This is a genomic window from Veillonella sp. CNR 79/14, assembly GCF_003992185.1.
In the GTDB taxonomy this organism is placed as follows: domain Bacteria; phylum Bacillota; class Negativicutes; order Veillonellales; family Veillonellaceae; genus F0422.
In genome coordinates this window covers 57,672-98,089 of sequence record NZ_RQVH01000008.1, presented here as the reverse complement: position 1 = coordinate 98,089, position 40,418 = coordinate 57,672, and the positions used below count along the sequence as shown (strand labels likewise).

Here is a 40,418-nt window from a genome sequence, read left to right as displayed (position 1 = left end):
AACACAGTAGTTAAGCTCGTAAACGCCGAAAGTACTTGGCTGGAAACGGCCTGGGAGGATAGGAAGTTGCTGATTAATAAAAGAAGACACCCAGTAGGGTGTCTTTTTTTATTAATCTGTAAGTTTACATACGAGCAGGTCGCCCTGGAATCCCCAGTGAACCACTTTTATAGGAGCGAAGCGACGCATGAAAGTGTGTGAATCGGGGAGTTCGGCCCGTAAGGTTTTCTACGACCGAAGGGAGTAAGAAAATCCACAGGGCAGAACAGGAAGTTGCAAATGACAAGATTATATTTGCAAAACATTAAAAACTTATTATGTTATAATAAAATATATTCTAAAACAAAATTTAATTATTTGGAGGAATTTATGGGTGAAAAAGTAATAAACTTTAAAAATGGGGTAGCCCTAGAGTTTGGTCAAGGAAAGTTTGATGGATGGTGTGTATACATTACTGATGAAGATGGAAAACGTTCTGCCCCTAAAGACATGGACTACTTTGCAGAACTAAAAGAACTTTCATATAAATATGGGGCTGAACAAATTTAAAAGGACTTTATTTCATTCTATGATATAACTGTTAAAGAGTTAGATGCTAAAGTTTTTGATAGAATAAGTAACCTGTCATCATATTATGGTGATAATAGTATCGATATAGAAATTTTATTCTCTATTTTATATATGGGAATGCTTGCTGAAGAAAATAAAGAGAAGTCAGTACTTGGTAAAAGAATTAAAAGATTGGGCTTATACACATTATTGATTGAAGATAAACCAGTTGATCATTCGGCAAATTTTATGAATGGGAAGAAGTGTGGCGTGCTTGATAAACTGTGTAAAGAAAGAGGCTTTTAATTTAATTACTCATATTTTTTGATTTCTTTTAATTCTAATTTATTATTTTTACAAAAGCTTGATATCGTTTTTATGATTAACTTTGATATAAAGCTTATTCATAGGATAAATGGTTACATTATGAATTTAAAACCCTTTACTAAATGGACTGGTGGTAAGCGTCAGCTTTTGCCAGTCATATTAGAAAAAATACCAAAACAATTTAATACTTATTTTGAGCCATTTATTGGTGGAGGAGCTGTTCTATTTGAGTTGCAACCAACTACTGCTATTATCAACGATTTTAATACGGAGTTAATTAATTGCTATCAAGTGATAAAAAATAGCCCTAAAGAGTTAATTGCGTTATTATCTGAACATAGGGATAATAATAGCAAAGATTATTATTTAGAAGTAAGATCCTGGGATAGAGATAGTACATACGCTAAGTTAAGTGGTATAGATCGGGCTGCAAGGATTATGTATATGCTAAGAGTTGATTTTAATGGATTGTATCGGGTTAATAGTAAAAATCAATTTAATGTGCCTTACGGAAGTTATAAGAATCCTAAAATTGTTGATGAGGCTTTAATTTATGATATAAGCTCTTACTTAAATAGTAATAATATTACGATTGTACAAGGAGATTTCTATAAAGCCGTAGAATTAGTAAAAGAAGGCGATTTTGTGTATTTTGACCCTCCATATATTCCATTAAATGAAACAAGCTCATTTACATCTTATACGCATGAGGGATTTTCTTATGAAGATCAAGTTAGGTTAAGGGATACTGTAAAAGAGTTAACAGATAGAGGCGCTTATGTTATGCTTTCTAACTCCGCAAGTGAGCTAACACAAGATCTATATTGCGATTTTAATGTACACTTAATCGATGTAGTGAGAACTAATGGAGCTACACAAAAGAGCCGAGGAAAGATAAAGGAGATTTTAGTAACAAATTATGAGCCATGATATATTCAAGGAGGAAACTATGATAACACCGTATTATCATAAAGAAAGTTCTATTTTAATTTGTGAAAACACATTTTCTTTTTTAGAAAAAATGAAAGATAGTAGTATCGATATGATTTTTGCGGATCCACCATATTTTTTAAGTAATGATGGTATTTCAAATTCTGGTGGACATGTTGTTTCAGTTAATAAAGGTGATTGGGATAAAATCAACTCTTTAGAAGATAAGCATCATTATAACCGTACTTGGATTAGAATGTGTAGAAGAATCTTAAAACCTAATGGTACAATATGGATTTCAGGCACTTATCATAATATTTATTCTGTAGGCATGGCCTTAGAGCAAGAGGGTTATAAAATTTTAAATAATATTACTTGGCAAAAAACAAATCCAGCTCCTAACCTATCTTGTCGATATTTTACACATTCTACTGAAACTTTATTATGGGCACGTAAAAATGATAAAAGAGCAAGACATTATTATAATTATGAGCTGATGAAGTCAATTAATTCAGGTAAACAAATGAAAGATGTATGGACAGGACCATTGACAAAAATAGCGGAAAAATGGGCAGGAAAACATCCAACGCAAAAACCAGAGTATCTATTGGAAAGAATTATTTTAGCGAGCACAAAAGAAGGGGACTATATTTTGGATCCTTTTGTGGGTAGTGGCACTACTGGAGTAGTAGCAAAACGCTTAGGTCGTCGTTTCATTGGAATAGATGCAGAAAAAGAGTATTTAGATATAGCAATAAGAAGAATTGAGCATGAAGGAGAGACAACGTGGTCTTAAGAAACTTTGATGAATGGTTAAATACCATGACGGATTCAGTAGCAAGTTGGACATATTATACAGATTTTGAAAAAGTGTATGAAAATGTGAATGATATTAAAATTCCATTATGCCTTTTGAATAGCTTAATAGGAAGTAAGAATATTAAACAAGATTTTTTAAAGTTATATAATGAGTATCCAGAAGTATTGCGCGCTGTGCCTATTATTATTGCTAAAAGACTTAAAGACATCGTTGTTGTAAAAGATCCAGAAAAAGATTTCTATTTTGACTTTAGAAAACATGATTATACACCTGAGGAATATTCTTTATTTATGGAGAAAACCGGAATATATGATTTACTGGAACATCATTTAGTTGCAAGCCTATTGGACTATGTAACTGGTGTAGAAGTAGGCATGGATACGAATGGACGTAAAAACAGAACTGGTCACTCAATGGAAGCTATTGTTCAGCAATACCTAGAGCAAGAAGGATATGTTATGGGAGAGACTATGTTTAAAGAAATCTATCAAAATGAAATTGAAGAACGCTTTAATGTTGACTTGTCCGCTATTACTAATGAAGGAACAACTCAGAAACGATTTGATTATGTAATCAAAAGTGATAAAACATTATATTTAATAGAGGTAAATTTTTATGCCACGGGTGGATCTAAGCTGAATGAAACTGCAAGATCATATAAAATGATTACAGAAGAAACCAAGAAAATTCCAAATGTAGAATTTATGTGGTTTACTGATGGAAAAGGATGGCATAAAGCTAAGAATAACTTGAGGGAGACTTTTGAGATATTACCTAACTTATATAATATTAATGACTTAAGTAACGGTATTTTAAAAACAGTAGTATAATTTATTTGATTGACGGTTGGAGAAAGGATATCATATGGATCTAAAGGATATAGAACTTCTTGAGACTGAAATAAGTGATACTAAAGAATTAACTCAATCTAAATCCCTTTCAACACATAAACATATCACATTAGTTCAGGTATATTTTGTAGCAAAAGATGATGCGTTCTTATACCTATGTGAAAATCTAATTCTTCATGAAGGAGATCATGTTTATGTATCTGGTAAAATGAAAGATAATATAGGTATTGTAGTGGATGTACGTCATCAATTTAAGGTTCGACCTTCAAAATATGAGCGTGTTATTGCCAAAGTAGATACAAAGTTGCAGGGTGAGTTTTATATTTCAAATCGATTCTTATTAAGCTTTGATCGAGCATCTTTAGGTAAAGAAAAAATTAGCCAATGGTTTTTCTCACCTCAAGGTGAAGAACCCTATATTTCCACATATGTACCAGCTCCTTTTCCATTAGATGATTTATCACAATTTCCAATTCAAACTGCAAGGCTAGAACGAGGAATTCAGTATTATAAGGAACGGAGAATTGTATATCTTTGTATTGATGATATATATGGATATGCTATAGTACAAGGGTCAGAGTATTATGAGATAGAATTTGTATATAGAAATAAAATGATAGAAGATATCTCTTGTAGTTGTTATTGTGATGGCCATTGCAAACATGAGTTTGCTCTTTTATTAGAATTACAAAATATGGTAAAAATGCTTCCTGGTGAGTTTGGAAAAGAATATAATAATAGTAAATATCTGGCTGTAATAGATAAAGAAGTAGTGTGGCACATGAGTATAAGATGGGCTAGTAAAGGATCTATTTCTTTTCGTAGTGAGACAGAGGCGATTATGGTCAATTAGGAGGACCCATGCAAGAACATAAACTTTCATCGGAAATGAAATTCGATGGTAAATTGATTAAGGTAACTTATGATGTAGCAGAGGTCAATGGCAAGGAAGCTTGGCGTGAGGTGGTACATCATCCAGGGGCAAGTGCAGTGGTAGCCATTGATGAAGACAATCGCATTATTATGGAAAAACAGTTCCGCTATGCATTGAACGATTATTTATTGGAAATTCCTGCGGGTAAATTAGATGCTGGTGAAGATCCTTTGGTATGTGCTAAACGTGAGCTAGAAGAAGAAACAGGTATTGTAGCTTCGGAATGGATTAGTCTTGGAACTATTGCAACATCTCCTGGTTTTTGTAATGAAGTCATTCATTTGTATGTGGCAAAAGGACTTTCCAAAGGGGAAATCCATTGGGATGAAGATGAATATGTGGAAGTTGAGCGATATACGTTCGACGAATTGCTACAACGCATTAAGGAAGAGAAAATCAAAGATAGTAAATCTTTATCCACGTTGTTATTAGCTATGCCGTATTTGAAATAACGAAAGAATGCCTAGGAGTCTAACTTCCTAGGCATAGATTGTTTACGAGTGTTTAACAAAGAGGAGGTCTCTATGTTTAAACGAATTATTACGATTGTCACAGATAGTGTAGGAATTGGTCACAATCCAGATGCAGAACGTTTTGGAGATACGGGTGCTAATACCTTGGGCCATATTGAAGAGGCGGTAGGGCCTTTACAGATTCCGAATTTACGAAAATTGGGTATCGGTAGGATTGCGGATATTACACCGCAACAAGATACAGTGGTGGGTGCCTTTGGTCGCATGCATGAACAAAGTACAGGGAAAGATACGACCAGTGGTCATTGGGAAATGATGGGTCATCCTGTGAAAGTTCCTTTCCCAACCTTTTATGATGGATTTCCTCAGGAGTTAATGGATACTTTCACGAAAGAAACTGGCTATGGATTCCTAGGCAATGAAGCGGCATCGGGGACGGAAATCATTGAGCGCCTAGGGGAAGAGCATATGAGAACGGGGAACCCCATTGTGTATACGTCTGCCGATTCGGTATTTCAAATCGCCGCTCATGAAAGCATCATTCCTTTAGAGGACCTATACAAGATGTGCCAAATTACACGGGAACGAGTATGTATTGGGGATTACCATGTTGGGCGCATCATTGCTCGTCCCTTTGTAGGGGAGCCAGGTCGTTTTGTGCGTACCTCAAATCGTCATGACTATAGTCGATTACCAGAAGGTCGATTTGTGTTGCAAGCTCTACAGGATGCTAAGGTACCGACCATAGGAGTAGGGAAGATTGGGGATATTTATGCTCATATTGGATTAGATCAATCATATCCAACAAAATCTAACTCCCATGGCATGAACCTAGTAGCGGCCTTGTTGGGGCATAGTGCAGATGGTATACATAGTATGCATGATAGACCTGATACTACGTCAGAAGGTAGATTTACTCATGGCTATCTAATGGTGAACTTAGTGGAGTTCGATAGCTTGTATGGACATCGTCGTGATGTACAAGGCTATGGCCGTGAGCTAGAAATGTTTGATTATCAACTAGGGGGATTGCTAGAACTATTAACGGAAAGTGATTTGCTACTGATTACGGCAGACCATGGTAATGATCCGACATGGAAGGGAACAGACCATACACGGGAACTCGTGCCACTCTTAGCGTACTCACCAGCTTTTGCAGGCCCCATTGATCTAGGGGATAGACGTAGCTTTGCAGATATTGGACAAACTATATTGGAAAACTTTGGGATTACTGAATCATTTGTGGGGGAAAGTTTTTTACAATTATTAGCAAAATAAAGGATAGGCTTATTTTTTATACAGTTAGGCTTATACTGAGCCCTGTGTTTTATCGGTGTAAGAATAGAGTAAAATAATAAAGCTAAACATAGCAAAAGAGGCTATCAGTACTGAAGAAATTTCTTCCTGACTGATAGCCTCTTTTTTGAGTACATGTACCTTCAAAATCTTACGCGCGTGTAATTTTATCAGAACGAAGGCAGCGTGTGCAAACGTTAACTCGTTTAGTTTCGCCGTCTACAATTGCTCGTACTCTTTGGATGTTTGGTTTCCAAGTTCGTTTGGAACGGATATGGGAATGAGAAACATTCATACCCGTAGTAGTGGATTTACCACATACTTCGCAAAGGTTTGCCATTTGTTTCCACCTCCAAAGTGTTTACTACTAATATAACATATGTATTTTATCATAAAAGGGGATAGCAATGCAAGTGCATTTGTTCCTTTTAGATAAGATTATACTAGCTTATTAACTATATACTAAAATAGTAAACACTGTCAAATTTTATTAAAATATGACTTGCGTTTAATTTAAACAAGATGTATAATTTAATCATAGAAGGACACTTTGTTATATAACCTAACTCACGTAACTCTTTTACAAAGTGCCCTTCTTTTTTTGTACCTATTTTTAGGTAGAGTTCATATTGTATTGTCTCTCTATGGTATAATATAAAACATCAAGTAGCTGCTACGTATGATAGTGTGTCATAGGATAGATACACACATAGATGCATACCATACATAGATACAGTGAGGCTGGTTATAACAGAGTATTAGAGAGTGTTTACAGTATGGCGATTCTTATGTATTAAGCAACTAATACAAATTAGTCATGTAGCATGCTTTCAGAGTGGATAGAGTAGAGGGTACTTTTAGAAAAAAGGAAAGAGTACAGATAGAATATGAACGAACAATTGCAATCTATAAAGAGTGTGGGACCGCAACGAGTGAAACAATTGAATAAATTAGGAATCTATACGGTAACAGGTTTGTTGCATTATTTTCCACGTACTTTTGAAGATAGACGGCAAGTGTATACGATCTGTGAAGCTCCTATAGGAGAGATGGTAGGTGTGACAGGGCAGGTAGTAAGGGTCAGTGAAAAACGCCCAAGACCACGTATGCATATTTTAATGGTTACTCTATCTGATGGAATACGTCAATTAAACTTGACATTTTTTAACCGAGCCTATAAGAAAAACTTTTATAAACTAGGTCAACAAATATATGCCTATGGGAAGATAGAACATACTTATGGTGCGTACCAAATGAATACACCACAAGTGGAAATGATAGAAGAAGGACAAGTCATAGACCGTGGTATTGTACCTGTCTACGGTTTGACGGAAGGTATGAAACAGTGGGGGATTCGCGTAGCCATTAAAAATTGGTTTGACCATAACTCCACGTTAGAAGAGGTGGTCCCTCAAGATGTGATGGGAGACAAGTTTACCATGAGCCGTTATGATGCCTTTCGAGAAATGCATTTTCCTACATCTTGGGAACGCTACCAAGAGGCACGTGCACAATTAGCCTATGAAGAACTATGGATTATGCAAATGGGATTGTTACTACTAAGAGCTCACGAGCAAGGTCAAGGAGGCTTTCCTATGACAAAGAATGGATCTTTGGCGGAACGAATTAGGCAAGGCTTACCATTTACTTTGACAGGGGATCAAGAAAAAGCATTAGGGGAGATTGCTAAGGATATGGAGCAGCCCCAAGCCATGCAGCGGTTAGTACAAGGTGATGTAGGTTCTGGTAAAACGGTAGTAGCTGCTTTGGCGTTAGTGAAAGCAGTAGAAAATGGATTTCAAGGGGCGATTATGGCGCCGACGGAAATTTTAGCCACACAACATTTTGAAAGCTTTCAGGAACTCTTTCAAGATGCTCCGATACGAATGGCATTGTTGACGGGTTCAACGAAAAAAAAGCAAGATCTCTATGAAGCCTTAGAACGAGGAGATATCGATATCTTAGTAGGTACCCATGCATTGATTCAAGATAGGGTTATATTTCATCAATTAGGTTTGATTGTAGTGGATGAACAACATCGATTTGGTGTAGAGCAGCGGGCGAAACTACAACGAAAAGGAGGCCATCCTCATGTGCTAATCATGACGGCAACCCCTATACCACGGACTATGACCTTATCCATTTATGGAGATTTAGAAGTTTCTCTGATTAAGGAAATGCCTCCTGGTCGTAAGCCAGTGAAGACCTACGCTGTGGATTCTTCCTATAAAGAGCGATTGTTACATTTTTTTGAAAAAGAAATGCAAGCGGGCCGTCAGGTCTATGCAGTGTGTCCATTAGTAGAAGAGTCTGAAAAAATGGATTTACAAGCAGCAGAACAAATTTATTATGAATATAAAGAATATTTTGAGCCACACTATTGTGTAGGTTTGGTGCATGGTCGCATGCGTCCAAAGGAAAAAGAAGAAATTATGGATGCGTTCTATCGTCGAGAGATTCATTTGTTAGTATCGACTACGGTGATTGAAGTAGGCGTGAATGTGCCGAATGCGACGATTATGTGTATCCATAATGCAGAACGTTTTGGTTTATCCCAGTTGCATCAACTGCGAGGTCGTGTAGGTCGTGGATCGGCACAGGCCTATTGTATTCTGATTAGTGATAGTAAAAATCCTGATAGCAAAACTCGACTTTCACTGATGGAACAAACGCAAGACGGATTTGAACTAGCAGAACAAGACTTGCTTATCCGTGGCACAGGGGAATTATTTGGCTTGGCTCAGTCAGGTCTGCCAGATTTGAAAGTTGCGAACATTATCAAAGATATACCGATTCTTGTAGAGGCACGTGAAGATGCGAAGGCTTATTTGCAAGCTCATGGCTTTGATGAAGTGCAAGAAATATTACGACATCAAATGGAATCTCGTTTTGGTCCACAATATATGCGTATTTTGTATAGCTAAAGTTGTTTATTAAGGGCTATCTATGATACAATAAGGTGAGATTTTATCTGTAGCATGGTGCTATAGATATCTAGTGGTGAGGGAGGAATGACTCATGCCTATTATTCATGTAGAACTTGTTGAAGGTCGTACTTTTGAACAAAAGAAAGCTCTTGGCGAAGCGATTACAAAAGCAACTGTAGAAACTGTAAAAGTACCGGCAGAAGCAGTAAAAGTAATTTTCGTGGACATGAAAGCTGATAACTATATGGAAGCTGGCGTTATGCGCTGCGAAAAGAAATAATTAGGAAAATTACCTACCAGAAGGATAGGTCTATGATAGGGTGTAGTCTCTTTCATATGTCCTGTCCTTCTTGTTTACATACTAGAGTAGATGAGGTGAATGGTGCAGAATCAAATACATGTGCTATCCGTCCCAATTGATGTGGTAACGATGACGGAAGCTGTAGATAGAGTGCTTTCATTAGTGGGACAGCCAAAATTACATATGGTGGCAACGGCCAATGCAGAAATGATTATGATGGCACAGGATGATCAAAGATTGTTAGAGGTTCTGCAACAAGCGGATCTCGTTGTACCGGATGGAGCAGGTGCTTTATGGGCAGCTGAGCAACAAGGACAGCGTTTTCCAGAACGAGTGACAGGTTGTGACCTATTGCAACAGTTATTGAAGGCAGCTAAAGCACATAATGTTAAGATATACTGTTTAGGTGGAGCTGAGGGAGTTGTCAAAAAAGCCTTAGAAAATATGACAGCAGAACTTGGAGAATTGCCGGTAGTGGGATATCATTCTGGATATTTCACAGCGGAGGAAGAAGTAGACATTCTTGATGAGATTCAACGTAGTGGCGCTCAATTAGTGTTTGTTGCCTTTGGGGTGCCGAAACAAGAGTTTTGGATTCAAGAAAAATTAGCCCATTTAGATGGTGTAGTCGCCATGGGAGTGGGCGGTTCTTTCGATGTGTTAGCGGGCATGTTGAAACGAGCTCCTGTATGGATGCAAGAAAACCGCTTAGAGTGGTTATATCGATTGGCATTGCAACCGAAACGTATCATTCGTATGTTAGCATTGCCTAAATTTATGTGGACTGTATGGCGCCATAAACATTGATACAGTATAGTTGTATCTTGTTGGAGCCATCACTAGTTAAGAGAGGTTTAGTATGGGTTTGATTGTTAAAGAAGGATATCCTTTAATCGGTGCTTGTCTTGTTGTGACAGCACTGGTAGGCTACTTTCTATCATGGTGGTTAGGAATTATACCATTTGTACTGGCATTATTCTTTACTTATTTTTTCAGAAATCCTAATCGCCGTATTCCTCATGATCCAATGGTGTTAGTATCACCTGCGGATGGGAAAGTGATGGAAGTAGTAGAAGTGTTTGAGGACACATATTTACATCAACAATGTAAAAAAGTAACGATTTTTTTATCTGTTTTTGATGTCCATGTGAATCGGGCGCCAATGGCAGGTGAAATTACGTTTCGACAATATACAGAAGGTCGTTTCTTACCTGCCTATAAAGATTCAGTAGGATATGAAAATGAACGTCATACAATTAGCATTAAAAATGACAAGATGGAAATTGTGGTGACACAGATTGCGGGCTTGTTGGCTAGACGTATCGTGTCTTGGACAGATGTAGGAGATACCTTGGAGCAAGGTACCTTGTATGGTATGATTAAATTCGGTTCTTGCACAGAGCTATTTGTTCCATTAGACGTAGAGATTTGCGTCACAAAAGGGCAACATGTAGTTGGTGGAGAAACGATTATTGGGAGGGTGAAAGATGAATAAGTCTATATTTCCCAATCTTTGCACAGCAGCAAATTTAGCCTTCGGTGTGATCGGCATTAGTTTATCTGCTACAGGTAATTTTACTGGGGCAGCCATATGTGTGCTTTTATCCTTATTAGCCGATGGCTTAGATGGACGGATTGCTCGTGCTTTGGGTGTTTCTGGAGATTTTGGCCGTGAATTAGATTCTTTAGCCGATGTAGTTGGCTTTGGCGTATCTCCAGCTTTTATGCTGTATATGATGAGTTTGGATCATTATGGTTGGTTAGGCTATGTGCCATTGTTGGTATTCTCTGTGTTGGGAGCTTTCAGATTGGCACGATTTAATATTATGACAGAAGAAGTACATGGTTATTTTCAAGGGTTACCGATTCCTGCAGCAGGTTGTATGGCAGCTACCTATGTGTTAAGTGGTGTTCGTATTCCTGATGTGGCGTTGATGTTAGCTATGATCGTCGTAGGTTACTTGATGGTTAGCAATGTGCATCATCCAGATTTCAAAGGGAAAGGTAGCGATCCAGTGCAACCGATTGCTGTAGGTATTACTGTAGGTTGTGGTGTGTTTTGTTTATTGATGGACTATCGCTCCTGGCCGGTTTTGATTTTTGTATTATATGCTGTATATGGTATTAGTAATACTATCATCAACAACATTCGTAAATAGGAAGGAACTAGAATGAATTACGTTTGGTTTGACCTAATTATGATTCCCATACAGGTAATTATCGTATTTTATACCTTGTATTACTTTGTGTTGATGGTCTGTGGCATGTGGCATAAAAGTGATAAAACAGAATGTCCGCCGAAACATTCCTTTGCTATTATTGTCTGTGCCCATAATGAAAGTGCCGTGATAGGTCAATTGGTGAATAATCTACAGGTCTTAGATTATCCTCGCCACTTATATGATATCTTTGTGGTAGCAGATAATTGTAAAGATGACACTGCCAAGATTGCCCGTGAAGCTGGTGCTGAAGTGTATGAACGCTTTAACACCGAAGAAGTGGGTAAAGGCTATGCCATGGGCTGGATGTTTGACAAAGTATTTGCCATGGAACGCAAGTATGATGCATTCGTAATTTTTGATGCGGATAATTTAGTGCATCCTCATTTCCTCTATGAAATGAATCGTCATTTGGAAAAAGGGGAACCAGTGATTCAAGGGTACTTGAATGCGAAGAATCCAACCGATACATGGGTGGCTGGTACCTTTGCCATTGCCTTTTGGATGGTCAATCATATGTGGCACTTGGCGAAATATAACTTGGGACTTTCCACAGCCTTGGGTGGTACGGGTATGTGTATTCGTACAGATATCATCCGCGACTATGGTTGGTCATGTAATAGCTTGACGGAAGATATGGAATTTTCCTTGAAACTGTTAATCCATGGCGTGAAAACAACCTGGGCGCACAATGCCATCGTCTATGATGAAAAGCCATTGACCTTTATGCAGTCTTGGAATCAGCGGAAACGTTGGGCTCAAGGGCACTTTGACACAGGAGAACGGTATATTCCAAAACTCTTTGTGCAAGGTATTAAGAAAGGAAAATGGACGATTCTAGATGGGATTGTGCAGATTACACAGCCCTATTTCTTGTTATTGTCAGCCTTTTATATTATTATGACCTATATCAATGGTATTGTACCGTTGTATACGAATATTATTTACCAAATTTTGCCAGTACAAGTATGGCAGATTATTGGTATTGGACAATATTTATTTCCACTCATTGTGTTAGCACAAATTAAAGTGCCACCAAAAGTTTGGATCTATTATCTATTGTATCCGCTATTCATCTATTCTTGGGTACCCGTTACCTTCTTAGGATATTTGAATCGCCATGATAAAGTATGGTCCCATACACAACATACCCGAGGGGTAGCATTAGGGGAAGTGAAACTAACCCGTATGGGCGATACCAGTCGAAAAACCAAAGAATAAGATATGATAAGAGCAACAGGATGTGAAAATTCTGTTGCTTTTTTTTGTAATGAGAAAGTGCTTACTATTCTTAAAATTTACTCTACGCAGTGCCCATTCTCTATGCTATAATGTATATTACGTATCAAATAATGTAGTATATATTATTCATAATGGAAGGGAAGACAAATGTTGCCACCAGAGTTAGAAGAACCGCATCAAGGGCTCGGTTCAAGACAGAAAAAACGTATTATAGGAGTCAAACCAGGTCAGTTTGTGAAAGGCCTTGACGGGCTAAAAGGGTTAGCCATTCTAGGGGTCACGATCTTTCATTTATTTCCCCATGCAGTCAGTGGCGGGTTCATGGGGGTTTCCCTTTTCTTTGTCTTATCGGGGTATTTATTAGCTTTCACCACAAATCAACAATGGAAGGTGGGAAATTATAGCATTTCCAAATTTTTTCAGCGTAGAGCAGAGCGGATTCTTATCCCCTTAGTGTTGATGGTGACGGTCATATTAGGGCTATGGCATTTGCTGTTACCCGACAAATTAGCGGGCATACGCCCAGAAGTATTTTCCATTTTGCTAGGCTATAATAACTGGTGGCAAATCGCACAAAATGCAGATTATTTTACACGGCTAGTGAACACATCGCCATTCACCCATATGTGGTTTATGGGGGTAGAAATTCAATACATTGTCATTTGGCCAATTCTATATTGGATCTATACAGCACTGAAAAGACAATGGAGTTATAGCATCGGTCTAGTATGGATGTTGGTGTTAGCATTAGGTTCCTCTGTCATTATGCCTCTACTATATACAGAGGGTATGGACGTATCTCGTTTTTATTACGGCACAGACACACGGCTATTCGCATTGCTATTGGGTGCCTTTTTGGGATTGCACCGGAGTGAACAAAAACTATATCCTTTGGGCACTATGAAAGGAAATGTTATCAGCAGTGTACTCCTACTGGTAGGTATCATTGTAACAGTGCTAGGGTATATCTATTTAGATGGGCAAAGCCCTTCTCTTTACACCTATGGCATGGTAGCATTTACTTGTCTATTTGGTTTCATGGTGTGGTTAGTAGAACGTCCTAATACGCCACTTGGAAAACTGGTTGATGTGCCACTCCTCGCATGGTTTGGTAAACATAGTTATGGATTATTTTTATGGCAATATCCAATGATTTATCTCTTTGAACATATGGGTTTCATGGAATATTTTGCATCACCCATAGCCTACTATATCGTCTTAGTATCGGCTATCATAGGCCTTACACTTTGGTCTGAAGCGGTGACGAATTGGTGTGTCCGTCAACATAGTGTCCGTGCCATTGTGGATGTCGTTCGTTCCTACTATGTGAAAGTTGTTTCTATCGTGGGGGCTATTTGTATTGTCCTAGGTATGTATGCATTTGCTACAGCATCAGAAGAGAAGCAACAAGACGTGACTGAATTGCAAGTGCGATTGGCGAAGAATGCAGAATCCCAAGCTGAAGAAAATGCGAAGGTCATCGACCTTTCTACTGTCAGCGATCCACAAGATATGGTGCATATGGCAGCCATTGGTGATTCCGTTATGCTGGGTTCCGCTCATGCGTTGCGGCAGGACTTTGCAGGTATCCAAATTGATGCCAAAGTATCTCGCTATGTAGGGGCAGGTTTAGGGATTGCAAAACAAATGGATGCGAATCAGCAACTAGGCAATGCGGTACTCATTGGTCTTGGTACCAATGGTCCTATCACAGGGTACTATGAAGATGAAACAAAAGCATTGGTGCAGTATTTAGGGTCCAATCGTCAGATTTTCTGGATCAACAATTATGCGCCAGGCATCCAATGGATTGAAGCCAATAATACATATTTAACTAAGCTTGCCAAAGAACATCCGAATGTGCATATCATCGACTGGGCTAGCCTAGCAGCAAAACATCGTAACTGGCTTGGAGATGACGGTATCCATCCTAATGATACAGGAGTGAAAGAATACTCTAAATTTATCCATGATGAAGTAAAAAAAGTATTGCTCCAACAAGCAGAAACAAATAAAAAACAGAAAAAGCGCTAAGCACTTATCTTACGATAAGGGGAATTAGCTAGACATGCCAATATATAAGGGTTGTAACAATATGTAGATTCTACATCTTTGTTATGGCCCTTTTTTGATTAATTACTTCTAAAATAGCACTACTAGTCAACGTTGACTGGTAGGAGTGTTTTCTAGGGTTTTAGAGGGTGCATAGAGAAATCCTAAGTACGCAAGTAAAGGAGGTGAAAATATGTACCATGTGGAGATTGAGCTGGATCATTTCTTTCAGCGTGCTTATGAAAGTGGAGCCAGTGATATGCATTTTGATGCCTTAGAAAAAGAGGTGCAAGTTCGATTCCGCTTGGATGGCCGTTTGCAAGAGATAAATCGGATTCCCATGCCAGAAGGTGAGCAAGTGATGAATCGTTTGAAAGTCTTAGGATCTTTAGATATTAGTGAAAAAAGATTACCTCAAGATGGGCGGTATGTGTGGACCCATGGAAATCACTCAGGAACGATACGTATGTCTTCCTTACCGTCTGTGTATGGTGAAAGTCTTGTATGCCGACTCTTTTGGCATGATGAACAAATAAAATCCTTAGAAGAATTAGGGATGCCTGTTCATATCAGTACAGAGGTGCGCAGGTTATTGGCACGCCCACATGGATTACTGCTTGTGTGTGGGCCTACAGGGTCTGGTAAAAGTTCTACCTTGTATGCATTATTACAAGAACTTAATGGAGAAGAGGAGCAAATCATTACCTTGGAGCATCCAGTGGAACGTATCGTAGAAAAAGCCGTTCAAATTGGTGTACAGCCACAGATTGGCATGACTTTCAGTAAGGGATTACGTGCTATTTTACGGCATGATCCAGACACCATAGTAGTTGGTGAAATTCGAGACCAAGAAACGGCGCAGCTAGCGGTACAGGCAGCGCTTACGGGGCATCGTGTGCTCTCCACAATTCATACGAACCATGCCCTAGGTGTGGTGGAACGATTGGTGGATATGGGTGTAGAAGACTATCTTGTACGTGCCACCTTAACCGGTGTTATCTCGCAACGATTGGTACGAACGCTAGTAGATGGAGCGTATCATGGTCGCTGTGGATTGTATGAGTTACTAGCCATTCCGAACCATGATTGCCATTGGCAACAGCTAGATTCCTATCTGCTTTGTTCTTTGGAAGAGTCAGCTCGGCGAGCCATCGAGGAAGGTTTGACTACGGAAGAAGAGGTACTTCGTGTGGGGGTAGTACTATGATTTGGTCACAAGTATTACACGAAGCTATCAAGCGAGGGGCTACAGATATTCATGTACAAAGTGGTACGGTCTTTTGGCGCTTGGGCATGGATGTAATACCTACAGAGTACCACTTATCTGATGAAGACATGCTAACGTTTATAACCGACCAAGTACATACCATATCGGATACTTTGATGTCCTATGATGGAGCCATGACCTTTGAAGGCTTACGCATTCGGGTTCATCTATTCCGTTGGCGTTCTGGTTGGGGCGGTACCTTACGTATTTTGTATCCCCCTAAAACAGGTCTCGATACATCGGAAGAGGGCAATTTATTGCGCCGTATATCTTCTTTCAAAGAAGGTTTAGTCATTATCGCTGGTGCTACTGGTTCAGGAAAATCTTACACTCTTACCTCTTGTTTAATGCACATCAATGAAAGTATGCGACGCCATATTATTACACTAGAAGACCCTATAGAATATGTATTGGACCATCAACAGTCCTTAATACATCAACGGGAATTGCATACACACTTTCATCATATGGCAGACGGTATTCGAGATGCATTGCGAGAAGATCCAGATGTGATTTTAATCGGTGAGGTACGGGATAAGGAAACATTGGAAGCGGCACTACATGCGGCGGAAACGGGGCATCTCGTATTTGCTACCTTGCATACGCAACGTGCTACTATGTCCATTAATCGGATGATTTCCATGTTTCCAGCACACCAACAAGAGGAAGTGCGGACACAACTTTCACAGATATTACGAGCCGTCATCTGTCAACGACTGGTTGTTATCGACGATAGATTTATACCGGTACGAGATATTTTAATTAATACCCCTGCAGTGGCTAACTTGATACGGCAACGAAAGGAGCCACAAATCGTATCCATACAAGAAACGCAAAGGCCCATGAAAACACTGGAAATGGCAGTTGCCGAGTTAAGGTCAATCTATGGTTCATCGCCAGTGTTAGAGTCTGTATTACAGGTAAATTAGTGGAGAATATCTATGAGTTGGTATACGTATGAAGGATTTACGACGGATAAAAAAATAGTGTCAGGCAAAGTATGGGGCGACTCTGAAGAGGAAGTGCAGGCAAAGCTAGCCTATCAATCGATAACACCGATTCATTTGGAATGTGTTGTTGTGAAGTCAAGAAAACAGCAATGGAAAGCAGCTCATATGATTCACTTTGCCTATCGATTACATATGTTGTTGGGCGCAGGTATTTCTTTACGAAAAGCCTTGGATATGATGGTCAATACAAAAGGGGCCACTATTCCTTATGGAGATATTCGTGAAGATGTAGGACGTGGTATGGCACTATCAAAGAGTTTATCCAAGTATCAGTGCCCTATCATTGTCACCACTATACTGCAGGCGGGGGAAGCATCAGGAACCCTAGTTGAATCGTTAGGCATGATTCAAAGTATGTACGAAGAAGAGCATCGTTTACGCCAACAATTAGTATCAGCCATTACATACCCATCATTTTTGGTGGTACTTATGATAGTATTTGTAGGTGTTGCAGTAGGTTTTATTTTACCGCAATTTAAAGCTGTCTTTGAGAGCATGCAAATCGAATTGCCACCGCTTACAGCAGCCCTTTTTGCAGGAGGCACATGGTTACAAGATAAAGGAGTATATCTCCTGATTACCTTGCTAGTATTCGGTATGGTTTTCTGGAAATCGTACGAACGAGAATCTGTGAAATTCAGTGTGCATCGTAAGGTTTGGCTATGTATGGCACAAAGGGAATGGCTTATGGCGTATACGATGGTACGCATGTGTCAGATTTGGAAGCTACTTTTAAAAAGCGGTATACCTTTGTTACAACTGTTGGATATGACAGAATCGCTGTGGGGCAACCGCTGGGCAAGTGCGCTACAAAAAGAGGTGAAAACTCGTATTTCCCAAGGGCATGGATTTACGGATTCATTAGAAAAGGTGCAATTAGGAACTTCTTTTTTATGGGATTTGCTTCGTATCGGAGAAGAAACGGGTGACCTAGAAAGTATGTTAGACCAAGGGTATGCGTATTATAAGGGGATTTTGGACCGGACTGTGAAACGAGGAGAACAATTATTAGAACCTATTATGCTCAGCATTATGGGCAGTATAATCGCTTTACTTGTGGTAGCGGTAATGTTACCGATGTTTAATTCAATTTCAGCCATTCAATAGGAGGAATTATGGAAGCAGTACGACAACGTTTGTCTTTACGACAACGGAAGCAACAAGATGGATTTACCTTAGTGGAATTAATGGTTGTGGTAGCAGTCATTGCTATTTTAGCATCCTTGGCAATGCCACAGTTTTTAAATGCTTCAAACAAGGCGAAGGAAGCGAAAATTAAATCAGATGTTACAACGATTTCTAATGCAGCACAGTTGTATATGATGGAACAATCTACCGATACAGTACCTACGGTAGAGACATTGTACAAAGAAGGCTATTTAACAGAACATGTGAAAACTCCTAAGGGTGGAGAATATACAGTCACCAGTGTACAAAATGAAGGCGGTAAAGGTAAACATATTGCTGTCACTGCACCTGATGCTGCTAATTAATTAGTTGAAGGAAGAGGGAAATATGGAGTATGTATTAGGAGGTATTGCTGGTATCACAGGAGTTGCAAGCCTCTATCTCATTGTTTCTTGGACCTATATGAAAACACATAGTATGTGGTGCCTTATGTCCATTTTTGCTCATGTCATAGGGACAGTAGGGCTTTGCTATACCTATCAAGTTGGATACATTACGAATATCTATGAACTGGCACTTCTTTATATGCTGGAGGTAACGCTCTTTTGGGGATCAACCATCGATAAGCTATATTACATTCTTCCCGATGAGGGAGCTATTCTAATTTGTATATGTGGATTTGTTTACCAGTGGATAGGTAATGGTGATGTATTGATGATAGTAGTCAATGCCCTCTGTATGGGCGGATTGTGGTGGTCATTGCGGTGGTTTAGCCGTGGTGGTGTGGGATTAGGTGACATCAAATGGTTGATTGCCATTAGTTGTTGGCTCACATCAGTGGAATGTTTGGCATTATGCGGACTTTCCTCTGTCATTGGCATCTTGTACAGTTGTGTGTGGCGTGTTACATCTCCGAATCATACCTATATTCCCTTTGGCCCTTCTTTCAGTATGGCAACCATATTACTATTCATATGCCCTGTAGGGAGGTGGCTTTGGTGAAAAGCCAAGAGAATATAGAAGGGTCCTTATTAGTGGAAGTTGTACTGTATATGACTATTTTTTCTCTTGTTATAGGCATGGTCTTGTTATTACATAATGAAGAGCAACGAGAGTATCATGTATTTGATCGAGAAGGTCGTATCTTATTTGCGCATGTGAAACGTATGCAACTTGCTACTTTGTCTGGAAACTTACAGAATAATAATGGTGCCAATCGTGTTGTCCTAGAGCGTATGCGATATGGATATATTAATACAAATAACTCTTTAGTGTACCGTAATTTACCAGAATCTATGCATATCGAATTTACTGGAACTTACCCCAGTATTCGCTTTACAGCTCATAAAGGAGTTGGGAAAGTATTTACTGTTACATTAGTAGACGATCTAATTCGCTATAAACGTACATTCATTTTTGCCCGTCAATCAGGGCGTATACGTTGGGAGGAATCAAAATTTTGAAACTAAAAGAGGAAGGATTTCTCTATATGGATGTATTAGCTTCGTTGTTTGTAATGAGTCTATTATGTTCAACTTTATTCGTACTCATGATGAGCAGTATCCAACAATATGAGAAAATGATGGAAGAAGATAGAATATTACAAGCTATGATTTTGTATATGGAAGAGGGGAAGGCTAGTTGGGCACATGGACAGATTCCGGAGTCTGGTGAACCACCAACTGTGGGAACAACTACTTTTCAGCGTAAGACAGAAATAAATCAAGAAGGAGTACGTATATTAATGGTAATAGCCTATCGTCATGGTGAAGAAATACATCGGTTCACTACTTATTTATTGCCTTCTAGCCAATGAGATACATCATCAAGATGACGAAAGATGCAAACTGAAAATATAGTGCAGTTATCTGATATAGATTAAAAAACGAATTGTTATGATTTCGAGATAAGTATATAAAAAATTGTGATGTGCTATGGCGAGGTAAAATGCATGGGTATGGTATTACGCTTGAAAAAGACGAGGACTTTTTGTTGGATACCCAAGGGTAAACAGGGAACAGCAGGATTTTTACTGGTAGAAGCAGTATTAGGAAGTCTGTTATTAATGACCATCATAACAGGATTTTTCTTAATCACATCACATAGTGTGAAGTGGATACATATGTTGCATCATCGTCATGAGTTGCTGTTAGATGCTAGGTTTAGTCGTATACAGATTATGAATCGCCTTCGCTATAGTGAGAAAAGACCGATAGTTAGTAAAGATGGGTCATGGTTAGTATCTCCATCAAACTGGAGGATACGCGTCTATCAAGATGCCTTTGTGACCATATTATCTGATGGACAATTGCAGGATATTACAGAAAATGAAATTAGTCCCAAGATTGGAAAAATACATGTATTTCCGCAAGGGTCTACATTTTTTCAGGAACGATCAGATGGTCTTGTTGACTTACATTGGTATTCAGAGGTACGTCCCTATTGGCGGCGAGATCATATTCAACTTATGGAAGGTGGACAGAACCGATATCATGTACAGACAGGCATTCTGCCGTATGCCACCTATCTTCAGAGATTACAACATATAGCAAAGTAAGTTGGTACTTTGTCATAATAGATAGAAATACGCATATGAGCAGAAATACTAAGCATACATGTTAATATGCATAATCTATCTATAGGGTTATGAATTATGTCAGAAGCCGTAAAATATATACAAAAAACAGTTAGTTAGAAATAGATGCTTGTAGAGCACTTATATTAGGTAATGTATGCGAGGTTAACTATTATGTTGCGCTGGAAAGGGCAAAAGAAAAATGGCTTTGTATCATACATGATATTACTAATAGCGATGATGACCATTGGTACTTGGGTGGCTTGGCTACATACGATGCAGATTACGTATCAAAGCATGATGGATGAATATCGTTTTGTTCGATGTCAATATGGCATAGAGCGAGGCATAGTATTAGGTACAAATAAAAAATTCTTTTTAGCTCATCAAAAGGAAATAACTGGTAGTGGTTCACCGAAATATGTACTAGAAGAAACGGATACGGAACGGATTGAGGCTATTTTATATAAAGAACAAGAAGAGCAACTTTATTGTTTACGGCTCTTATGTACTGATGTAGAAACAGAAACGAATATAAAAAAAGATGTATACATTAAGACCATATATAAAAATGACATACTAGAGACGATACAAATAGAATGGGTCAGAGAGTAAGGAGGTTTGTAGTGAAAAGTAAACGAGTGATGGGTATTGCCATTGGACATGATGAAATTGTTGGGATAAAAGCCTACAAAATTGAAGGTACTATTGTGCTAGAAGATGTAATCGTTCAAAAACGACACAGTAATAAGGGAACTGATGTGAAAGAGTTTTTTGACTATTATGGAGAAGTTGGTATATCTATTGGTTGTGTTTTTGAATCGCCACTTCAATCAGTATACATGGAAACACCGATGATGCATAAAATAGATCAGTACTTATTTGCCCACCGTGAGGGAAAACGAATCTTTCAGAATGAAGATTTCCCTAATGCTATCGATTTTGCCTCTAGACCAGGTACAACGGAGGAGCTAATGTGTATGCTCATCGTAGCCTTAGAACGAAAACAAGTGAAACAGGTGGCGCAAGGGATTCAACAAGGCGGAGGAGATCTTCGTGTTATCGATTACTGGCCAGCACCTCTTGCGTTCAGCCGTGGTCGAGAATCGTCTATGCTTTGTATCACCCCAGAGGAAGATAAGGTGCAAGTATCTTTATGGAATGATAAATTCTGTACGGCGCATACCTTAGTATCATTAGATGTGAATGAAGTATTGGAAGCCTGTAAAACGGTCTATGAAGATAGCAAACAATTTCAAGTGCCCTATCCTAAGGGAGCTATTGTAGTTGGTTTTGATGAAACAAGATCTAAAGCCTTTGAGTCTATTTTAGAAACCTATGGAACAATCGATCAGGTACCACTTCATATAGTAGATAAAGGAGAAGATTATAATCCACAGAATATAAATCATGAAATGGCATTTGGTTTAGCGATTAGGTTACTTGCCGATGGAAAATAAAGAAGATCTTAATTTTATAGAACCGGATATACAGTGGGTGTGTTGGTATATTCGGTACAAAAATATATGGTGGGCCCTATTAGCTCTAGTGGTCATTATATTAGTGGGTTCTGTGGCGATAGGCACAAAAGCATATATACAGTATCAAGATATTGTAGAGAAACAGAAAGAGGTAATATCGCGCCATATTGATGTTAAAGAGGCGCATAGTGTATATGATTCTATGGTTCATGAGAATACAAAAGAAGAACCGTTGCCACAGGGAACGTTAAAGGAATGTATATATGTATTAGATGCATCGAATACATATCACATTCAATTGGTCGAGTGGTCTACTATGAACCAATGGTATGTGGAAGCTAGAGGAAGCACTGAAACTGAATTGCATCAGTTTAGTTCAGTGTTGAGTCGATTAGGAGGTCACCGTCATTATGATGAAGTGGTGGAAAAAGAATCCGGAACTGCACTATATCGTAGTCGTATTACAGCCACTATGGAAAGCCTTACCAATTCCCAAAAGAAGTCTACTTCTAGTCGTTAGTGTGTACTGTTGTGTAGTGGTTACGGGTATTAGTATGATGGTGTACTTTCAAGGAGAGAAGAAACGAATCTCTGCAGAGATTGATGAAGAGATACTTTTACAGGAAGCAGAAACAACATTTTTAAATAGTGAAAGTTATCAATTTGTCAAACAATTAGATGAGAATGTGTTAGACCTAGAAGGCTTGTATCATTTGGTATTGTCCTCTATAGGAGACACACCTTTAGTGGTGGTCAGTACGCACAAAGAAGCAGAATCCCTAGATGTGGTAGTGCAAGGGTCTACCTTAGATATGGTGCAATGGTTGGTAGGTATGCAAAAGGCACATCCTACCTTGCGTTTTAGGATAGAGAAAATTATTCATGTACAAGGTGTGACTACTTTACAATGTAAGATTTATGAAAATACTAAAAATTAGCTTTAATGGTTTGTCAAAGTATAGTCGAGTATAGTAAAATAAAGTTAAAATTTACTACTAGATGGAAGAATGAGATATTATAAAACATGAAAACGACTATCAAGAGAAACATTATCCTCATTGGTTCTATGGGGAGCGGAAAAAGTCACTTAGGTCGAAATTTAGCGGATGCCAAAGGCTGGCAGTTTGTTGACACGGATCGAATCTTAGAAAAACGATATAATATGCCTATTGCTGATATTTTTAAGACAATAGGTGAAAAGGCATTTCGTCGTGCAGAATTTGAAGTAATTAAAAAGGTGGCCATGTATCATGAAGCGGTGATTTCTGTAGGTGGAAACTTCCCTATTGACATGCGTACATTACGATATATGCAAAAATACTCTTTTATTGTAGGTATACGCGCTTCACATTATCGGATTGTAAATCGTGTCAATCGGTGGATTGGTAAGCGGCCGACTATGAATTATGATGATGTATCTGGGTATGTAGCATGGATGATGCGACGGTGGAAACCCTTATATCGCAAATGTGACCATGTGTTAGATACTACATACAGTCATACGGATGAATTGGTGACGAGTATTGACGGATCCATAAAGTCTAAAGGCATATATTTTAAACGGCGAAAAGTACACCAAGGTGAATAATATGAAACGTATAGCTATTTTAACAAGTGGTGGAGATGCACCAGGAATGAATGCAGTCATTCGTTCTATCACAAGAAGTGCAATATATGAAGGCCTCGATGTAGTAGGAATACAACGAGGCTTTTTGGGCGTTTTAGAAGAAGACTTTATTTCTTTGACTCGGCGTAGTGTAGGGAATATTGTGAACAAGGGAGGGACGATTTTAAAATCTTCCCGTTGTCTTGAATTTAAAGAACCTGAACATCAACAAAGAGGCTATGATAATTTACGTCGTCATGGTATTGACGGATTAGTCGTTGTTGGTGGAGATGGTTCTATGTGTGGTGCTAAGGTGTTATCTGACCTAGGATTACCTACGGTGACAATTCCAGGCACTATTGATAAAGATATGAATGGTACCGATTATACAATCGGCTTTGATACAGCTCTTAATACCATCATTGATGGGGTGAGCAAAATTCGTGATACCTCTACAGCTCATGATCGTGTAGCTATTGTAGAAGTGATGGGACGACATGCAGGTCATATTGCTGTGTACGCTGGCGTCGCATGCGGTGCTGAGGTGGTACTGACACCAGAGGTGCCAATGACATTAGAAGAGGTAAAAGAATCATTAGAAAATACTACTCGTAATGGTAAAAAGAATAGTATTATTATCGTTGCGGAAGGAGCCTATAGTGCTTTTGAAGTGGCTCAATATATTAAAGCACATACATCCTATGCACCCTCTGTGACAGTGTTAGGTTATTTACAACGTGGTGGATCACCGTCTGCTTATGATGCATTAATGGCTGCTCGCTTAGGAGAGGCAGGAGTACGTGCCTTGTTAGAGGGACATACACATCATCTAATAGGGGTTCATTGCAATCATATTGATGCGATAGCCTATGAGGAAGCTGTAATATGTGAGTATCCTTTAGATACTTCTTTATACCAATTAATACGAGTATTAGGACAATAATTTCATAGTTGTTTTGCTATTGTATTGTATAAGATAAAGAAAACTAACTTTAGTTTTCTTTTCTTTTTATCCTCTATCTATGGTATGTTTTGTTTTATACTATAGTAAAGGGCTACTTATAAAAGGAAGCTATCAGCAGGCGTAAACCAGTTTAAGGAGATGAAAGTCTATACTATATGTTGGAGTTGGGGCCTATTAGAGTAAGGAAACACCATTTTGGTGGCATTCTATATGTAATCGATGGACAAAAGGAGATATTTTATGTGGAAAAATAAAAAATTATGGATTGCCATTGTGGCTATCTTAGTGGTAGCTATTGGTGGATGGCAATGGTATAGTAGTAGCCAAACAAAAGAGGCACCTACCTATACAACGGGAAAAGTAGGAAAAGGTAGTATTTCATCTACTATTAATGCAACGGGAACGATTAATCCTGTTCGCTATGTAGATGTATCTACCAATATTCCTGGCAAATTAGAATCTGTTTTGGTGAAAGCCAATCAGCATGTAACAGCAGGTCAGGTCATCGCTACTATTGATTCTCGTCAATTACAGGCTTCTGTAGATAATGCAAGGGCCACACTCAACCAAACAGCCACAGATTTGGATCGATACCGTACGTTAGTGTCACAAGGTGCCATTTCACAGCAAACCTATGATAATGCCTTAGCAGCCTATGAAAAAGCAAAAGCTAGTTATGATCAAGTAGCAGCAAACTTAACAGATAGTACTATTACAGCTCCTATGGATGGGACCATTATTGGAGAACCTTTGAAAGCAGGTCAAACTATCGCCACTGGTATTTCTACACAAATGATCATTGCCACTATCGCTGATTTGTCTGATTTAGAAATTTATTTAACAGTTGACGAAACAGATATTGGAAATGTAAAAGAAGGTGCCAAAGTAGATTTCACGGTCGATGCACATCCTGGTAAGACTTTCACGGGTACTGTTAAAAGTATTTCTTTAGGTACAAAAGGTAGTATGGGAACGACCAGTTCATCCGTAGTGTATTATACAGTGCGCGTAGCAATTCCTGCTGGTGATGTAAGCCATTTCTTTCCTAGTATGACCGCACGTGCTACGATTCATGGAGAAGAACGACAAAATGTATTGGTAGTTCCATTGGCTGCTGTTCGTTCTGATAAAGTGGGAGAATTTGTGTATGTCATCAAAAATGGTAAACCTCTTAGAACCAGTGTAAAAACTGGTATGACTGGTGATTCTACAATTGAAATTATTTCTGGAGTAGAAGAAGGTGATGAAATCATTATCAGTGGTGATGTAAGCACGACAAAAAAACAACAACAGAGGGGGCCATTCTAATGGAAACTCCAAAAAAAGCAGTCATTACCTTGGAGGGGATTACGAAAACCTATGTGAATGGAAAGTTAACGGTACCAGTATTACATGGTATTGATTTGTCCATTTATGAAGGGGAGTTTACCTCTATCATGGGACCTTCAGGATCTGGGAAGTCTACGTTTATGAATATCTTAGGATGTCTTGACAGACCTACCAGTGGTTCCTATCGATTAGATGGAGAAGAAGTAGCCCATCTGGGGGACGATGAATTGGCCTATGTACGAAATAAACGAATTGGGTTCGTGTTCCAAAGTTTTAATTTATTGCCTAAATTAACGGCTCTAGATAATGTAGCATTACCGATGGTCTATGCAGGAGTGTCTAAAGCAGAACGTAAAGCTAGGGCTAGTCAGTTATTGATAGATTTGGGGCTCGGTACTCGGTTGGATCATATGCCAGCAGAATTATCAGGGGGACAACGACAACGTGTTGCTATTGCGAGGGCATTGGCAAATGACCCAGCGATTATTATGGCGGATGAACCTACAGGTAACCTTGATTCAAAAGCAAGTTTAGATGTGATGCATATCTTCACAGAATTATATCGAGAAGGGCGTACCATCATTTTAGTCACCCATGAGCCAGATATTGCTGAATATGCAGGTCGCAATGTGGTTTTAAAAGATGGTCTTATTGTAGAAGATAGAATAAATCCCCATATGAAAGGATTGCAGGTAGGAGGTGAAAGCCATGTATAAGGAAGGTTTCTTAATGGCTTGGTCATCTCTAATAGCCAATAAGATGCGATCATTATTGACGATGCTAGGTATCATCATTGGTGTAGCTGCGGTGATTGCACTTGTATCCATTGGATATGGGGTTCGTCAACAAATCACAGAATCTATTTCCAGTTTGGGTAGTAATCTATTAATGGTTTATCCAGGGGCTCCTAGAACACCAGGGGTACGCCCGGTATCTGGTGCTAATAAAACGTTAAAAATGGGCGACTATGAAGCTATTTCGAAGATGGATAGCGTGCAAGCAGCTTCACCAGTAGCAGCTAATTCGTATTTAACTGTGTACATGAGCAAGAATTGGACCACAACTGTGAATGGTGCTAACGCTGACTTTCAGTATGTAAACAATTGGACTATGAAATCAGGTCGTTTTATTACAGATAGTCAAATTGAACGCCGTGAACGGGTGGCAGTCATAGGTGCCACAGTGGCAAAAAACTTGTTTGGTAATGAAGATCCCATTGGTAAGGATATTCGGATTCATAAAAATTCTTTTAAAGTAGTAGGTGTCCTTGATGAAAAGGGTTCTGGTACTATGGGGAATGATCAAGATGATGTTATTGTAGTACCGTATACAACTATGATGGAACGTGTGATGGGTGTTGATTATTTGCGTATGATCTACATTCAAGCAAAAGAAGGCGAAGACTTAGAACGGGTGCAAGCAGATATAGAAAATATCTTGCGTGTCCGTCATGGCATTAAAAATCCTGATCTCGATGATTTTAATGTGAACAATATGGCGTCCATTATGAAGGCGGTAGAAGAAAATACAGCTACCATGACCTTATTCCTAGGTGCTGTGGCAGCGATTTCTTTATTAGTTGGTGGCATTGGCATTATGAATATCATGCTTGTGTCTGTTACGGAACGTACTCGAGAAATTGGTGTTCGTAAAGCCTTAGGTGCTACGTATCGTACGATTATTACACAGTTTTTAATTGAAGCCATCGTCATCTCTCTCGTAGGTGGTGCCATCGGTATTTTAGTGGGGATTGGTGCGTCACAGCTGATTGCTACAGTAGCTAAGTTAAAAACTGTAGTGACCACAGGACCTATTTTATTATCCTTTGGATTCTCTATGACGATAGGTCTTGTATTTGGTTTATATCCGGCTAGAAAAGCAGCTAAGTTAAATCCTATTGATGCCTTACATTATGAATAGGTACTTTCATCATGAAAGTATGTTATAATATATAAATTGAAAGGATGTGTGTCTATGAAAATTAGTCAAGAGGAAATTAAGAATATTGCCTTATTATCCCGATTAGAAATTAAAGATTTAGAGGCTGCTGAAAAAGCCCTCAGTAATATCCTTACCTATGTGGAGGAATTAGAAGAATTAGATTTAACAGATGTAGAGCCAATGGCTCATGCGGTGCCATTACAAAATGTGTATCGTCCAGATGAGATGAAACCATCATTGCCACGTGAAGCGGCATTACAAAATGCACCTGAAGAAGAGAATGGGTATTTCAGAGTACCTCGTGTTGTACAGAACTAGGAGAAGATACATGACTCTTTTTGAATTACATCAAAAATTAGTAAATAAAGAAATTTCTGCCCTAGAGCTTACAAAAGCTGTATTGGCACATAAAGATAATGTAGAGCCAACAGTACATGCGTACTTGTCTGACTCTCATGAAGCGGCGTTAGCACAAGCAGAGGCTGTAGATGCAAAAATCGCCAAGGGAGAAACTATTTCGCCATTAGCAGGGATTCCTGGGGCGATTAAAGATAATATTTGTACAAAAGGTGTGGCCACTACATGTGGATCCCATATGTTGGAAAACTTTGTGCCTCCGTACAATGCAACGGTTATCGAAAAATTACAAGCTCAAGATGCTGTTATTTTGGGTAAATTAAACATGGACGAGTTTGCTATGGGTAGTTCCACAGAGAATTCTGCTTTAGGCAAAACGACAAACCCATGGAATCCAGATTATGTTCCAGGCGGATCTTCCGGTGGTAGTGCAGCGGCGGTTGCCAGTGGTAGCGCAATCTGGGCATTAGGCTCCGATACAGGTGGATCCATTCGTCAACCAGCATCCTACTGTGGCGTGGTTGGTTTGAAACCAACCTATGGCAATGTATCTCGCTATGGATTAATTGCTTATGCATCTTCGTTGGACCAAATTGGCCCTGTGACAAGAGATGTACGTGATGCAGCCATCGTGTTGAATGCTATTACAGGCCATGATTTCCATGATTCTACATCCATCCCAGGAGATCGTGTCGATTATACAAAAGCTCTTGTGAAAGATGTAAAAGGCTTGCGCATCGGTGTGCCTAAAGAATATTTTGGTGAAGGTTTACATCCAGAAGTGCGTGCAGCTCTGGAAAAAGCTATTGAAACGTATCGCAATATGGGTGCCACTATTGTAGATATTTCCTTGCCAACTACAAAATATGCCTTGTCTGCGTACTATATCATCGCTTTAGCAGAAGCTAGTTCTAACCTAGCTCGTTATGATGGAGTTAGCTACGGCCTTCGCGTGCCAGCAGATAATTTAGTGGAAATGTCCACTAAAACTCGTACGGCAGGCTTTGGTGAAGAAGTACAACGCCGTATCTTGTTAGGTACCTATGTATTGAGTTCTGGTTATTATGATGCATACTATTTAAAAGCTCTAAAAGCTCGTCGTTTGATTAAAAATGAGTTTGATGCAGCATTCCAAGAATGTGATGTATTATTAACACCAACCGCTCCGAATACAGCTTTTAAATTTGGTGAAAAAATCAACGATCCATTGACTATGTATTTAGAGGATGTATGTACAGTGCCAGTTAACTTGGCAGGTATCCCAGGTATCAGTATTCCTGCTGGATTTGGTTCTAATGGTATGCCAATCGGTATGCAATTATTGGCGCCTGCTATGGGTGAAAGTACATTGTTGCAAGCAGCCTATAGTTTTGAACAAGAATGTCCTGAATTTACAAAATTGCCAACTATGGGAGAATTGAAACTATGAAATATGAAACAGTCGTAGGCCTTGAAGTTCATACTGAACTGAAAACAAATTCAAAAATTTTCTGCTCCTGTACAACGGCCTTCGGGGGCGACCATAATACACATGTATGTCCAACTTGCTTAGGTTTACCAGGAACAATGCCTGTATTTAACCAAAAAGTGTTGGAATATGCTATCAAAGTCGGTTTAGCATTAAACTGTGAAATCGTACTATTCAATAAATTTGACCGCAAAAACTATTATTACCCAGATTTGCCTAAAAACTGGCAAACTTCTCAATTTGACTTGCCTATTTGCGTAAACGGTCATCTTGATGTAGAGGTGAATGGTGAAACTCGTCGCATTCGTATCAACCGTATCCATATGGAAGAAGATGCTGGTAAATTAGTGCATAGTGGTGCTACTATTTCTAGCTCTGATAGCTCCAATGTAGACTACAATCGTACAGGTGTACCATTGTTAGAAATCGTATCAGAACCTGATCTTCGTTCTGGTGAAGAAGCGCGCCAATATGTGGATAAAATTCGTGCTATTGTACAATATTTAGGCGTATCTGACGGACGTATGGAAGAAGGTAGTTTGCGTTGTGATGCGAACATTTCTATTCGACCAGTAGGGGAAACTAAATTAGGCACAAAAACTGAAATCAAGAATATGAACTCTTTAACAGGTATCCAAAAAGGCATTGAATACGAAGCACTTCGTCAAGCAGAAGCATTGGAAGATGGAGAAACGATTGTTCAAGAAACTCGTACTTGGGACGATAGTAAAGGTATCACTCTTTCCATGCGTAAGAAAGAGAAGGAAAATGACTACCGTTTCTTCCCAGAACCAGATTTGGTACCTATTGTGGTAGACCCTAACTATGTAGAAGAAATTCGTCAATCCTTACCAGAATTGCCAGAAGCGAAACAACAACGCTTCATGGAATCCTATGGATTGTCTAGTGAAGATGCGCGTACATTGACGAGCCAACGCGGTACAGCGGACTATTTCGATGCGGTCGTAGAGGCTGGAGCAGATGCAAAAACGGCATCTAACTGGATCATCGGTGATTTGGCAAAACTTGTGAACGATGCTGGTATTTCTTATGCGGATAGCAAAGTACAACCAAAACAATTGGCTGATATGATTAGCCTAATTGAAAAAGGCACGATTTCTGGTAAAATTGCAAAACAAGTGATTGTCAAAATGTTTGAAACTGGTAAAAATCCAGACAAAATTGTAGAAGAAGAAGGCTTAGTTCAAATTACCGATACAGGAGCTATTGAAGAAATTGTAAAACAAGTCATTGCAGATAATCCAAAATCTGTGGAAGATTTCAAATCTGGTAAAGGTAAAGCTATCGGATTCTTGGTGGGCCAAGTGATGCGTGCCTCTAAAGGTAAAGCCAATCCTGGCGTAGTGAATGAATTGTTGGAAAAACATTTACAAGCTCTATAGGAGTGACTATGAGTCAAGAACAAAAGTATGATGAAGGAACGCGCGTTCTTTCAGAAGAAGAATTACGTGATTTTGACGGAACAACTATTGATGAAGAGGGGCGAGCATACGATGCTCCTCATCATCAATCTTCTCAACAGGAACAAGACCAATTTCAAACCATTCCTAATATGAAGATATTTTTGTGGAATGCTCTTAGTTGGAAGTGGAAACTAGGCATAGCAGTAGGCGTCGTGATGCTTATTATAGTGTTATTTGCACTAGCTAAATTTATCATTGCTGGTGCCTTTGTGATTATTTTAGCTTGGCTAGTAATGCGCTTGTTGGGAAAGTTATTTTTTTAAATGTAAATACAGAGGTTGTATTACTATGGAACAAACATTTTCATGGAAGCGGTTTGCATGGCTAGGGATAGGAACGTTTTTGTTCTATCTGTTTATGGCATGGGCGCTGCCTGTGACGGATACAGTGGAATCAAACTACGCTTTGTCTGCCGTGACCATGATGAAACATGGAGAGTTTTTGTCTCCTATGATTTATGACATGTATTGGTATGATAAACCAATTATGGCATATTGGGGGCTTATACTGTCCTACTCTTTGTTTGGTATCTCTGATTTAGCTGCTCGATTGCCATCCATTGTCGTTTCTACTTGTACAGTATTAGCGATGTATCGGATGGCTTTCAGTATATATCAAGTAGAACGGATTGCTATGTGGAGTGCCATTGCCCTAGGAACGGCGTTAGAATTTTGGTACATTGGTCATGCTGTCGTGACGGATGGATATTTATTTCTCTTTTCTATGGGTATTTTTTACTATTTATATCGTGGTATCACTGGTGAAAGTCATCGCCATATGGTCTATGCGTATATGTTTGCTGGGTTAGCGGTGCTTACCAAAGGCCCTGTAGGGATCGTGCTACCAGGGATTATTTTAATTCTATATGTGGCCTTGAATCGTCGTATGGATTGGTTCAAATATGTCTTTTCTTGGAAAGGTATTCTTGCTTTTATCCTAGTTGTAGCACCGTGGTATGGATATATGTACTATGTTCATGGTGATGCTTTTATCCAAGGATTTTTAGGGCTACATAATGTGACGAGAGCGACGGTACCAGAGCATCCCGAACATAATTGGTGGTATTTATATTTTGCCTTGTTGCCAGTATGCATGATGCCATGGACTAGCTTTGTAGTTCGTGGTATCAATGAACAGAAACACGCCTATATTTGGTATTGGTCGATTTTTTGGTTTGTAGGAACCGTTCTGTTCTACACGTGTATGGCCACTAAATATGTTACCTATACATTTATTATGCTGATTCCTTTGGCATTATGGGCAGGCATGGGCATTCATGCTGGTATAGAAGGATACAAAGAACGTAAGATGACATGGAGGGTGTTTACCCTATATGCACTGGGTGGATTTCCATTTTTACTAGGATTAGTCATAGTGGGATTGAGTGTGTCTTTGTCACATAGTGCGTATCTTTGGATTAGTTTGGCAGTGACTGTGTTGACGTTTATTTATGCCGCTAGTAAACGAACAGGGTCTGTCTTAGTGTACAGTATGGCAACGAGTGCGATCATTTTTTATTTAGCATTAGTTCCTAACTTAGTGCCAGTTATGGAAGACCAATCTGGAAAAGTATTAGCCAATGAAGTGATGACATTGGAAGGCACTACGCCATTAGAGGTGTATCAATATGGTAATTATCGTACGTCTTTATCCTATTATTTGGGACGAACTACTTCCTTTATACATTACAAAGAACATGAAAGTGTTTGGGAAAATGTGAAAAATATCATGCCTATGGTGAAACCTACTGATTTGGCAAAAGATACAGAGAAACTATCACGTGCTTTGATTTATGTGCCAAATAAATACGCAACGTATTTTAAAGAAACAAATTTATATGACCAGGTTCAACCTGTAGAAAGAAATTCTCTAGGAGTCTTTTACAAAGCGAAATAATGGTAATTATAGTATTGGGGATGCTCCTAGGGAGTATCCCCAATAAGTTTCTGTTACTATAGGACAGGCGGCATGAGACCTACATTCAAGGAATATTGTATGACTCGATAATAAATGAAGGAGGACAGAGAAAGCGATTCTAAAAGGCTTATGTTTAAGTATAAAAATAGCATAAAAATCTAGTTATCCGCATAAAAACTGGACTTATCACACTTTATCAAGGTCAAAACCACTCAATTTACTACTAATTTACTACTTATGAATGAGCTTTGATACGACGATTTATCCTTGAAAAGTGAAGATATAAAGATACTTCCAATAAAATTTGAATATTTAATAGGTAGACACTTCAAAAAATGAGGTGTCTATTTTTTTACCCGATTTTGAAAGGAAGTGAACTTATGAAAACAAAAAATCAAGAATCAAAAGGTCGTTCCCCACTCTTTAAGACCATCAAACATTCATTCAGCCAATAAAAAAGAAAGGATAGGTAAAAATATGGAACTTAAATTTGTGATTCCCAACATGGAAAAAACATTCGGCAATTTAGAATTTGCTGGCGAGGATAAAGTCGTTCAGCGAAGAATCAACGGACGGCTAACTGTCTTATCAAGAAGCTATAATCTCTATTCTGATGTTCAAAGAGCAGATGATATTGTGGTGGTGCTTCCTGCTGAAGCTGGCGAAAAACATTTCGGCTTTGAGGAACGTGTGAAGTTAGTCAATCCACGTATTACCGCAGAGGGCTACAAAATCGGCACTCGTGGTTTTACAAATTACCTTTTACATGCTGACGACATGATAAAAGAATAAAGAAAGAGAGGAAAAATGATGAGATTAGCAAATGGCATTGTATTAGATAAAGACACGACTTTTGGAGAATTGAAATTCTCTGCTCTACGTCGTGAAGTGAGAATCCAAAATGAAGACGGGTCGGTTTCAGATGAAATCAAGGAACGTACCTATGACTTAAAATCCAAAGGACAAGGACGCATGATTCAAGTAAGTATTCCTGCCAGCGTGCCTTTGAAAGAGTTTGATTATAACGCACGGGTGGAACTTATCAATCCCATTGCGGACACCGTTGCTACTGCCACCTATCAAGGAGCAGATGTTGACTGGTATATCAAGGCAGACGATATTGTGCTGACAAAGGATTCTAGTTCATTCAAAGCTCAACCACAAGCAAAGAAAGAACCGACACAAGACAAATAGTCGCTAGGTAGAAAGGAGACTTTTTCGCATGAAACAGCGTGGTAAAAGGATTCGCCCATCTGGTAAAGATTTAGTCTTTCATTTTACGATAGCGTCACTCCTGCCTGTTTTCCTGCTGGTTGTCGGACTGTTTCATGTGAAGACAATCCAGCAGATCAACTGGCAGGATTTTAACCTATCACAAGCAGATAAGATTGACATTCCCTATTTAATTATCAGTTTCAGTGTCGCAATTCTTATCTGCTTGCTGGTAGCGTTTGTATTCAAACGGGTTCGCTATGATACGGTTAAACAACTTTACCACCGTCAAAAACTGGCAAAGATGATACTTGAAAACAAGTGGTATGAATCTGAACAGGTCAAAACAGAGGGTTTCTTTAAAGATAGTGCTGGTCGTACAAAGGAAAAGATAACCTACTTCCCTAAAATGTATTATCGACTTAAAAATGGCTTGATACAGATACGGGTGGAAATCACGCTGGGAAAATATCAAGACCAACTCTTACACTTGGAAAAGAAATTAGAGAGTGGCTTGTACTGTGAGCTGACGGATAAAGAGTTAAAGGATTCCTATGTGGAATATACTTTGCTCTATGACACCATAGCCAGTCGTATTTCTATTGATGAAGTAGAAGCTAAAGATGGTAAACTTCGCTTAATGAAAAACGTATGGTGGGAATATGATAAGCTCCCTCATATGTTGATTGCTGGTGGTACAGGTGGCGGTAAAACTTACTTTATACTGACACTGATTGAAGCCTTGCTTCATACAGATTCAAAACTGTATATTCTTGACCCGAAAAATGCTGACCTTGCGGACTTAGGTTCTGTGATGGCAAATGTCTACTATAGAAAAGAAGACTTGCTTTCTTGCATTGAAACATTCTATGAAGAAATGATGAAACGTAGTGAGGAAATGAAGCAGATGAAGAACTATAAGACTGGCAAAAATTATGCTTACTTAGGTCTCCCGGCACACTTCTTAATCTTTGATGAATACGTCGCTTTCATGGAAATGCTGGGAACAAAAGAAAACACCGCAGTTATGAATAAGCTGAAACAGATTGTCATGTTAGGTCGTCAAGCTGGCTTCTTTCTAATACTGGCTTGTCAACGTCCAGACGCAAAATATTTAGGCGACGGAATCCGTGATCAGTTTAATTTCAGAGTGGCTTTAGGTCGTATGTCTGAAATGGGCTATGGCATGATGTTTGGCAGTGACGTACAAAAGGATTTCTTCTTAAAGCGAATCAAAGGTCGTGGCTATGTTGATGTAGGAACAAGTGTCATATCAGAGTTTTATACTCCCCTTGTACCAAAAGGATATGATTTCTTGGAGGAAATTAAAAAGTTATCCAACAGCAGACAGTCCACGCAGGCGACGTGCGAAGCGGAAGTCGCAGGTGTGGACTGATCTTGCTGGCTGGTGTGGCAATAGCCACGCCAGCACTTAACCCCCCGTATCTAACAGGGGGGTACAAATCGACAGGAAACAGTCAAAAAAACATTAGAAAATCCTTTGGTTACAAGGGATTTACAAAATTTCAGCGTATGTCAAATGGGCTTTAAAAGTTGACATACGCCTTTTTGATTGGAGGGATTTTTACTGAATGAACAAACTTGGTTACAGCATTTAAAAGAAAAACGCTTGGCTTATGGACTATCTCAAAACCGTTTAGCTGTTGCGACTGGTATTACAAGGCAGTATCTAAGCGATATTGAAACAGGAAAAGTCAAGCCATCAGAGGATTTACAGCAGTCCCTTTGGGAAGCTCTGGAACGCTTCAATCCCGACGCTCCCCTTGAAATGCTGTTTGATTATGTAAGGATTCGCTTTCCGACAACAGACGTACAGCAGGTGGTCGAAAACATCTTACAACTGAAACTGTCCTATTTTCTTCATGAGGACTATGGTTTCTATTCTTATTCAGAGCATTATGCTTTAGGCGACATATTCGTCCTTTGCTCCCATGAACTGGACAAAGGAGTTCTGGTGGAATTGAAAGGTCGTGGGTGCAGACAATTTGAAAGCTATCTTCTGGCACAACAAAGAAGCTGGTATGAGTTCTTTATGGACGTTTTGGTGGCTGGCGGTGTGATGAAACGCCTTGACCTTGCCATTAACGATAAGACAGGGATTTTGAATATCCCTGTACTCACTGAAAAGTGCCAACAGGAAGAATGTATCTCCGTCTTCCGCAGTTTTAAAAGCTATCGCAGTGGCGAACTGGTACGCAAAGAGGAAAAGGAATGTATGGGAAACACCCTCTATATCGGTTCATTACAAAGTGAAGTTTATTTCTGTATCTATGAAAAGGACTACGAGCAGTACAAGAAAAATGATATTCCCATTGAAGACGCAGAAGTAAAAAACCGTTTTGAGATTCGATTGAAAAATGAGCGTGCCTATTATGCAGTCCGTGATTTACTCGTCTATGACAATCCAGAGCATACCGCCTTTAAAATTATCAATCGGTATATCCGTTTTGTAGATAAAGACGATTCCAAACCTCGTTCTGATTGGAAACTGAATGAAGAATGGGCTTGGTTTATTGGGAACAATCGTGAACGATTAAAACTAACCACAAAACCAGAGCCTTACTCCTTCCAAAGGACGCTGAACTGGCTATCTCATCAAGTTGCCCCGACCTTAAAGGTTGCGATTAAACTTGATGAAATCAACCAGACGCAGGTTGTAAAAGACATTCTCGACCATGCGAAACTGACAGACCGACACAAGCAGATTTTGAAGCAACAGTCAGTAAAAGAACAGGACGTGATAACAACAAAAAAATAACTCAAATACAAATTCATTGAATATAGAGAGGAGAACATTTTTATGAATTTTGGACAAAACCTTTATAACTGGTTTCTATCAAACGCTCAATCACTGGTGCTTTTAGCAATCGTTGTGATTGGCTTGTATCTTGGCTTCAAGCGTGAGTTTAGCAAACTGATTGGCTTTTTAATTATTGCGATTATTGCGGTTGGCTTAGTCTTCAACGCTGCTGGAGTAAAAGACATTTTACTAGAGCTATTCAATCGCATTATTGGTGCTTAAATAAAACCGTTCTTTTGTGGAATATAAGTGGTTTTCTTATGTTCCGCAAAGGAATGGTACACCAAACGAAGTGCGGTAGGGATTTTTGAATCTCTACAAAGAAAGGACGTGAATATATGGACGATATGCAAGTCTATATTGCGAATTTAGGCAAATACAATGAGGGCGAATTGGTCGGTGCGTGGTTTACCTTTCCCATTGACTTTGAGGAAGTCAAAGAGAAAATCGGCTTGAATGATGAATATGAGGAATACGCCATTCATGACTACGAGTTACCCTTTACGGTTGACGAATACACTTCCATTGGCGAACTCAATCGACTATGGGAAATGGTATCGGAATTACCCGAAGAATTACAATCGGAGCTATCTGCTCTGCTCACTCATTTTTCAAGCATTGAAGAACTAAGCGAACATCAAGAGGATATTATCATTCATTCCGATTGTGATGATATGTATGACGTGGCACGCTACTACATTGAAGAAACGGGTGCTTTAGGCGAAGTACCAGCTAGTCTTCAAAACTATATTGATTATCAAGCCTATGGTCGGGATTTAGACCTTTCAGGAACGTTTATCTCAACCAATCATGGGATTTTTGAAATCGTCTATTAAATCTGTCGGTACATTACTACTGGCAGATTTTCTATTTTACGGGGTGGCTCAATCAGCTACCCCTATTTTTTATGAAAGGATTGATTACATGAAGAAAATACGAAGCTATACCAGTATCTGGTCTGTGGAAAAGGTACTGTATTCTATCAATGATTTTAGACTTCCGTTTCCCATAACCTTTACGCAAATGACATGGTTTGTCGTGTCACTCTTTGCAGTGATGATACTTGGCAACTTGCCCCCTCTTTCCATGATAGAGGGAGCATTTCTCAAATACTTTGGGATTCCTGTGGCTTTCACATGGTTTATGTCTACAAAAACTTTTGATGGTAAAAAGCCTTATGGATTTTTGAAGTCTGTCATTGCTTATGCACTGCGACCAAAGCTGACCTATGCAGGAAAAAAAGTAACGCTTGGCAGAAACCAGCCACAAGAAGCCATTACAGCAGTTAGGAGTGAATTTTATGGCATATCCAATTAAATACATTGAAAACAATCTCGTCTGGAATAAAGACGGGGAATGTTATGCTTACTATGAGCTTGTTCCTTACAATTACTCATTTCTAAGTCCAGAACAGAAAATACAAGTGCATGATTCTTTCAGATAGCTTATCGCACAAAATCGTGATGGCAAAATTCATGCTTTACAAATCAGTACAGAATCCAGAATACGTTCTGCACAAGAGCGTTCCAAAAATGAAGTCACTGGCAAGCTCAAAGCGGTTGCCTATGACAAAATCGACCAACAGACAGACGCTTTAATATCCATGATTGGCGAAAATCAAGTGAACTACCGTTTCTTTATCGGCTTTAAGTTGCTTCTCAACGATCAGGAGTTTTCTATGAAAAGTCTTACCGTTGAAGCAAAAAATGCTTTGTCTGATTTTGTCTATGATGTGAACCATAAGCTGATGGGCGATTTTGTTAGTATGAGTAATGATGAAATCCTGCGTTTTCAGAAGATGGAAAAGCTCTTAGAAAATAAAATCTCTCGTCGTTTCAAAATCCGCAGGTTAGATAAGGACGACTTCGGCTATCTGATTGAACACCTTTACGGACAGACAGGCACTGCCTATGAAGAGTATGAGTACCATCTATCAAAGAAAAAGCTGGATAATGAAACGCTGATTAAATACTATGACTTGATTAAGCCTACTCGCTGTTTGGTGGAAGAAAAACAGCGATATTTGAAAATCCAGCAGGAAGATGAAACCGTCTATGTAGCTTACTTTACCATTAACAGCATTGTCGGAGAACTGGACTTCCCGTCCTCTGAAATCTTCTACTACCAGCAACAGCAATTTACATTCCCGATTGATACGTCAATGAATGTGGAAATTGTAGCGAATCGTAAAGCCCTATCTACTGTCCGCAATAAAAAGAAAGAACTGAAAGACTTGGATAACCACGCTTGGCAAAGTGATAATGAAACCAGCTCCAATGTGGCGGAAGCTCTGGAAAGTGTGAATGAGCTGGAAACCAATTTAGACCAAAGCAAGGAATCTATGTACAAGCTGTCTTATGTGGTAAGGGTATCAGCAAATGATCTTGACGAACTCAAACGTCGTTGTAATGAAGTGAAAGATTTTTATGACGATTTAAGCGTAAAACTGGTACGACCATTTGGGGATATGCTCGGCTTACATGAAGAATTTTTACCTGCCAGCAAGCGTTATATGAATGATTATATTCAATACGTGACCTCTGATTTCCTCGCTGGTTTAGGTTTTGGTGCTACTCAAATGCTGGGGGAAAATGAGGGGATTTATGTTGGCTACAGCTTAGATACTGGACGCAATGTCTATCTGAAACCTGCTCTTGCCAGTCAAGGGGTTAAGGGTTCAGTAACCAATGCGTTAGCGTCGGCTTTTGTTGGTTCGCTGGGTGGTGGTAAATCCTTTGCGAATAACCTTATCGTCTATTATGCGGTGCTTTATGGGGCACAAGCAGTGATTGTAGACCCAAAAGCAGAACGTGGCAGATGGAAAGAAACCTTGCCAGAGATTTCCCATGAAATCAATATCGTCACTCTGACTTCTGATGAGAAAAACAAAGGCTTACTTGACCCTTATGTGATTATGAAAAATCCCAAAGATTCTGA

At 39.1% G+C, this 40,418-nt stretch carries 44 protein-coding genes and 2 pseudogenes (1 of these 46 only partly in view); 45 read left to right on the top strand and 1 reads right to left on the bottom strand.

Annotation, left to right across the window (positions count from 1 at the left end; all coding sequences use genetic code 11):
- Positions 1-279 precede the first annotated feature (279 nt).
- From EO119_RS08270 to EO119_RS04270, 7 genes and pseudogenes are all read left to right on the top strand, one after another.
- Positions 280-855 (top strand): annotated as a pseudogene (locus EO119_RS08270) (hypothetical protein).
- Between the two features lie 120 nt (positions 856-975).
- Positions 976-1,806: a DNA adenine methylase gene (locus tag EO119_RS04295; protein WP_206168790.1), complete on the top strand. Its 831-nt coding sequence runs from the start codon at positions 976-978 to the stop codon at positions 1,804-1,806.
- A 19-nt stretch (positions 1,807-1,825) separates the two neighbouring features.
- A complete protein-coding gene (locus EO119_RS04290) occupies positions 1,826-2,602 on the top strand; it encodes a site-specific DNA-methyltransferase (RefSeq protein WP_164725677.1) in 777 nt (258 codons plus the stop codon).
- On the top strand, positions 2,593-3,456 hold the full coding sequence (locus tag EO119_RS04285; RefSeq protein ID WP_126940787.1) for a type II restriction endonuclease: 864 nt from the start codon (positions 2,593-2,595) through the stop codon (positions 3,454-3,456). Before EO119_RS04290 ends, EO119_RS04285 begins: the two co-directional genes overlap by 10 nt.
- Before the next feature lie 34 nt (positions 3,457-3,490).
- Positions 3,491-4,330 (top strand): SWIM zinc finger domain-containing protein, encoded by an 840-nt coding sequence (locus EO119_RS04280; RefSeq protein WP_126940786.1) that lies wholly within the window; start codon positions 3,491-3,493, stop codon positions 4,328-4,330.
- An 8-nt stretch (positions 4,331-4,338) separates the two neighbouring features.
- Entirely contained in the window at positions 4,339-4,863 is a 525-nt protein-coding gene (locus tag EO119_RS04275) for an NUDIX domain-containing protein (protein WP_126940785.1), read from the top strand.
- A 72-nt stretch (positions 4,864-4,935) separates the two neighbouring features.
- Complete coding sequence (locus tag EO119_RS04270; RefSeq protein WP_126940784.1) at positions 4,936-6,162, top strand: phosphopentomutase; 1,227 nt, start codon at positions 4,936-4,938, stop codon at positions 6,160-6,162.
- Positions 6,163-6,331: 169 nt separating this feature from the next.
- On the opposite strand, the gene rpmB is transcribed toward EO119_RS04270, so the two are convergent.
- Entirely contained in the window at positions 6,332-6,520 is a 189-nt protein-coding gene (gene rpmB / locus EO119_RS04265; RefSeq protein ID WP_038144954.1) for a 50S ribosomal protein L28, read from the bottom strand.
- Positions 6,521-7,067: 547 nt separating this feature from the next.
- Here rpmB and recG point away from each other — a divergent pair.
- The 38 genes and pseudogenes from recG to EO119_RS04070 form a co-directional block, all read left to right on the top strand.
- Positions 7,068-9,104: an ATP-dependent DNA helicase RecG gene (recG, locus tag EO119_RS04260; protein ID WP_126940783.1), complete on the top strand. Its 2,037-nt coding sequence runs from the start codon at positions 7,068-7,070 to the stop codon at positions 9,102-9,104.
- Positions 9,105-9,198: 94 nt separating this feature from the next.
- Positions 9,199-9,387: a 4-oxalocrotonate tautomerase gene (locus EO119_RS04255; RefSeq protein WP_009353866.1), complete on the top strand. Its 189-nt coding sequence runs from the start codon at positions 9,199-9,201 to the stop codon at positions 9,385-9,387.
- Positions 9,388-9,489: 102 nt separating this feature from the next.
- On the top strand, positions 9,490-10,215 hold the full coding sequence (locus tag EO119_RS04250) for a WecB/TagA/CpsF family glycosyltransferase (RefSeq protein WP_126940792.1): 726 nt from the start codon (positions 9,490-9,492) through the stop codon (positions 10,213-10,215).
- Between the two features lie 52 nt (positions 10,216-10,267).
- On the top strand, positions 10,268-10,903 hold the full coding sequence (locus tag EO119_RS04245; RefSeq protein ID WP_062402326.1) for a phosphatidylserine decarboxylase family protein: 636 nt from the start codon (positions 10,268-10,270) through the stop codon (positions 10,901-10,903).
- Positions 10,896-11,567, top strand: a complete 672-nt coding sequence (pssA, locus tag EO119_RS04240) for a CDP-diacylglycerol--serine O-phosphatidyltransferase (protein WP_062402329.1) — start codon at positions 10,896-10,898, stop codon at positions 11,565-11,567. Before EO119_RS04245 ends, pssA begins: the two co-directional genes overlap by 8 nt.
- Before the next feature lie 12 nt (positions 11,568-11,579).
- Positions 11,580-12,848: a glycosyltransferase family 2 protein gene (locus EO119_RS04235; protein WP_126940782.1), complete on the top strand. Its 1,269-nt coding sequence runs from the start codon at positions 11,580-11,582 to the stop codon at positions 12,846-12,848.
- Between the two features lie 168 nt (positions 12,849-13,016).
- Complete coding sequence (locus tag EO119_RS04230; protein WP_126940781.1) at positions 13,017-14,903, top strand: acyltransferase family protein; 1,887 nt, start codon at positions 13,017-13,019, stop codon at positions 14,901-14,903.
- A gap of 211 nt (positions 14,904-15,114) precedes the next feature.
- Complete coding sequence (locus tag EO119_RS04225) at positions 15,115-16,128, top strand: GspE/PulE family protein (RefSeq protein ID WP_126940780.1); 1,014 nt, start codon at positions 15,115-15,117, stop codon at positions 16,126-16,128.
- Positions 16,125-17,117 carry a type IV pilus twitching motility protein PilT gene (locus EO119_RS04220; RefSeq protein WP_126940779.1) on the top strand — a complete coding sequence of 331 codons (993 nt, stop codon included), beginning with the start codon at positions 16,125-16,127 and terminating at the stop codon, positions 17,115-17,117. The genes EO119_RS04225 and EO119_RS04220 overlap by 4 nt, the downstream gene beginning before the upstream one ends.
- Before the next feature lie 12 nt (positions 17,118-17,129).
- Complete coding sequence (locus EO119_RS04215) at positions 17,130-18,305, top strand: type II secretion system F family protein (RefSeq protein WP_126940778.1); 1,176 nt, start codon at positions 17,130-17,132, stop codon at positions 18,303-18,305.
- An 8-nt stretch (positions 18,306-18,313) separates the two neighbouring features.
- Positions 18,314-18,691 carry a competence type IV pilus major pilin ComGC gene (locus tag EO119_RS04210; protein WP_009353863.1) on the top strand — a complete coding sequence of 126 codons (378 nt, stop codon included), beginning with the start codon at positions 18,314-18,316 and terminating at the stop codon, positions 18,689-18,691.
- A 22-nt stretch (positions 18,692-18,713) separates the two neighbouring features.
- Positions 18,714-19,328 carry a prepilin peptidase gene (locus EO119_RS04205; RefSeq protein ID WP_009353836.1) on the top strand — a complete coding sequence of 205 codons (615 nt, stop codon included), beginning with the start codon at positions 18,714-18,716 and terminating at the stop codon, positions 19,326-19,328.
- Complete coding sequence (locus EO119_RS04200; protein WP_126940777.1) at positions 19,325-19,789, top strand: hypothetical protein; 465 nt, start codon at positions 19,325-19,327, stop codon at positions 19,787-19,789. Before EO119_RS04205 ends, EO119_RS04200 begins: the two co-directional genes overlap by 4 nt.
- Positions 19,786-20,142, top strand: a complete 357-nt coding sequence (locus EO119_RS04195) for a hypothetical protein (protein ID WP_126940776.1) — start codon at positions 19,786-19,788, stop codon at positions 20,140-20,142. Before EO119_RS04200 ends, EO119_RS04195 begins: the two co-directional genes overlap by 4 nt.
- 135 nt (positions 20,143-20,277) lie before the next feature.
- The gene (locus EO119_RS04190) at positions 20,278-20,883 is read left to right on the top strand and encodes a hypothetical protein (RefSeq protein WP_126940775.1); all 606 of its coding nucleotides are present in this window, start codon (positions 20,278-20,280) and stop codon (positions 20,881-20,883) included.
- A 192-nt stretch (positions 20,884-21,075) separates the two neighbouring features.
- Positions 21,076-21,516: a hypothetical protein gene (locus EO119_RS04185; RefSeq protein ID WP_009353848.1), complete on the top strand. Its 441-nt coding sequence runs from the start codon at positions 21,076-21,078 to the stop codon at positions 21,514-21,516.
- Positions 21,517-21,527: 11 nt separating this feature from the next.
- The gene (locus tag EO119_RS04180) at positions 21,528-22,361 is read left to right on the top strand and encodes a hypothetical protein (RefSeq protein WP_126940774.1); all 834 of its coding nucleotides are present in this window, start codon (positions 21,528-21,530) and stop codon (positions 22,359-22,361) included.
- On the top strand, positions 22,351-22,902 hold the full coding sequence (locus EO119_RS04175; protein ID WP_126940773.1) for a hypothetical protein: 552 nt from the start codon (positions 22,351-22,353) through the stop codon (positions 22,900-22,902). The genes EO119_RS04180 and EO119_RS04175 overlap by 11 nt, the downstream gene beginning before the upstream one ends.
- Positions 22,903-22,936: 34 nt before the next feature.
- Positions 22,937-23,320, top strand: coding sequence for a hypothetical protein (locus EO119_RS04170; RefSeq protein ID WP_126940772.1), 384 nt, complete (start codon positions 22,937-22,939; stop codon positions 23,318-23,320).
- An 86-nt stretch (positions 23,321-23,406) separates the two neighbouring features.
- A complete protein-coding gene (locus tag EO119_RS04165; protein WP_009353844.1) occupies positions 23,407-23,970 on the top strand; it encodes a shikimate kinase in 564 nt (187 codons plus the stop codon).
- 1 nt (position 23,971) lies between these two features.
- Positions 23,972-24,931 (top strand): 6-phosphofructokinase, encoded by a 960-nt coding sequence (gene pfkA, locus EO119_RS04160; protein WP_062402363.1) that lies wholly within the window; start codon positions 23,972-23,974, stop codon positions 24,929-24,931.
- A 261-nt stretch (positions 24,932-25,192) separates the two neighbouring features.
- The gene (locus tag EO119_RS04155) at positions 25,193-26,260 is read left to right on the top strand and encodes an efflux RND transporter periplasmic adaptor subunit (RefSeq protein WP_082717795.1); all 1,068 of its coding nucleotides are present in this window, start codon (positions 25,193-25,195) and stop codon (positions 26,258-26,260) included.
- Positions 26,260-26,997 (top strand): ABC transporter ATP-binding protein, encoded by a 738-nt coding sequence (locus tag EO119_RS04150; RefSeq protein WP_062402368.1) that lies wholly within the window; start codon positions 26,260-26,262, stop codon positions 26,995-26,997. The genes EO119_RS04155 and EO119_RS04150 overlap by 1 nt, the downstream gene beginning before the upstream one ends.
- Positions 26,990-28,201, top strand: coding sequence for an ABC transporter permease (locus EO119_RS04145; protein WP_126940771.1), 1,212 nt, complete (start codon positions 26,990-26,992; stop codon positions 28,199-28,201). The genes EO119_RS04150 and EO119_RS04145 overlap by 8 nt, the downstream gene beginning before the upstream one ends.
- A gap of 54 nt (positions 28,202-28,255) precedes the next feature.
- Positions 28,256-28,540 (top strand): Asp-tRNA(Asn)/Glu-tRNA(Gln) amidotransferase subunit GatC, encoded by a 285-nt coding sequence (gene gatC, locus EO119_RS04140; protein ID WP_126938694.1) that lies wholly within the window; start codon positions 28,256-28,258, stop codon positions 28,538-28,540.
- Between the two features lie 10 nt (positions 28,541-28,550).
- Complete coding sequence (gene gatA / locus EO119_RS04135) at positions 28,551-30,008, top strand: Asp-tRNA(Asn)/Glu-tRNA(Gln) amidotransferase subunit GatA (RefSeq protein ID WP_126940770.1); 1,458 nt, start codon at positions 28,551-28,553, stop codon at positions 30,006-30,008.
- Positions 30,005-31,450 carry an Asp-tRNA(Asn)/Glu-tRNA(Gln) amidotransferase subunit GatB gene (gene gatB / locus EO119_RS04130; RefSeq protein WP_126940769.1) on the top strand — a complete coding sequence of 482 codons (1,446 nt, stop codon included), beginning with the start codon at positions 30,005-30,007 and terminating at the stop codon, positions 31,448-31,450. Before gatA ends, gatB begins: the two co-directional genes overlap by 4 nt.
- Positions 31,451-31,458: 8 nt before the next feature.
- Complete coding sequence (locus EO119_RS04125; protein ID WP_126940768.1) at positions 31,459-31,794, top strand: hypothetical protein; 336 nt, start codon at positions 31,459-31,461, stop codon at positions 31,792-31,794.
- Between the two features lie 25 nt (positions 31,795-31,819).
- Entirely contained in the window at positions 31,820-33,427 is a 1,608-nt protein-coding gene (locus EO119_RS04120) for a glycosyltransferase family 39 protein (RefSeq protein ID WP_126940767.1), read from the top strand.
- Between the two features lie 498 nt (positions 33,428-33,925).
- Positions 33,926-34,240, top strand: coding sequence for a YdcP family protein (locus EO119_RS04110; protein WP_000420682.1), 315 nt, complete (start codon positions 33,926-33,928; stop codon positions 34,238-34,240).
- A gap of 15 nt (positions 34,241-34,255) precedes the next feature.
- The gene (locus EO119_RS04105; protein WP_000985015.1) at positions 34,256-34,642 is read left to right on the top strand and encodes a YdcP family protein; all 387 of its coding nucleotides are present in this window, start codon (positions 34,256-34,258) and stop codon (positions 34,640-34,642) included.
- A gap of 28 nt (positions 34,643-34,670) precedes the next feature.
- Positions 34,671-36,056 (top strand): FtsK/SpoIIIE domain-containing protein, encoded by a 1,386-nt coding sequence (locus EO119_RS04100; RefSeq protein WP_000813488.1) that lies wholly within the window; start codon positions 34,671-34,673, stop codon positions 36,054-36,056.
- 2 nt (positions 36,057-36,058) lie between these two features.
- Positions 36,059-36,211: a hypothetical protein gene (locus tag EO119_RS04095; RefSeq protein WP_000879507.1), complete on the top strand. Its 153-nt coding sequence runs from the start codon at positions 36,059-36,061 to the stop codon at positions 36,209-36,211.
- 22 nt (positions 36,212-36,233) lie between these two features.
- Complete coding sequence (mobT, locus tag EO119_RS04090; RefSeq protein WP_000398284.1) at positions 36,234-37,439, top strand: MobT family relaxase; 1,206 nt, start codon at positions 36,234-36,236, stop codon at positions 37,437-37,439.
- Between the two features lie 42 nt (positions 37,440-37,481).
- Positions 37,482-37,703 carry a hypothetical protein gene (locus EO119_RS04085; protein ID WP_001009056.1) on the top strand — a complete coding sequence of 74 codons (222 nt, stop codon included), beginning with the start codon at positions 37,482-37,484 and terminating at the stop codon, positions 37,701-37,703.
- Positions 37,704-37,819: 116 nt separating this feature from the next.
- Positions 37,820-38,317 carry an antirestriction protein ArdA gene (locus tag EO119_RS04080; protein WP_000342539.1) on the top strand — a complete coding sequence of 166 codons (498 nt, stop codon included), beginning with the start codon at positions 37,820-37,822 and terminating at the stop codon, positions 38,315-38,317.
- A gap of 88 nt (positions 38,318-38,405) precedes the next feature.
- The gene (locus EO119_RS04075) at positions 38,406-38,798 is read left to right on the top strand and encodes a conjugal transfer protein (RefSeq protein WP_000723888.1); all 393 of its coding nucleotides are present in this window, start codon (positions 38,406-38,408) and stop codon (positions 38,796-38,798) included.
- Positions 38,782-40,418, top strand: a pseudogene (locus EO119_RS04070) (ATP-binding protein) (it continues 811 nt past the right edge of the window). Before EO119_RS04075 ends, EO119_RS04070 begins: the two are co-directional and overlap by 17 nt.

Coding starts and splice junctions, on each gene's coding strand:
- EO119_RS04120 (WP_126940767.1), top strand. CDS start 31,820: ATGGAACAAACATTTTCATGGAAGCGGTTTGCATGGCTAGGGATAGGA.
- EO119_RS04295 (WP_206168790.1), top strand. CDS start 976: ATGAATTTAAAACCCTTTACTAAATGGACTGGTGGTAAGCGTCAGCTT.
- gatB (WP_126940769.1), top strand. CDS start 30,005: ATGAAATATGAAACAGTCGTAGGCCTTGAAGTTCATACTGAACTGAAA.
- EO119_RS04205 (WP_009353836.1), top strand. CDS start 18,714: ATGGAGTATGTATTAGGAGGTATTGCTGGTATCACAGGAGTTGCAAGC.
- pfkA (WP_062402363.1), top strand. CDS start 23,972: ATGAAACGTATAGCTATTTTAACAAGTGGTGGAGATGCACCAGGAATG.
- EO119_RS04165 (WP_009353844.1), top strand. CDS start 23,407: ATGAAAACGACTATCAAGAGAAACATTATCCTCATTGGTTCTATGGGG.
- EO119_RS04225 (WP_126940780.1), top strand. CDS start 15,115: ATGTACCATGTGGAGATTGAGCTGGATCATTTCTTTCAGCGTGCTTAT.
- EO119_RS04290 (WP_164725677.1), top strand. CDS start 1,826: ATGATAACACCGTATTATCATAAAGAAAGTTCTATTTTAATTTGTGAA.
- EO119_RS04190 (WP_126940775.1), top strand. CDS start 20,278: ATGGGTATGGTATTACGCTTGAAAAAGACGAGGACTTTTTGTTGGATA.
- gatC (WP_126938694.1), top strand. CDS start 28,256: ATGAAAATTAGTCAAGAGGAAATTAAGAATATTGCCTTATTATCCCGA.
- EO119_RS04185 (WP_009353848.1), top strand. CDS start 21,076: ATGTTGCGCTGGAAAGGGCAAAAGAAAAATGGCTTTGTATCATACATG.
- EO119_RS04235 (WP_126940782.1), top strand. CDS start 11,580: ATGAATTACGTTTGGTTTGACCTAATTATGATTCCCATACAGGTAATT.
- rpmB (WP_038144954.1), bottom strand. CDS start 6,520: ATGGCAAACCTTTGCGAAGTATGTGGTAAATCCACTACTACGGGTATG.
- EO119_RS04125 (WP_126940768.1), top strand. CDS start 31,459: ATGAGTCAAGAACAAAAGTATGATGAAGGAACGCGCGTTCTTTCAGAA.
- EO119_RS04105 (WP_000985015.1), top strand. CDS start 34,256: ATGATGAGATTAGCAAATGGCATTGTATTAGATAAAGACACGACTTTT.
- recG (WP_126940783.1), top strand. CDS start 7,068: ATGAACGAACAATTGCAATCTATAAAGAGTGTGGGACCGCAACGAGTG.
- EO119_RS04150 (WP_062402368.1), top strand. CDS start 26,260: ATGGAAACTCCAAAAAAAGCAGTCATTACCTTGGAGGGGATTACGAAA.
- EO119_RS04075 (WP_000723888.1), top strand. CDS start 38,406: ATGAAGAAAATACGAAGCTATACCAGTATCTGGTCTGTGGAAAAGGTA.
- EO119_RS04255 (WP_009353866.1), top strand. CDS start 9,199: ATGCCTATTATTCATGTAGAACTTGTTGAAGGTCGTACTTTTGAACAA.
- EO119_RS04100 (WP_000813488.1), top strand. CDS start 34,671: ATGAAACAGCGTGGTAAAAGGATTCGCCCATCTGGTAAAGATTTAGTC.
- EO119_RS04170 (WP_126940772.1), top strand. CDS start 22,937: ATGATGGTGTACTTTCAAGGAGAGAAGAAACGAATCTCTGCAGAGATT.
- EO119_RS04085 (WP_001009056.1), top strand. CDS start 37,482: ATGAATTTTGGACAAAACCTTTATAACTGGTTTCTATCAAACGCTCAA.
- EO119_RS04280 (WP_126940786.1), top strand. CDS start 3,491: ATGGATCTAAAGGATATAGAACTTCTTGAGACTGAAATAAGTGATACT.
- EO119_RS04175 (WP_126940773.1), top strand. CDS start 22,351: ATGGAAAATAAAGAAGATCTTAATTTTATAGAACCGGATATACAGTGG.
- EO119_RS04145 (WP_126940771.1), top strand. CDS start 26,990: ATGTATAAGGAAGGTTTCTTAATGGCTTGGTCATCTCTAATAGCCAAT.
- gatA (WP_126940770.1), top strand. CDS start 28,551: ATGACTCTTTTTGAATTACATCAAAAATTAGTAAATAAAGAAATTTCT.
- EO119_RS04215 (WP_126940778.1), top strand. CDS start 17,130: ATGAGTTGGTATACGTATGAAGGATTTACGACGGATAAAAAAATAGTG.
- EO119_RS04275 (WP_126940785.1), top strand. CDS start 4,339: ATGCAAGAACATAAACTTTCATCGGAAATGAAATTCGATGGTAAATTG.
- EO119_RS04245 (WP_062402326.1), top strand. CDS start 10,268: ATGGGTTTGATTGTTAAAGAAGGATATCCTTTAATCGGTGCTTGTCTT.
- EO119_RS04220 (WP_126940779.1), top strand. CDS start 16,125: ATGATTTGGTCACAAGTATTACACGAAGCTATCAAGCGAGGGGCTACA.
- EO119_RS04080 (WP_000342539.1), top strand. CDS start 37,820: ATGGACGATATGCAAGTCTATATTGCGAATTTAGGCAAATACAATGAG.
- pssA (WP_062402329.1), top strand. CDS start 10,896: ATGAATAAGTCTATATTTCCCAATCTTTGCACAGCAGCAAATTTAGCC.
- EO119_RS04270 (WP_126940784.1), top strand. CDS start 4,936: ATGTTTAAACGAATTATTACGATTGTCACAGATAGTGTAGGAATTGGT.
- EO119_RS04210 (WP_009353863.1), top strand. CDS start 18,314: ATGGAAGCAGTACGACAACGTTTGTCTTTACGACAACGGAAGCAACAA.
- EO119_RS04155 (WP_082717795.1), top strand. CDS start 25,193: ATGTGGAAAAATAAAAAATTATGGATTGCCATTGTGGCTATCTTAGTG.
- EO119_RS04230 (WP_126940781.1), top strand. CDS start 13,017: ATGTTGCCACCAGAGTTAGAAGAACCGCATCAAGGGCTCGGTTCAAGA.
- EO119_RS04110 (WP_000420682.1), top strand. CDS start 33,926: ATGGAACTTAAATTTGTGATTCCCAACATGGAAAAAACATTCGGCAAT.